Source organism: Amycolatopsis sp. NPDC039088 (assembly GCF_055598845.1).
Window position 1 is genome coordinate 1 of record NZ_JBVKAE010000010.1, and the last position, 56,607, is coordinate 56,607.

Below are 56,607 nucleotides of genomic sequence, written 5' to 3' on the forward strand. Positions count from 1 at the left end.
CCCTCAAGGAGTCCCTCACGGACCAGCGCTACCCAGCTCACCCGCCGTAGGTAACCAAAACACCGTTGGCCAGAGCCGTCATCACCACTCACGAGCCGGACCGCCGTCAGCTGTTGCGCGGGAAGCCGAGATTCACGCCGCCCTGGGAAGGATCGGGCCAGCGTGAGGTGACCACCTTCGTCCGCGTGAAGAAGTGGAAGCCCTCCGGCCCGTAGGCGTGGGTGTCGCCGAACAGCGAGTCCTTCCAGCCGCCGAACGAGTAGTAGCCGACAGGCACCGGGATCGGCACGTTCACCCCGACCATCCCGACCTCGACCTCGTTCTGGAACCGCCGCGCGGCCCGCCCGTCGTTGGTGAAGATCGCGGTGCCGTTTCCGTAGGCGTTGGCGTTCACCAGCTCCAGCGCCGCGTCGTACCCCTCGGCGCGCGCGACCGCGAGCACCGGCCCGAAGATCTCGTCGGTGTAGACCGACATCTCCGGCGTCACGTGGTCGAACAGGGTCGGGCCGAGCCAGAACCCACCGTCCTCCCCGTCGACCTCGACGCCCCGTCCGTCGACGACGAGCCGGGCGCCGGCTTCGACCCCCGCTTCCACATAGGACTCGACACGTTCGTGGTGCGCGGCGGTGACGAGCGGTCCCATCTCCGACGTCGGCCGCCTGCCGTCGCCGACGCGCAGCCGCGTGATCCGCTCGGCGATCTTCGCGACCAGTTCGTCGCCGACCGGGTCGACCGCGACCACGACCGACACCGCCATGCACCGCTCCCCCGCCGAGCCGAAGCCGGCGGAGACGGCCGCGTCGGCGGCGAGATCGAGGTCGGCGTCGGGGAGGACGACCATGTGGTTCTTCGCCCCGCCGAGCGCCTGCACGCGTTTCCCGTGCCTGGTCCCGGTTTCGTAGACGTACTTCGCGATCGGCGTCGACCCGACGAACGAGATCGCCTTGACATCGTGGTGTTCCAGCAACCCGTCGACAGCGACCTTGTCGCCGTGCAGGACGTTGAGGACGCCGTCGGGCAGACCGGCCTCGGCGAACAGTTCCGCGATGAACACGGCCGCGGACGGGTCTTTCTCGCTCGGCTTGAGCACGACGGTGTTGCCGCAGGCCAGCGCGTTGGGCACGAACCACAGCGGGACCATGGCCGGGAAGTTGAACGGCGAGATCACGCCGACAACGCCCAGCGGCTGCGCGATCGAGTAGACATCGACACCGGTGGAGGCGTTCTCGCTGAAGCCGCCCTTGAGCAGTTGCGCCGCGCCACAGGCGAACTCGACGTTCTCGATGGCGCGCGCGATCTCACCGGCCGCGTCGGATTCGACCTTGCCGTGCTCGCTGGTGACGATCTTGGCCAGCTCGTCACGCCGCGCCGACAGCAGCTCACGGAAGGCGAACAGTACCCGCGTCCGCCCGGCCAGCGACGTCCCGCGCCAGCCCGGGAGCGCCCGGGACGCGGCCGCGACCGCGGCGTCGACGTCGTCCTGCGCCGCGAAGGCGACCTTCGCCCGCACCTGACCGGTGGCCGGATCGAACACGTCACCGGATCGTCCGCTCACGCCTTCGAACGGTTTGCCCTCTATCCAGTGGTTGATGCGGTCGGTCACGGGTGCCGCCCTCCTGGTCGCCGGATGCCTGCTCCCGGTCGAGTCTGGGTGCGCGCGCCACACCGACGCCATCGGCAACGTGTACGGACTCACGGTCCCGGCCGTACAGTCTGTCTCTGCGTTCCGACCAGGTGGGAGGCCGATGTACCCGACCGTCGCCGAGGTGCTCGCGCTGCCGGTGCTGCGTCAGGGCAGGCCCCATGTGGTGGCGGGGGCGGCGGGGCTGGACGCGCCGGTCCGCTGGGCGCACGTCGCCGAGGTCGCGGACATCGCCCCGTTGCTGCGGGGCGGGGAACTCGTGCTCACCACCGGGGTCGCGCTGCCCGACGACGGCGCCGCGCTCGCGAGGTACGTCGCCGAGCTGGCCGGGGTCGGGGTGGCCGGGGTGGTCGTCGAACTGGTCCGTCATTGGAGTGACAAGCTGCCGTCCGCGCTGGTCGAGGCCGCGGACCACCACGGGGTCCCGCTGATCACGCTTTCCCGGGAGACGCGCTTCGTGTCGGTCACCGAGGCGGTGAACGGGCTGATCGTGGACGCCCAGGTCGACGAACTCCGCGCGGCGGAACGGGTCCACGAGACCTTCACCGCGCTGACCGTCGCCGGAGCCGAGCCCGGCGAGATCCTCCGCGAAGTCGCGAGACTCACCGAGCATCCCGTCGTGCTGGAGACCCTGTCGCACGAGGTCCTCGCCTACGACACGGCGGGCACCGACCCGGGTGAGCTGCTGCCCGGCTGGCCGTCGCGGTCGCGGCCGGTGCAGGTCGGCGAGCGGACCGGCTTCCACACCGGCGCGGGCTGGCTGGTCACCGTGGTCGGCGCGCGCGGGCACGACTGGGGACGGCTGATCGTGGTCTGCGGGGATCCGCCGCCGCGACGGCATGTCGTGGTCGCCGAACGCGCCGCGTCCGCGCTCGCCGTCCACCGGCTGGTCGCCAAGGACACCGACGGTCTGGAACGCCAGGCGCACCGCGCGATCCTGACCGAACTGCTGGCGAACCCGGTGCCGCCTGCCGAACTCACCGCGCGCGCCTCCGCGCTGGGTGTCCCGCTGACGGGACGCCTGCTGGTCGGGGTCGCCGTGCGGCCCCGGATCACCGCGACCACCAGTACCGCGCAGTCGACCCCGGTGCTGCTGAGGGAACTCGCCGAGGCGACCGCGCTCGCCGCGCGGCGGGCCAAGGTGTCCGCGCTGGTGGCCGCCGACGACACCTTGGTGCGCGCGCTGATCGCGCTTTCCCCGGAGGCGGGGGTCGACGCGGTCCTGCGACGGCTGGCCACCGACGTCCACGAGGCCCGCTCCAGCGCGCCCGCCGTGGTCGCGGTGGGCACGACGGGCACCGGGCCCGCCGAGGCACGCCGGACGCTCGTCGAAGCCGCTCAAGTCGCCGCGGCGGCGATCGGTGAGAACGCCGAGCGGGTGGTCCACCGGCTCGACGACGTCCGGTTGCGCGGACTGCTGCATCTGCTGGCGGGCGACGAACGGATCACCGCGTTCGCCGCGCGGGAACTGGGCCCGCTGCTGAGCCGGGACGCGGCGCAGGGCAGCAGGCTGGTGCAGGCACTGCGGCATTACTGCGAACACGGGGGCAACAAATCGGCGGCCGCGGCCGCGGCGCACACCTCCCGCACCGCCTACTACCAGCAGCTGGCCAGGATCGAGCAGGTGCTCGGCGTACGGCTGGAGGAGCCGGAATCGATGCTCTCCCTCTACGTCGCCTTGCTCGCCCACGACATCCGAGAAGACGACGACCACACGACCGGGTGAGCAAATCTCACCCAAGCGAGGAACACAGTCACCGGGTCACGTCAGCCGATAGGGTTGATATGGCTTTCTTCGAACCGATCGGCACCTGCATGCTCGCGCTGGCCTGTCTGGCCCCGGTGCAGCCCGCCGACTCCACGTTCCAGCTGACCAGCCATCACTCCAACGGCCGGATCGGCTCCGTTTCGCTCACCTGCCAGCCCACCGGCGGCTCACACCCGAGTCGCGGCAAAGCCTGCGCCAGCCTGTCCAAAGTGGACGGAAAGTTCGACAGGCTACGCGGGGAACCGCGCGCCTGCACCTTGGAATACTCGCCGGTGGACGTCTCCGCGGTCGGCAAATGGCGCGGTGAACCGGTCACCTTCCGCACGTCCTACCCGAACCCCTGTGTCGCCGACGCCGACTCTGACGGCGTCTTCACCTTCTGACCGGTAAAGGACAGGTGACCGCCGGGCCTCCCCCTCGGTGGCCCGGCGGTCGCCGCCGATCACCACCGCCTTGATCGCCCTCACCCCCAAGAGGGCGATCAAGGCCGTGGTGCCACGGCTCAGCGACGGGCCGGATAAGGACACCTCTCCCCGTCCGCGGTGGCGACGGGGGTCTGACGCGCGCGGGCCCGGCTCAGGTTCCATCCGCGCCAATCATCTTCCGAGATTCCCATCACGACCGGTCCGAGCACACAGGAGCGAAGGGGCTCCGGAAGCCGATCCGCCGCGGGTACGACGTCGGCGGAAAACCCCGACAGGTAACGGGTATCGAGGGTTTTGCCCGCCGCGATGCGGTCGATGTTGCGCTCGGCGATGAACCGCTCCGGATCCAGCACGGCCAGCCCCAGCAGGGCCACGACGGCGGCACCGATGGCCGCGCGCGGCAGCCACGCCGAGCGCAGCGGGATCAGGGAAACCAGGATCAGCGCGAAGATCAGCCCGATCCAGAGTTCGCAGACCTCGACCAGCAGCCGCAGCACGGTGAACCCGTATGCCTGCTGGTATGTCCACATGCGACTCAACGCGGACGCGACCAGCACCAGGCTGAGCACACTCAGCGCGCCGAGCAGCCCGCGCTGCCAGGCCCGATCGGGCCTCGAGGACTTCGGGGCCCACCGCAGTGCCGCCGCGACCAGCAGCAGGGTCAGCACGGTGATGGCGGACAGCTGCCAGAACCCGCTCCTGGCGTATTCGGCCGCGGTCAGGCCACTCGTGCGCAGGACGTACTCGGTGCCACCGAACAACACGACCAGGCGAACCGCGACGAAGCTCGCGAACAGCAGCACCAGTACCCCCAGCGGCAGGGCCCATTCGAGCCGGTGCGCCAGCCGTTTGTGCGGCGCGTCGTCCTCGGCGGGCAGCGGCGGCGCCGCGAGCAGGTAACACGCGCCGATGACGGCGAACGCGCCGACGCCGAAGAGGAAACCCCAGCGCACGAAGGTTTCCGGGTTCAGCTCGGGGATCACCGCGTCGACGACGTTCGCGAACGCGGCGTCGGCACCGCGCAGCAGCGGGACGAACACCAGCAGCAGTACGGCACTCGCCAGCACCGGCACCAGGAACCGTGGCCTCGCGCGGCTTTCCGGCTTCTCGGTGACCTTCTTGAGCCCGCGCCCGATCCACGGGATCGCGAGCAGTGCTTCGATCGGCACCGCGAAGACGTCGTAGACGATGGTGTTCACCGTGCGCTTGCCGACCACCGCGAGAGATCCCGCGACGCAGGCGGCCAGTACGCACAACACGTTCAGCCACGCCGACGCGCGGAACACGCCCACCGCGAGCAGGCCGAGCGCGGCCAGCGCCCACAACGCGTTCACCAGGCCAAAATGCGGCTCGGCGGCACCGCGGGCCCGCCTGTCCGCGAAGTAGACGGCCACGGCGAAGGCGAGCCCGGCCACAAACCAGCCGACTCCGGGATCGTCCGGCAGCGCGACGGCGGCGATCAGGCCCGCCGCGGCCGCCGCGGGCAGCACCGAGCCGGGAAGCGGGACGATCGCGGACTTGGGCGGCACCCGGGGCCGCATCAGCACCGGTACCTGCGGCGCCGCGGGCATGGGTTTGGGCGGCAAGACCCCGTCAGGCATGGTCGGCTTCATCGTGCTCGTCGCCGCCGACGGAGGCGACGCGTGCGCCTGCCGATCTTCTTGGTCTTCGCTCATCGAATCCTCCAGTTTGCGAAAGCACATACAGGTGAGTGCGCAGAGCCGCCGAAAGAAAGCGGCGAATGGTTACGGAACGGGGATCACGACGCGGATGACACAGCCCTGCCGTTCTTCGGGGCTGACGACGGCGATGCTGCCGTCGTGGAGATCGACCACCCACCGGGCGATCGCGAGTCCGAGGCCGGTGCCCCCGCCGCCTGCCCGCTCACCGCGGGTGAACCGTTCGAACACGCTATCCCGCTCCCCCGGCGGGATCCCGGGGCCCTCGTCCTCGACCTCGATGACGACGTCGGCGTCGCGCGCCTCCGCCCGCACCCGGACCTCGCCACCGGAGGGTCCGTGCCGGACGGCGTTGTCGAGCAGGTTCACCACGACCTGGTAGAGCCTGCCCCGGTCGGCGACGGCCATCGCGCCGGGCGGCTGGACGTCGACGGCGAACCGCACGCCCCGGCCGGTCGCGGCCGCGGTCACCCCGGCCTCGGCGGCGACCTCCTCCAGGAGCAGTTCGAGGTCGAACTCCTCCAGCTGCAACGGAAACGCCCCGGCGTCGATCCGGGAGAGGTCCAGCAGTTCGGAAACCAGCCTGCCGAGGCGTTCGGTCTGCTGCAGCGCGGTCTTCAGCGTCGCCGGATCGGGTTTGGCGACCCCGTCGACGAGGTTCTCCAGCACCCCGTTCAGCGCGGTGATCGGGGTGCGGAGTTCGTGGGAGACGTTCGCGATGAGCTCGCGCCGCCGCTGGTCGGCGACTTCGAGGTCGGCCGCCATCTGGTTGAAGGCGTGCGCCAGCTCGCCGACCTCGTCCCGCGCGGTCGCCCGCACCCGGCGGGTGTAGTCGCCCTTGGCCATCGCGCGGGCGGCGGCGGTCATCTCCCGCAGCGGCCGGGTCATCCCGTGCGCGAGGATCTGCGAGGTGACCACGGCGAGCACCATCGCGGCCATGGTCGTCTTCGGTGGCAGCCAGCCGATCTGCCAGTTGAAGAACGCGAACGCGATGCCGCCGGAGGACACCAGCAGGATCGCGAGCTTGAGTTTGATGGAGCGGACCGGGTCGAGCGGTCTCGGCAGCGCGTCGACGATCCGGCCCACGAGCGGGCGCGGGTTCACGATCCCACCTCCAGGGCGTAGCCGACGCCGTGCACGGTGCGGATGAGATCCGCACCCAGTTTGCGGCGCAACGCCTTGATGTGACTGTCGACCGCGCGGGTGCCCGAACCGGTGCCGGCGACGTCCCAGTCCCAGACCTCACTCAGCAACCGTTCCCGCGGTTGCACCGCCCTCGGCCGCTTCGCGAAGTGGACGAGCAGGTCGAACTCGATCGGCGTCAGCTGCGCGGTCGTACCCGCCCGGGTGACCCGCCGCTGTTCGACGTCGATCTCGAGGTCGCCGAGCACGATCTTCGTGCCCGCTTCGCTCAGGTCGGCCCTGACGGACCGGTCGACGCGGCGCAGCAGCGCGTGCACCCTCGCCGAGAGCACCCGCATGGAGAACGGTTTGGTGAGGTAGTCGTCCGCACCGACGCCGAGGCCGATCAGCATGTCCGTCTCATCCGATCGGGCGGTCAGCATCAGCACCGGGACCGGACGGCGGGCCTGGATCCGGCGGCAGACCTCCAGCCCGTCGAATCCCGGCAGCATCACGTCCAGCACCACCAGGTCCGGCTCCCGCGCGGCGTCCACCTCGACACCGGTCGGGCCGTCGTGCGCCAGCTCCACCGAGAATCCCTCCGCGCGCAGCCGCGCGGCGATGCTTTCGGCGATGGTCACGTCGTCCTCGACGACCAGCACCCGGCGTCCTCCCAGTTCCATGGGGATGACTGTAAGCAGCGGCCGTGGAGACCGTTCGGGTGAGCTGTGGAGATCCTGTGGAGATGTTTCGGCCGGATTGCCGGATTGAGACGTCCGTGTGTGTGACGCAGGTCATGCATCAGGGGCGCTCGAACGCAATCGACAGTCTGCGTTTCGACGCCACCAACAGTGAACAGTCTGCCAGTCCCACCTCCGCCGCGCGGGCGAGCACGATTCCGCAATGGAGCCGACGGCACGCGGAACCCAGCTCGTGCATCCTGATGGCCGGGTAGAACTCGGCGAGGTCGAGTCCTTGAAGGACAGCCGCTTCTACAACGAAGAGCTCGCCCCGGTCCCGGTGGAGAAACGGACCTGGACCACCTACAACTACTTCGCGTTGTGGATGGGGATGGCGCACAACATCCCCTCGTACGCGCTCGCCGCGTCCTTGATCGCGCTCGGCATGGACTGGGTCCAAGCCCTGATGACGATCATCATCGGCAACCTGATCGTGCTCGCCCCGATGCTGCTCAACAGCCACGCCGGGACGAAGTACGGCATCCCGTTCCCGGTGTTCGCCCGCGCCTTCTTCGGGATGCGCGGCGCGAATCTGGCGGCCTTGCTGCGGGCGTTCATCGCGTGCGGCTGGTTCGGCATCCAGACCTGGGTCGGCGGCGAGGCCGTCTACATCATCGTCGGGCGGCTGGCGGGCTCCGGCTGGAAGGACTCCACCGTCGTCCTCGGGCAGCACTGGACGCTGTGGCTTTCGTTCGGGCTGTTCTGGCTGTTCCAGATGCTCATCATCTGGCGCGGGATCGAGGCGGTGCGGAAGTTCGAGAACTGGACGGCACCGCTGGTCTCGGTCGGCTTCCTGATCCTGCTCGGCTACGTGCTGGTCAAGGCGGGCGGGCTCGGCCCCATCCTGTCCGAACCCGGGAAACTCGGCTGGGGGCCCGACTTCTGGAAGGTGTTCGCGCCGTCGCTGATGGCGATGATCGCGTTCTGGTCGACGCTTTCGCTCAACATGCCGGACTTCACCCGCTTCGGCGGCAGCCAGGGCAAGCAGGTCCGCGGCCAGATCCTCGGCCTGCCGACCACGATGACCTTCATCGCGATCGTGGCGATCCTGACCACGTCCGGCGGCAGTGTCCTCTACGGCGAGCAGATCTGGGACCCGGCGAAACTGGCCGACCGGTTCGACTCCCCGCTCGTGGTCGTGATCGCGCTGATCGCGCTGGTGCTGGCGACCGTGTCGGCCAACCTCGCGGCCAACGTGGTCAGCCCGTCCTACGACTTCTCCAACGCGTTCCCGAAGAAGATCACCTTCGCCGTCGGCGGGCTGATCACCGGCATCATCGGCATCGTCATCCAGCCGTGGCGGCTCTACTCCGACCCGAATATCTACATCTTCGCCTGGCTCGGTTTCTACGGCGGCCTGCTCGGCGCGGTCGCCGGAGTGCTCGTCGCCGGCTACTGGGTGGTCAACCGGACACACCTCAACCTGCGGGACCTCTACACCGAACGCGGCGTCTACTGGTTCAACGGCGGCTGGAACTGGCGCGCGCTGGTCGCGACGCTGGTCGGCGCCGTGCTCGCGGTCGGCGGCGCGTACGGCGGGCCGTTCCCCGCCGACGGGCTGATCCCGTTGCTGAAACCGCTCTACGACTACAACTGGGTCGTCGGACTGGCGGGCGCCTTCGTCGTCTACCTGCTGCTGGCCCTGCCCGAGCGCAACCGCACCGCCTATCCAGAGGAGGAAGCAAGTGAGCGACCTGGTCCGAGCCGGATTGATCCAGCAGCGGTGGACGGGTGACAAGGAGTCCATGATCGCCAACGCCGTCGAAGCGATCGGGAAGGCCGCTTCGCAGGGCGCGCAGGTGGTCTGCCTGCAGGAGTTGTTCTACGGCCCGTATTTCTGCCAGGTGCAGGACACCGACTACTACTCCTACACCGAGGGCATTCCCGACGGGCCGACGACGAAGCTCATGCAGGAGGTGGCCGAACGCCACGGCGTCGTCCTCGTCGTCCCGATGTACGAGGTCGAGCAGCCGGGCGTGTACTACAACACCGCCGCGGTGATCGACGCCGACGGGACCTACCTCGGCAAGCACCGCAAGAACCACATCCCGCAGGTGAAGGGATTCTGGGAGAAGTTCTACTTCCGGCCCGGGAACATGGGATACCCGGTGTTCGACACCGCCGTCGGCCGCATCGGCGTCTACATCTGTTACGAGCGGCACTTCCCCGAGGGCTGGCGCGCGCTGGGACTGGCCGGGGCGAAGATCGTGTTCAACCCGTCGGCGACCAGCCGTGGGCTTTCGGAGTACCTGTGGCGGCTGGAGCAGCCCGCCGCCGCGGTGGCGAACGAGTACTTCGTCGGCACGATCAACCGGGTCGGCGTGGAACCCTTGGGCGACAACGACTTCTACGGACAGACCTATTTCGCGGACCCGCGAGGCCAGCTGGTCGGCGAAGCCGCGTCCGACACCGAAGAGGAGATCGTCGTCCGCGACCTCGACATGGGGCTACTCGCCGAAGTACGGGATCTGTGGGCCTTCTACCGAGACCGGCGTCCCGACAGCTACGGACCCCTCGCGGAGGCGTGATGACCACCCTCATCAAGGGCGGGCAGGTGCTGTCCACGGCGGGCGCGTCGGCGGCGGACGTCCTCGTCGACGGCGAGACGATCGCGGCCGTCGGCGCCCCCGGCACGCTGGGGCCCGCCGACGAGACCATCGACGCCACCGGGAAGTACGTGCTGCCCGGCGGGATCGACGCACACACCCATATGGAGATGCCGTTCGGTGGAACGCATTCCGTCGATTCCTTCGGCACCGGGACGACGGCGGCGGCGTGGGGCGGGACGACCACGATCATCGACTTCGCCGTACAGGCCAAGGGCACGTCACTGCTGTCCACTATGGACAAGTGGCATGAGAAGGCCGACGGGAACTGCGCCATCGACTACGGCTTCCACATGATCGTCTCCGACGTCAACGATTCGTCGCTGAAGGAGATGCAGGCCTGCGTCGACGGCGGGGTCGGCAGCTTCAAGATGTTCATGGCGTACCCGGGGGTGTTCTACTCCACCGACGGCGAGATCCTGCTGGCCATGCAGAAGGCGCGCGAGATCGGCGCCACGATCATGATGCACGCCGAAAACGGCATCGCGATCGACCAGCTGGCCGCGCAGGCGTTCGCCGCCGGGAAGATCGACCCGGTGCAGCACGGGCTCACCCGGCCGCCGGAGCTGGAGGGCGAGGCGACCTCGCGCGCGATCCAGCTGGCCAAGGTGACCGGGGCACCGCTGTACATCGTGCATCTCTCGGCGTCGCAGGCACTGGCGGCGGTCGCGGAAGCGCGTAACGACGGGCAGAACGTCTTCGCGGAGACGTGTCCGCAGTATCTCTATCTGTCCATCGAGGACTTGGCCAAACCGGACTTCGAGGGCGCGAAGTACGTCGCTTCTCCCCCGCTGCGCGAGAAGTCGCATCAGGCGGACCTGTGGCGCGGGCTGCGCACCAACGACCTTTCGGTGGTGTCGACCGATCATTGCCCGTTCTGTTTCAAGGACCAGAAGGAACTCGGCCGCGGCGACTTCCGCGCGATCCCCAACGGGATCCCCGGCGTCGAGCACCGGATGGACCTGCTGCACCAAGGCGTGGTGGCGGGCGAGCTCACCCTCGGCCGCTGGGTCGAGACCTGCTCGACCACTCCGGCGCGGATGTTCGGGCTCTACCCGCGCAAGGGGGTCATCGCGGCGGGTTCGGACGCGGACATCGTCGTCTACGACCCCACGGCGAAACAGACCCTTTCGGTCGAGACGCACCACATGAACGTGGACTACTCGGCCTACGAAGGGCTGGAGATCACCGGCAAGGTCGAGACGGTGCTGTCACGGGGCCGCGTGGTGGTGTCGCCGTCCGGGTTCTCGGGAAGTACGACGCACGGGAAATTCCTCTCGCGCGACCTGAACCAGTATCTGAACTGAGGTGGGCGCCGTGGACTTCGGGATAGTGCTGCAGACCGACCCGCCCGCGCGCGAACTGGTGCGGCTGATGAAGGCCGCCGAGGATCAGGGTTTCCGCTACGGCTGGACGTTCGACTCCTGCGTGCTGTGGCAGGAACCGTTCGTCATCTACTCGCAGATCCTCGCGGCGACGTCGTCGATGATCGTGGGCCCGATGGTGACCAGCCCGGCCACCCGGGACTGGTCGGTGATGGCGTCGACCTTCGCCACGCTCAACGACATGTACGGCAACCGGACGGTGTGCGGCATCGGCCGGGGCGACTCGGCGCACCGCGTCGTCGGCATGCCACCGTCCACTTTGGCCACCGTGCGCGACTGCATGCACGTGGTCAAGGAACTCGCCGAAGGGCGCGAGGTCCTGTTGCGGGACAAGCCGGTGCAGATCCCGTGGATCCGCAACGGCAGGCTTGAGATGTGGATGGCCGGATACGGACCCAAGGCACTCAAGACGGTCGGTGAACACGCCGACGGCTTCATCCTCCAGTGCGCCGATCCCGCGATCGCCCGGTGGACCATCGGCGCCGTGCGCGAGGCGGCCCGTGCGGCGGGGCGGGATCCGGGCGGGATCACCATCTGCCTCGCGTCGCCGGCATATGTCGGCGACGATCTGGCGCACCAGCGCGAACAGCTGCGGTGGTTCGGCGGGATGGTCGGAAACCACGTCGCGGATCTCGTGGCGCGCTATGGCGATTCCGGGCCGGTGCCCCGGGAACTGACCGACTACATCCGTGAGCGCCAGGGTTACGACTACGCGCACCACGGGCGGGCGGGCAATCCGTCGACCGACTTCGTCCCGGACGAGATCGTGGACCGGTTCTGCCTGCTCGGGCCGTCTTCGGCCCATGTGGAACGGCTGGAGGAGCTGGCTTCGCTCGGGGTCGACCAGTTCGCGCTGTATCTCATGCACGATCAGCGGGAGGAAACCCTGAAGCGGTACGGCGCCGAGGTCATCGGCCGCTAACATCCGCGTTTCGTCCTCTGAATGCGTTCCTTGCATGCGCAACTACCGCATTCAGAGGACGAATGCCTGGGATCAGCCCGCGAACCAGGCGGCTAGGGCTTCGCGCAGGCCCTCGGCGTCGGTCTCGCCCGCCCAGGCGACGTAGCCGTCGGGGCGGATCAGCAGGACGTCGGCGGGCCGGTCCTCGGCCTTGGCGGTGCGGACGTCGACACCGGCCTCCGCGGCGAGTTCGCGAAGCTCCGGCCGGTCGGCGAGGTCGAGCAGAACCGGCCGCGCGTCACGCATCAGCTCGGCGACGCTCGTCGCGCCTTGATCGGTCTCCAGCGCGAGGTCCGGAACGAACGTGCCGGCGAGCGCGTGCCCGGAACCCGGCATCGGGTAGCGCGTGTCGGTCCCGGCGACGTGGGAGGCCAGCCGTCGCGCGGCCTGCTCGTCGTCCAGAAGCTCCTGGAAGACCGCCCGCAACGCCTCGGCGGCTTCATCGTGCCCGCGCCGCAGCGCGACCTGCGCCCGGGATTGCAGCAACGCTCGGGTACCCGCGGCGTGCCGTTCGGCGTGGTAGCTGTCGAGCAGCCCTTCCGTTGCCCTGCCCTGGATCTCGGCGGCCAGCTTCCAGGCGAGGTTGACCGAGTCGGACATGCCGACGTTGATCGCCGTGCCGGTGGAAGGCAACAGGTGGGCCGCGTCGCCCGCCAGCAGGATCCGTCCCTCGCGGTAGCGCTCGGCCTGGCGGGCGGAGAACTGGTAGCGCGAGAGGCGGACCGGGTCGCCCAGCGGGACGTCCCCGCCGAGCACACGGCGGATGCTGTCCCCGAGTTCGGCCAGCGTCATCGGCACGTCGTCGTCGACCTCGCCGGGATCGTCCTCGGTGGTCTGGATGAACAGGATCCCCGGGGTGAGCGAGCCGAGCGCGAACACACCGGCGTCGGTGCGGGTGAAACCCGCCTTGATCCGGCCCAGTTCCGGCGTCTCGATGTCGCCATTGTCGTGCACGGTCAGTCCATCCGGGACGCTGACCTGCCCGATCCGGTTGACCTCGGGATAGGTGGTGCCGGGGAACGCGATCCCGGCCATCGAGCGGATCGGGCTGCGGCCGCCGTCGCAGCCCACCAGATACGGAGCGGTCACCTGGTAGGTCCCGTCGGGACCGCGCACCTCGGCGGTCACCGACTCGTCGTCCTGGCTCACGCCGACGACCTCGTGCCCGCGGCGAAGCTCCGCACCGAGGCCGGTGGCGTGCTCCGCCAGCAACCCCTCCAGCAGCTGCTGGCGCACCGACAGCGCCTTCAGCGGCGGCTCCTCGAACCGGGTGAGGTCGACGTGCACCCCACCGAACGGGAACCGGTCGGCCGGGACGGGATCGGTGACGAGACCCCGCACCCGGTCCAGCAGGCCGCGGTGGTGCAGCAGGTCCAGGATCTGCCCGCTGAGGCCGTGGGCCTTCGGTGTCTTCCCCTGTTCCGGCCGCCGTTCCAGCACCAGCGGGCGCACGCCTGCCAGCCGCAGTTCCGCGGCCAGCATCAGCCCGGTCGGGCCGGCGCCCACGATGATCACATCGACGTCCGTCAAGTCTTCGCTCCTGTTCGGCCTGTTCTTGCTACGGCCGAGGATTCTGCGGCACCACCGGGGTCTTGCCGCAAGACCCCCAGTGCGCTATACGTTGAACATGGAGGGGCACGCCCCCCATCTCTCCGGACTCGCGACCCCCTAGCCGACGAGCGCTTGATACACCAGGTTGCGCAGTTCGACGCGGATCGGATAGGACGACGACGGCAGCAGCTGCGTGAAGAACAGCACCGTGATGTCCTCGTCCGGATCGACCCAGAAGGCGGTACTGGCCGCGCCACCCCAGGCGAATTCTCCCGCGCTGGCAAGGGTTTTGGCCTTCACCGGGTCGTCGAGCACGGAAAAGCCCAGTCCGAAGCCGAAACCGTGGTACGGCGCCTCGGAGAACGCGGGCCGCCCGTAGGTCTCCAGGTCGACACCGCCCGGCAGATGGTTGCTCGCCATGATCTGCACCGTGCGCGGGCTGAGCAGCCGGGCGCCGTCGAGTTCGCCGCCGCGCAGCAACATCTGTGTGAAGCGGTGGTAGTCGCCCGCCGTCGAGACCAGACCGCCGCCACCCGACAAACAGGTGGGCGCGACCCGGCCGACGGCGCCCATCTCGTCGTGCCGGAAGGGGGCCTTGGTCTTCGGGTGGGGCACGTAGAGGGCGGCGAGCCTGTCGAGGACGCCGGAATCGGCCTGGAAGCCTGTCTCGTGCATACCGAGCGGCGTGAAGATCCGTTCGGCGAAGAAGGTCTCGAGGGACTGGCCGGAGACGACTTCGACGAGCCTGCCGAGGATGTCCGTCGCGACCGAATAGTTCCATTCCGAACCGGGCTGGAACAGCAACGGCAGCCGCGCGATCGCTTCGGAGACCCCGGCGAGGTCGAGCCCCGGTGCCATGCCCCAGTCGAATCCGGCCTCGCGGTAGATCGCGTCGACCGGATGCGTGCGGTGGAAGCCGTAGGTCAGGCCCGCGGTGTGGGTGAGCAGATGCCAGAGCCGGATCGGCTCGGTCGCGGGCTCGGTCGCCATGCGGACGGACGAGCCCTTCGTGAAGACCTTCGGCTCCGCGAACTCCGGCAGCCACCGCGAGATCGGGTCGGTGAGGTCGATGCGGCCCTCTTCGACGAGCATCATCGCGGCGACCGAAGTGACCGGCTTCGTCATCGAATAGACGCGCCAGATCGTGTCCGTCTCGACCGGCAGCCCCGTCTCGATGTCACGCAGCCCGTTCGACGCCAGATGCGCGACCTTCCCGTTCCTGGTCACCACCGCCAGGTACCCGGGAAGCAGGTTCCGTTCCAGGTACCCGTCGAAGTGCTTGTCGATCCGCCGCAGTCGCTCCTCGTCGAAACCCACCTCGGCCGGGTCGACGTCCACCTTCAGCTCGATCATGTGACCGAGGCTACGCGTTCCGCTCGGCCTGTTTCTCCAGTCGCCACGCCTCGTCGGTCTTCCCGATCCGCCAGTATCCGGAGATCGAGAGCAGGTCTCGCCGCATTCCCCGGTCGTCGAGCAGATGACGCCGCAGGTCGCGGACGAACCCGGCCTCGCCGTGGACGAACGCCTGCACGACACCGTCACGCCAGTCGAGGGCGCGGACGGCGGCCGCCACCTCGTCGCCCCGGCTCCGGTGCAGCCAGGTGATGTGCGCGTCGGCCTTGGTGGTCAGCGCCTGCTCTTCGGCGGCGTCCTCCACCAGGATGACCGCGTGCACGGGAACCCCCGCCGGCATCGCCTCGAGTGACGCGGCGATCGCCGGCAGGGCGCTCTCGTCCCCGGCGAGCAGATGCCAGTCGGCCTCGTCGCCCGGCCGGTACGCCCCGCCGGGACCGGAGATCAGCAGTTCGTCCCCGGGTTTCGCGGCGGCGGCCCACGGACCGGCGACGCCTTCGTCGCCGTGGTGGACGAAGTCGAGCACCAGTTCGCCGTGGTCCGGGTCGAAGGCGCGGACGGTGTAGGACCGCATCCGCGGCCATTGCTCGCGAGGCAGCTCTTCGCGAACCCGTGCCAGGTCGAACGGCTCGGGATAGGTGACGCCCGGAACCCGGAAGTGCACCTTGACATAGGCGTCGGTGAAATCATTGGGCTGGAACGAGGCGATCCCTTCGCCCCCCGCCACGATCCGGACCATATGCGGGGTGATCCGCTCGGTGCGCAGCACCCGTAACCGGGTCGCCGACACCGGCTTCCTCGCCTCGGCCATCCAGGATTCCTTTCCTCAGGTTAGGTGAACCTAACCGAGCGTACGCCCTTCTGCGTCGGGGCGGGCCAGGTCGACCAGCATCCGATCGAAGCCCTCCCGGACTTGCCCGCCGAATCCGCCGAACCGTTTGGCCAGCGAAACCGCCCACCCCCCGTGCGAAGCGACGTTGTACACCCGATGGGTTACCCGCGCACCGGCCGGATCATCCTCGACGGTGTATTCGCCGCGATACCACCAATCGCCCTGCTGCGCGGTGAACCGCCGTCCCGCGTCTAGCTCGAAACCGGGGTTGTACGGCTGCGCCTGAAGATGGTCCGTGAGCCGGGCGAAGACCGCGTCGGCAGGCGCGGGCACCACGCCTACCACTTCGACCAGGAGTCTCACGACGCCCTCGCGGCCGGATCGCTCACTCGCGTGTTCTGGAAGGACGCGACGCGCCAGCCGCCGGACTCCTTGACGAGCACATACGTCAGCGTCGATTCCCGGCCCGGTTCGGGCGTGCCACCCGCCAGCGACGACCCGCCGCCCGCCACGACGATCGCGACATCCGGCCGGATGAACCGGACCTTGGGTTCACTGCCGCCGTCGACCAGCTTCGAGCCCTTGAGCGGCCCCTCGAACAGGGCTCGGTGCGCGCTTTCGATGACCGCGCGGCCCGGCATGTTCATCCCGAAGAACGTCACGTAATCGGCGTCTTCGGTGAACCACTGCGCGTACGCGACCGCGTCACCTTCGTTCCACGCTTCGGCGAGCTTGCCCAGCACGGCCAGGACTTCGGTACGGGATTCGGTCATGATCTCCTCCAGTTGGCGAACACCGTTCGTGTTACGAACACCGTTCTACAGACGAACGACGTTCGCGTCAAGTAGGGTTTCCGCCATACCCCGGATCAGGAGGCGAACGAAGTGAGCAGGCCCCGGCGTCGCGCCGAGAAACCAGTGCTATCCCAGGAGCTCGTGGTGAAGACGGCACTGGACCTCCTCGCCGCCGAGGGACTGGAGGCGGTGAGCATGCGGCGCGTGGCACAGGCGCTGGAGACCGGCCCGGCGTCGCTTTACGCCCACGTCGCGAACAAGGAAGAGCTCCACGAGCTGATGGTCGACCACGTCCTCGACTTCGGCCCGATCCCCGAACCCGACCCCGACCGATGGGTCGAGCAGGCGAAGGAGCTGCTGCGCGGGAACGTGCGCGCGCTGACGTCGTTCCCCGGGATCGCCAAGATCGCGTGGGCCATCGCGGTCCCTGTCGGCGCGAACTCCTTGCAGCAGGCCGAAGCCCTGCTCGCGGTGCTGCGCGCGGGCGGCCTCGACCTCAGGCGGGCATTGTTCGCCGCCGACGCGTTATGGCTCTACACCAAGGCTTTCGCCTACGAAGGCGATGGCTGGCAGCACGGCGACATCAACCTGGCGGAGCAGGAGGAACGCGGCAAACGGATGGTCGACTACATGACGTCATTCCCGCCGGGCACCTTCCCGAACCTGCTCGCTTCGGGCGAGTACTTCAGCGCGGAAACCGCACAGGAGCGCTTCGAGTTCGCCATCGACCTGTTCCTGCGCGGCCTCGTGAGTGGCGATTCGGGTTATTGAGAGGTAAGGCAAACATGGCGTGATCGCCTCGCTGACGTGAAGGTCCCCTTCCCTACCCTGAAGGTAGCGAAGTAGACCTTCGCGGACTGGTCGCAATCAAGGACTCCCCACTGAGACAGTGGGGCCTCCTTGACTGTCCACAGGGGACACCATTGGACGACTTCATGTCCGATTGATGCCTATATTTACGGTTTCGAAGGGGAGCCACGCATACCGCCCAAGTTGGACACTTACCCGTGCAAATAGGGTCCTTTGTGGACAGACCAGTCGCCGTCCCCACTCCCGCCAGCCGGTCCGGACCCACGCCGGGGCACGCCATGTTTGCCTTACCCCTCAAATAGAACACGAATCGCCACTCACGACCAACCCGGCCACCCGCCCGAGCTTCAGTGTCCACAAGGGATAACTCCGCGCGCTTGCGTGTCTGATTGATGTCTCTATGCACGGTTCTGCGGGAGGTCGCGAGTGCCAATGAGGGTTATTGAGGGGAAAGTCAAATGCGTCCTGGCGTGGGGCCGGTGTCGCTCCTGTGTACGCGTTCTTCTGGTAGCGAAGGCCTCCTTGCCTACCCTGACGGTAATGAAGGAGGCTTTCGCTACCGTCGGATGCGATCCTCGCGAAGCCGCGCAAGTTCCCCAAATCGGTGGCTGCGGTCTCGAAACGTGTCCCTTATGGACAGACAAGAGCCGGTCAGAGCAGCGCGACCGCGGCCGCGTACTGCGGCACCAGATGCGCTCCCAGTGACGCCTTCGTCTCGGACATCTTCTTGCCGAACATCACCTGTGGCCGCCCGGTCTCCAACGCCCAGCGCACCACTTCGCCGTAGAAGTGGAAATACAGGTTGGTGCGTCCGCCCAGCTCCGGCGGGAGCGCGGCCCAGTTGCGGACGATCGGCAGGGTCGGGTGATCGAGAAGGGTCGTCATGGCGACCACCCGGCCTGTGGCGGTCTCGCGGTAGCAGATGAGGTGCACGTCGGGCTGCCGCAGCAAGGCGCTCCAGTAGCCCACGAACGCCGGGAGCGGCACGATCGGCACGTCGTGGTGTTTGGCTTCGTTGTGCCGCAGCAATTCCGCGATCTCGACCGGATCGGCGTCGACGCCGGGCATGACCCGCGCTTCGATCGAAGGGTCGGCGTCGAAGGTGCGGAAGATCTTGCGCAGGTTGTACTTGCGTTTCTTGGCCAGCGAGTTCACCCAGTCGTCCCGGCCCGAGAACGACGTGACGTCGAGGACGGCGACGTCCTCGGTCCGGCGTACCGTCTTCAGCCTGCCACGGACACTGTCCACTCCGGACTCGCCGATCTGCCGGACCAGCAGCGCCCGCAGTCCCAGGCCCAGCTCGGAGCGCATGGCCGGGACGAAGGTGTCCAGCAGCCTGCCGACGCCGCCATCGTCGTCCTCACCGTCGAACCACCAGCCCGGCATCGCTCCCGAACCGGGGGCGCGGACATCGAGCCCGCCGAGCCGTCCGCGCCCGACCGGGCGGGCGAACCGGTGTCGCCGGGTGCGTCCGGTGACCCAGGCGGAACTGACCACGCCACGCGGTTCCCCGTCTTCGAGCAGAACCGTGACCGGCTGCGCGGTCCGCGCCGCCCACGCCTGGGTGGTGAGCACCTCCCAGCTCCAGTCCGCGCGCAGACCGGCCTTGGCCCGCAACGTTTTCCAGTACGCGGGCTCCGGATCCCGCCGGGGGTCGAGCACCTCGATCACCATCGGGTCACCGGCCTCGGCGCGACGACCCCCTGCAGCCCCACCGGCTGGAAACCGAGCGTGGCCTTCAGGTCGGTCAGCCCCCGTCCCATCGACAGGGACTTCCGGTTGCCCTCGATCATGTAGCGCACATTCCGGACGACGGCGTCGAAGTAGAGGTGCTTCGGCCGTCCCTCCTCCGGCGCCACCGCGGCCCAATGCTGGTGAAAGGGCGCCACGGGATGATCGAGCACGATGCCGAACGCGAGCAGCCTGCCGTCGGCGTCGTGGTAGGTCGTGGTGATCACATCCGGCCTGCGCACGAGTTCGGCGAAGTATTCGGCGGTGACCGGACCGCGCCGGTCGAACTTCACCGGTCCCATCCGCTCGCGATGCCTCCGCAGCAGGGTGGCCAGTTCCCGGGCGTCGAGGTCGGTGCGGGCGGGCTCGCCGCGGACGAGCACGTCCGGGTCGGCGGCGACCTTCTTCGACTGGCCGCGCAGGCTCAGCCGCCTGCTCCGGCGCAGGGACGCCAGCCACCCTTCGACGTCGACGAACCGGTTCTCCAGTACCGATGTCGGCATCGTGTCGAGAACCTTTCTGCCCCGTCCGGACAGCATGTCGAGCGCTTCCGGCTCCACAGTGCGGTAAACGACGCCGAGGCAGCCTGGCCCGGTGAAGCGGCAGACGGCCTGTTCGAACCGGCGCATGATCTCCCGCCGGTCGGCGGCGGCGACCCCGTCCGCGAACAACCACGGCGGATATCCGGAAAGCCACGCGTGCTGGACTTCGATCCAGCGCGGTCCCCACCGCGCAGCACTGCGTACCGCAGCAGGCCGCTCCGAAGCCCGCGGGGAACACAGCATCGCCAGCACAGCGGCGACGATCTCTCCCCCGTCGCTGATCACGGTCAGGACGTCGGGGCTGCGGGAGAACCGCGATTCCACCCGCAGCAACCCGTAGTCCCACGGGACCGGCGCCTGCTGGACGGCGAGGAACGTGGCCCAGCCTTCGGGTTCGGGATCGGTTCGCGGGTCGAGTACCCGCACTTCCCAGGTCATCGGCCCAGCGCCGGTCTCGGCACGGCGACCGAGACCAGGGACCTGGTGCCGAAGCCGAGTGCGGTCTTGTTCGCCAGCATCGCCCGGCCGGCGGTCAGTTCGCGGCGCTCGTGCGTGATCATGTGCTCCACTCCCCTGGCGTAGAAGTCGACATAGAGCCCTTTCCGGCCACCGTCCGCGCCCGGAAGCGCGGCCCACTGGTGCAGCACGCATTCGCCGTACGTGTCGAACAGCGTGCCGAATCCCAGCAAGCGTCCGGATCCGTCACGGTAGGTGCGAGTGACGACGTCCGGGCGGCGCACGAGTGCGTCCAGATAGGACGGCGCGATCGGGCTCCGGGTGTCCATGTGCAGCCCGCCGAACCGCGACCGCTGCCCCTCGGCCCAGGCCCGTTCGTCCTGCCTGGCGCGGTGGGCGTTGAGCAGCACGGCGAGTTCGTGGCAGTCCAGGTCCTGCCGGGCGGAGGCCGCCTCGGTGCGGAAATCCCCGTCTTCGCTCAGGTCGCGCAGCGTCTTCCGGACCTCGTCGCCGAGTGTCCGTTCCCATTCGTCCACTGTGGAATAGTCGTTGGCCAGCACGGCGACCGGGTCGATCTCCCGGGACATCCGGCCGCGGCCGTCCAGTGCCGGGAGGAGCTCCGGGGTCATCGCGCGGTAGATCACACCCAGCAGCCCGGGCCCGAGGTGAGCGCACAGTGCCCGTTCGAACCGGCGGACCGCTTCCCGCCGCTCGGTCTCGTCCAGCCGCTCGTCGAGCACCACCGCGGGATGGCCGCTGAGCTGCCAGAGGTAGGCCTCCGCCCAGCGTGGGCGGAACCGTCCACCGAGGACGGACAGCGGCGCGAAGTCGTCCGCCCGCCAGCTCCGGCACACCATCACGGTGAACGCGCCGACGACCTGCTCACCTCTGCGGAGCACCGCGAGTACCGCCGGGTTCTTCGCCAGCCAGGCTTCCCGGCGCAGGACCTCGTAGTCCCAGACCGGCGACAACCTCGCGCGATGCAGGAATTCCCGCCAGCCGGTGGGTTCGGCCGCGCTCCTCGGATCGACCACCTCGGCCTCGAACGCGGTGCTCCGTTCCGTCACCTTCATCGTCACCATCCCAGTACCGGTCTCGGCACGGCCGCGGAGTACACCGGGCGCGCCCGGAAGCCCAGCGTGGCCTTGAGTTCGGGCAGTCCGCGTCCGGCGGTGAGTTCCTTGACCCCCCGCCGCGTGGCGTAGCGCATGGCGTGGATGTAGGAGTCGAACAGCAGACCCTGGCGCCCGCCTTCATCCACCGGCAAGGTGCCCCAATGCTGTTTCGCCGGGCTGTCCGGATGCTCGAGCAGGGTGTTCACCGCGAGCAGCCTGCCGTCGGCGCCGGTGTAGGTCAGCGTGTGCACGTCCGGCCGCCGGAGAAACCGGTGCAGGAACGCCGCGGACGGCGGTGTCCTGGTGTCGAGCGGGAGCTTCCCGTGCCGCTCACGATGTCCTTGGATGAGGGTCGCGACCTCGGCGCTGTCGAGGTCTTCCCGGCCTGCGCCACCCACGACCACCACGCCCTGATCGGCGGCCAGTCTGCGCCGCAGCCTCCGCAGCCCACCACGTCGCGACTTCGGCAGCGACGCGATCCATTCGTCTTCGGAGGCGAAGCGGTTTTCCAGCACCGCGACCGAATCGACCACCTTCACCAGCCGCCCCGGCCCTTGGAGGTCCTCCGCGAAGTCGCGACCCAACGCCCGGTACAGGACCCCGAGCAGACCGGGACCGAGACGGCGGCGCAGTGACCGTTCGAAGGCCCGGATCAGCGGACGCCGTTCGGCGTCACCGATCCCCGGCGCGAACGCGAACCCCGGGTAGCCGCTCAGCCACGGTTGGCAGACCTCGGCCCAGAACGGCCGCAGCAGCCGATGCCCCGGCGTCGGTGCGAAGCGGTATCGCAGCCGTGGACGGCACACCAGCACCGAAAACGCCGCGACGATCCCGGCGTCGTCCGTGACGGTGGCCAGCATCGGCGGGTTCCGCGCGGTCCAGGCGTCGAGACCCATCACCTCGTAGTCCCATACCGGATGCAGGCGCGCGGCGTGGAAGAACTCCGGCCAGCCGACGGGAACGGGATCGGTGCGGGGATCGTGGAAGCCGATCTTCACGTGAGCACGACCGGGGTGCCGTGTCGCGGGCACGGCGCGATCTCACCACGGACGCCGCCCGCCGGGAGCACGTCCACGAACCGCGGGGAATCCTGACGCAGCAAGGTGAACGCCAGACCGCCCGTGGTGGACCGGGCGTAGACGCGGGGCCAGTCGAGGTGCCAGCGACCGCATTCTTCGATCGCGCCCAGGTAACCCAGCGCCGGATCGTGGAGCACGCCGTACGGACCGGTGTCCATTGTGTCCAGTTCCCGTCGCGGTACGGATTCGACCCGGTACGCACGGTCTTCGGGCAGTGCCGCGGCGAAGACGGCCAGTTGCTTGTCGTCACCGATCGCGAGCACACGTTGCCCGCGGCGCAGCGCGGCGGACAGTTCCGCGAGCACACCCGGCGCCGGGACGTCGGGATCCACCACACAGCAACGGACTCCGCGCGGCAGGTCCACCGACGGCCGCGTCCCGTCGTCACCGAGCACGACGACCAGTGCGTCCCCGGTCACCGAACGTGCCTTGCGCAGCACGGGACCCAGACCCCGGCTCGGCTCGACCCGTTGCGTGCCACCGGCGAGCGGCACGAGATCGATGATCTTGTGCACCGCCTCGGCCAGCGGCGCCGCACCGGAATCCGTTCCGGTGCGACCGGGTACCAGCACGGGATCCGTTCTGCCGTCGAGTGCCCAGCGCTCCCGGTAGAACGGCACCGTCGCGAAGGCCGACCGCACGGAACGCCGATAGGCCGCCCGCCAGGCAGCACTCACCCCCAACTTCCACATGGCGCGGAATCATGCGTCATGTGGGGTGGATTGGGAACAGATCATGCCTGGTTCGTCCGACTCGCTACGGAATTCCCTCCTTTTCGACTGAGCTGAAAGGAGCAACTTTCCGCACACCCTGGCGAGAACAAAGTGAATCTGCCTATAACACCGGGAACTTTCGAGCCGGCACGATCTGCCGGCCGCCTGGGGCCAAGGGGACGCATGAACCGTGAAATCACCACGAGTGACGCTGTGCACACAATAGCGCACTCACCGCTGGGGCCGGGCAGATGAGCCGGTCGATCTCCGGCCCGGTGCAAAGTGGACTCACCGTAGTCGTTCCGTGCTTCAACGAAGTCGACAACGTCGAGCCCTCCTACCGGGAGATCGTCGCCGAGTTGGGAAATCTCCCCCTCGAACTGCTCTATGTGGACGATGGGAGTACCGACGGGACGCTGGAGGTCATCCGCGGCCTCGCGCACACCGACCCTCGTGTGCGGTATGTGTCCTTCACCCGGAACTTCGGCTTCGAAGCTGCCTTTTCCGCGGGTTACCGGTACGCGGGGAAACCGTGGCTCCTGCATATCGACGCCGACCAGCAGTTCCCGGCCTCCGAGGCCGGGAAATTGATCACCGCCGCCGAGGAGGGCAACGACGCCGTTTTCGGTGTCCGCACCAATAGGCAAGATCCTTTACTGAGACGGTGGGGTACCGCGGCCTTTCATTTCCTCGGACGCCGTGTGCTGCGCATCGAGATCCCACCGGGTGCGACGGCCTTCCGCCTGGTCCGCACCGAGCTGGCCCGCAAGATCGTCGATCTCCGGCTGGGCACCCCGTACTTCCTCGCCACCGTGCCGAGGCTGACCAGTCGCTACACGACCGTCCCGGTGGCACACCGCGCACGGGAACGCGGAGAGTCCAAAGTGGGCTTCGGTTTCCTGTCCTCGCACGCCATCGAACTCTTCGTCGGTTTCACCCGGCGCCTGACGACGGCGGCGTCGGCGACCGCGCTGACGACCGCCGGGATCGCGGGACTGGCGGGGCTCGTGACCGCGTTCGGCCTGCTCGGCCGGAACATCACCTCGGCGCTGATGTTCGCCTTGTTCTCCGTGGTGCTGACGGTCCTTTCGCTGAGCGTCCGCTACCTGGTCGTGGTCGGTGCGGGTCAGCCGCGGCCGAGGCAGTTCTACATCAGGGAGGCCAACTTCCCGGTCGACGAGGACGACCTGCTCTACACCTCGGCGGAAGCCGGGATCCATCCTGGGGAAAGGCAAGCGGGAGTGAAGAAAACCGAAGACACGGCGGCCCGGCGGAGCCTGGTGATACTGGGCGGGGCCGACGGTTCGGTCAGCACGTACCACCGGGCGCGGGAACTCGGTTTCCACACCATCTGCGTCGACGTCCGCGCGGCCGCACCCGCGGTGGCGCTCGCCGACGAGTTCGTCCAGGTCAGTGTCCGTGCCCCGGAACAGATCGCGGCCGCACTGGAGGGCCGGGACGACATCGCCGGGGTGCTCTGCCCGGCCAGCGACGTCGGGCTCCCCGCACTCGCCTGGCTCACCCGGCAGTGGAATCTGCCGGACCCGCTGCCCGAGGCCGCCGTCGCCGCTTCCGTCGACAAATCCGTCTTCCGCGAACTCTGCGACAGGCTGCGTTTGCCGACCTACCGCAGTGTCGGCGGGAAGCCGGGCCCGGACCTCGTCCTCGCCGCGCAGCAGCTGCGGTTCCCCACGCTGGTGAAACCGGTCGATTCCTCCGGAAGCCGAGGGGTGGTCTCGTGCGCGAGCCCCGGTGGGCTGAGCGCCGCGTTCACCGAGTCGCTCGCGTTCTCCCCGTCGGGGCGGCTCGTCGTCGAGGAGCATCTCGATGGCTCTCACTACACGATCGAAGCACTCGCGGTCGACGGCCGGATCGTGTTCCACGCGGTCACCCGGCGCACGCTCACCCCGCCGCCGTTCTTCGTGACGGCGTCCCATCTCCTGCCGGCGGGGCTGCCGGCGGTGGTCGACCGCGCCCTGCCGCTGATGCTGACCGCGCTGTGCGCCGAACTCGGTTATCGCACCGGGCCGCTCACCCTCGACGCCGTCCTGGGCCGCGACGGGAAGTTCTATCTGATCGAGATGGGCGCCCGGATGGGCGGCAACGGTCTCGCCGAGGCGATCGAACTCAGCACCGGCGTCGATCTGATCGCCGCCGGGATCGCCGCCGCCACCGGGGACGAGGTCGTCCTCTCCCCGCGCGACCCGCGACCGACGCTGGTGCACATCCTCGCCTCCGACCGCGGCGGCCGGATCCGGCGGATCGAAGGCACCGACGAGGTCCGGGCGATGCCCGCGGTACACGGCCTGGAACTGTTCGCGGAACAGGACTCCTTCGTGAAGCCGTACGAGCAGGCCGGGTACAAGATGGGCTACGCCGTGCTTTCGGCGGCGACCGTGCCCGAGGTGCTGGCGGCGGAGGACGAACTGCGCGGCACCCTGAAGTTCCTGCTCGACGAGCAGGGTATGGCGGTGCCGCTCCCTTGACCGGTACCTCGCTCACCGGCGGCAGCGGCACCGCGGCGATCGCGGCGCCGAAGCCGTCGACGGTGCTCCGGCTGCTCGCCGGCCGGGGTGTCTTCCGGCTGGCGATCCAGGCCATGGGCGTGGTCCTGGTCACCGCGTGGGGAGCGCACGACTACGGCCGGTTCGCCACCGCGCTCGGCCTGATGACGTGGCTGAACTTCGTGCCGTCCGCGGCGGAGAAGTCGGCGCTGAAATCCCTGCCCAGGCTGCGGGTTACCCAGGACGCCGTCGCGGCCTTGGCCGTACGGATCGCTTTCGCCCCGGTTCTCGTGGTGCTGGCGGCGATGGCGGTCGCGCTGGTCGTCGCGCCGGAGTCGGACGCCGCGCTGTACCTGACGGCGGCGGGCTGGTCGATCTCCGGTGGGCTGCTGATGACCGTCTCCGGACTGCACCGGTTCCGCGGCCGGTCCACTTTGGACGCGCTGGCGTTCACCGCCGGCGCGCTGGTGGTCGGCGCGGTGACCGTGGGCACCTGGTTCGTCCGCTGGTCGCCGCTGACCCATCTCGGCCTGCTGCTCGCCGGGATCCTGCTCATCCTCGGGTTCTCCGCCGCGTTGCTGCCGAAGGAGTGGCTGCGTCCCGGCAGGGTGAACGGGCATCGGCTCCTGCCCGCCTTCGGCCGGAGCACCGTACTGCTCGGGATGACCGAAGTGCTCGACGTCCTGGCGACGTCGACGGTGTTCGGTGTGCTCGCGCTGGCGGGCCGGACCGTCGACAGTGGACCGTTCTACGTCGCCTTGCTGGCGAGCAGCGCGTTCTGCTCGCTGCTGTTCTATCAGCTGCGGCTGCATCAGCCCGCGATCTCCAGCCGGATGCGAGGCGGCGGCGCGGCGGCGGGTCGCGCTCGCGCGGTCGAACTGCTGAAGCTGGTCGAGCGGGGCGCGCTGGCCTTCCTCGCCGCGGTGGGGATCGCGCTGGTGATTCCGGCCGCACGCGCGGCACTGACCGCGGAAGGCACGACCGGCGCGTATCTGGTCCTCGGTGTCTTCGTGCTGGCCGAAACGGTGCTGTTCGCCGTCCGGCTCTACGCGGGCTTCCTGATCGAGAACACCAACAGCAAGGTCCTCACCCTCACCGCGTCGGCCTCGATCGCCGGGTTGTTCGCCACCCCGCTCGCCGCGGCGGGACTGGTTCCGGCGATGGGACCGGTCGGCGGGTTCGCCGCCCTCGTCTTCGCCATCGGCGTACGGGCCACCGTGCTCCGGCGGTTGCTGCGCCGCCATCACCCCGAACTCTGAATTCCCCACTGGAGAAGGAACATGTACGTACTGGGTATCAGCAGGGTCCACGATTCTGCGGCCGCGCTCGTGCGCGACGGCGAGATCATCGCGTTCGCCGAAGAAGAGCGTTTCACCAGGGTGAAGCACGACGGAGATTTTCCCGCGCACGCCATCAGATTCTGTCTCGACCGCGCCGGCATCACCCTCGCCGACGTCGACCACGTCGCCTATTACTGGCAGCGCTGGCGTGAGGGCATCCACGCGGCGAAGGTGTTCGCGCGGTACTTCCCCGCCACGCTGGAGGTGTTCCGCAACGCGAACGGTGACGAGGACGGCTCCTCGGCCGGCCTGGTGGAGACCTTCAAAACCGGTGGTGGCAAAGGAGTCGACGACTACCACGTCGGCGGTGCGGTGCTGGCGCACATCAAGCGGTCCTACACCCTCGAACGGGACGTGAAAGAAGCAGCGGGGTGGACCGGTCCGGCGAAGTTCAAGACACACCTGGTCGACCACCACAAGGCGCACGCGGCCAGCGCGTACTTCATCTCGCCGTGGGAAGAGTCGGCGGTGCTCACCTTCGACGGCATCGGCAGTGACGGGACAGCGACCTATCTGGGCCACGGCAAGGGAAACCGGATCATCGATATCCGGCGGATCAAGTTCCCGCACTCGCTGGGCGCGATGTATGCCGGCGTCACCGGCTATCTCGGCTTCTACCCGACCAGGGACGAAGGCAAGATCATGGGGCTGGCGCCGCTCGGCAACGACACCTACGTCGACGCGTTCAAGCAACTGATCCATCTCGACGACGACGGCGGCTACGAACTCGACCTGAGCTTCTTCGGCCACCACCGCACCGGCAAGCACGTCATGTCGAAGAAGTTCACCAACCTGTTCGGCCCCGCGCGCCCCAAAACCCGGGTCACCGCGGAAAACCCCGTACCGCAGCACTATTGCGACATCGCCTACGCGCTGCAGGTGACCTTGGAGGAGGCCGGGTTGCACCTGGCGCGCTGGCTGCAGTGGAAGACCGGGTCGAAGCGGCTCTCCGTCGCCGGTGGTGTCGCGCTCAACAGCGTGATGAACGGACGGCTTCTGCTGGAGACGCCGTTCGAGGACTTCTTCGCCCAGCCCGCCGCGGCCGACGACGGCTGCGCGCTCGGCTCCGCGCTGGAGGTCTCCGTCGGCACCTACGGCAGGCCGCGCCCGCGTGACGGCTACACCTACACCGGCCCGGACTACACCGAGGCGGAGATGGAACTGGCGCTGCAGGACGCCGGGGTCGACTACACCAGGGTCGACGACATCGCCGCGCACACGGCCGCGAAGATCGCCGAGGGCAAGATCGTCGGCTGGGTACAGGGCCGGATGGAATGCGGGCCGCGCGCGCTCGGCAACCGCTCGCTGGTGGCCGACCCGCGTGATCCCGATTCGAAGACGCGGATGAACGAGAAGGTCAAGCACCGTGAGGCGTTCCGGCCGTTCGCGCCGTCGTGCCTCGCGGAACGGGCGGGCGACTACTTCGTCAGCGACTACCCGTCGCCGGTCATGCTGCTGGTGTTCGACGTCCTGCCGGACAAACGCGACGAGGTCCCCGCCATCACCCACGTCGACGGGACGGCCCGTGTGCAGACGGTGAGCCGGACCGACAACCCGCTCTACTACCGGATGATCAGCGAGTTCGAAAAGATCACCGGGGTGCCGATGGTGGTCAACACCTCGTTCAACGACAACAACGAGCCGATCGTCGCCAGCCCGGCCGACGCCGTGGCCTGCTACCTGAACACCGACGTCGACGCGCTCGCCCTCGGGCCGTTCTGGGCGGAGAAGGAGACTCTGTGACCGCCACCCTCCCCGACACGACCGGCTGGGTTCCCGCGCTCTACCGCCACCGCAAGTGGCTGTGGCTGGTCGCCGCTGTCCCGGCGGTGGTCACCACCCTGCTGATCATGGTGATCCTGCCACCGGATCAGACGCTGGACAACGTCGTGGACTGGGCGTTCAAACTGTGCCCGTTCGTGTTCGCCGTCCTCACGGTGGCGCTCTTCCCGCGCACCAAAGCGGGTCCGGCGCTGATCGTCCTCGCGGTGTTCGTCTACATGTCCTATTTGGACACGGAACTGGTGATGCGGATCCAGGCGTTCGCGCGTGACGCCGCGACCGACGAGTACGCCTTCCAGCCGGTGTACCAGTTCGAGCTGTTCGTCGTGACGTTCATCGTCCTGTTCGGACTGATGGCCTACCGGCTCGGCGGCGGCCGGACGGCGAACGTACTCAAGACCGGCATCGCCTCGATCCTGGTGGTGATCTCGGGCGCCAACGATCTGACGTTCTGGGCGCTCAACGACGTCTGGTCGGCGGGAACGAAACCGACCGAGCTGAAATGGGCGTCGCATATGATCGTGTTCCTCGGCGGTCCGCCGAGTGTCCCGGCCGCGGTCGCGTTCATGGTGGTGCATCTGGTGCTGGCGGCGATCGTGGTGGCGCTGCCGGTCGGCCGCTGGGTGGACCGGGCGCTGGGGCTCAGGTGAGCCTGCGCACCAGACCGTCCGCCAGCAGCCGTCCCCGGTCGGTGAGCACCGCCCGCTCCTGACCGTCCAAAGCGGACTGATCCAGCAATCCCTCGGCGGCGGCGACCCGGGCTTCGGCGCGGCCGTCGTCGTCGAGGGCGTCGAGCGGAAGCCCTTCGGACAACCGGAGTTCCAGCATCACGCGTTCCAGGTGCCGGTCCTCGTCGGTCAGCACTTCCCGACCGGCGGCCGGTGACTCCCCGGCGGCCAGCGCGGCGGCGTACCGCGCCGGATGCTTGACGTTCCACCAGCGGACGCCGCCGACATGGCTGTGCGCGCCGGGTCCCGCGCCCCACCAGTCTCCGCCGCGCCAGTAGCCGATGTTGTGGCGACAGCGGGCTTCCTCCGACGCCGCCCAGTTGGAGACCTCGTACCAGCGCAGACCCGCCGAAGCGAGGACGCGGTCGATCATCTCGTAGTCGGCGGCGAGGACGTCGTCGTCCGGGGCGGGCAGTTCGCCGCGGCGGATGCGGCGGGCGAGCGCGGTGCCCTCCTCGACGATCAGCGCGTACGCCGAGACGTGGTCGACACCGGCGGCCAGCACCGCGTCCAGCGAGGCTTGGAGGTCTTCGACCCGCTCCCCCGGCGTGCCGTAGATGACGTCGAGGTTGACGTGCTCGAACCCGGCGGCGCGCGCCTCCTCGGCGGCCGCCACGGGCCGTCCCACGGTGTGCACGCGGTCGAGGATCCGCAGGACGTGCTGCGCGGCCGACTGCATGCCGAGCGAGATCCGGTTGTACCCCGCGTCACGGATGCCCGCGAAGAATTCCGGCGAGGTCGACTCGGGGTTCGACTCGGTCGTGACTTCGGCGCCGTAGGCGAGCCCGAAGGTGTCGCGGACGGCGTCGAGAACGCTTCGGAGCCCCTCGGCGCCCAGGAGAGAGGGGGTACCGCCGCCGACGAAGACGGTGTCGACCGCGGGCGGCTTCCCGAGCACGCGCGCGGCCAGGTCGAACTCGCGCTTGAGGCCTTCGAGCCAGGACTGTGGCGACGAATCGCTGTCCAGCTCACCGGCGGTGTAGGTGTTGAAGTCGCAGTAGCCGCATCGGGTGGCGCAGAACGGGACGTGGACGTAGACGCCGAACGGGCGGGTGCCGAGCCCTTCCAGCGCGCTCTCGGGGAGCGCGGACTCGAGGGGCTGGGCGTTTTCGAACGACAGTGCGGGCACACCCCAGTGTCCCCCACGCCGTGAAGGCCTCCTTCCCTACCCTGAAGGTCAGGGTCCCGGCAAAGTCGAGGTAGGGCAGGCTTGATTCTGGATGCCGCGGGGCTGCAGGTGCGGTTTCGGGGGAATGTCGTGAGTGGCGGTTCGGGTGAGGGCCACTTGTGTCTTAGGTACCTGCCATCGGGCGACACGCGTGATCCGACGGAGGGCACGCGTGAGTGAACGGAGAACACGCGACGAAACCTGCCGCTCCCGCGTGTCATCCATCCAGTCACACGTGTCCTCCGTCTGATCACACGCGCCATCCATCCAGCCACGCGAAACCACCCACTCGGCCCCGGTCGTGAGTGGCGATTCGGGCTAGAACACGAAACGCCACTCACGACCCCCTCGCCAAACCCCGCAACTCGCCCAAATCGGGCACATTTGTCCCGAGAAGTGTCCCTTATGGACAGTCCGGACCCGGGTGAGGCCCCTTGTGTGGGCCCGCTCCCGCCGTGTCCACCACGACGCGTTCGTCTTGTCCCGCTATAGAGGTGCTGCCGACCAGCACTTATGCGACTTTGCCGGAACCCTACCCTGAAGGTAGTGAAGGAGGCCTTCACGGACCGGGAGCCCAGATACTCAGGCCAACCCGTTGGCGGCCAGCCACTCCGGGGACGGTGGGATCACCTCGATGATGTCGATCAGGAAGCCGTTGAGGTCCTCGATGTAGAAGTGCCGCTGGCCGAATTCCTCGTCCACGAGTTCCGTGACGATCTTGACCCCCTCCTCTCGCAGGCGCTCGTACTCGGCCGCCGCGTCGGCGACCATGAACCCGACCATCGAGCCGGCCGCCTCCTGTGCCCGCCATGGCTCCGGCGTGGCCTTGTGGCCGCGCTTCGCGAAGCTCATCTCATAGCCCGGCACTCCGACGTTGAGGCTGGAGAACCAATCCAGCTCGATCGTCACGGTCAACTGCATATGCCGCTTCCACCAGGCGGTGGTCTCGGCGATGTCGTCGACGAGCACACAGGCACCGAAACCGCTGAGTTGCATCTGGTGTTGTCCTCCCAGTCGAATCACTTGATGCGTAGTACTATAGGCATAGTGGTTTGACTGAGGCAAGGAGAATGTTCCGATGCGACAGAACCCGGAGCGCCGGACCGCGCTCACCGACGCCGCGATCACCGTCCTCGCCCGCGAAGGCGCACGCGGCCTCACCTATCGCGCCGTGGACGTCGAAGCGGATGTCCCACCGGGAACGACGTCCAACTACTTCCGCAACCGGGACCAGCTGCTCGGCGAGGTCGGCGTCCGCGTGCAGGAACGGCTGTCGGCACCGGCGGAGGTGATGGCGAACCCGCAGGCCGAGTCGCCGTCCCACGACCGGGTCGGCGTGCTGCTCGGCGAACTCATGGGACGCCTGACCGCCCACCGCGAGCCTTATCTGGCCCTGCTCGAACTCCGGCTCGAAGCCACTCGGCGCCCGGATCTCTCGGCCGAGCTGACCAAGACCATTCGCGAGGGCATCGACATGAGCGTCGACTGGCACGTCGCGGCGGGGATGCCGGGCGGGCGCCCCGAAGTGCTGCTGATGTACCTCGCGCTGACCGGGCTCACCGTCGAACGGCTCACCCTGCCCGAGGTTCTCGCGGACGTCACCGACGAAGAGGTCATCCGGATCCTCGTCGACCGCGTCCTCCCTTCGTGAGCCGTGCGCGTTCTGCGTCACAATGCCCGGCCGCGAACCCGGCCTTGACCTGCAAAGCAGCGCGTTGACCTGGGAAAACAGTGTTCTTCGGACGGTGTTCCCAGTATTCGGACCGGCCTAGACCACATAGTGGGCGCGTGGCACGCTGAATGAATGACCCGCGCCGGAATCACCCTCGTGGCACGCCGCCACGTGGATCTCCGTCGTGTGGCGAGCGCGCTCTGTGCGACGAACCGCTGACTCCCCGCCACCACCACGATCTGCCGGAGGACTCCCATGTCGTCGCCCACGCGCGAGACCCCTGCCCGCACGCCCCGGGTAAAACAGAAACGGGGCGAGGGACAGTGGGCACTGGGGTATCGCGAACCCTTGAACCCCAACGAACGGTCCAAGAAGGACGACAACCCGCTCAACGTCCGTGCGCGGATCGAGAACATTTACGCTCGCGGTGGCTTCGATTCGATCGACCCGGGTGACCTCCGCGGCCGGTTCCGCTGGTTCGGTCTCTACACCCAGCGCAAGCCGGGGATCGACGGCGGCCGCACCGCGACGCTGGAGCCCGAAGAGCTCGACGACCGCTACTTCATGCTGCGGGTCCGGCTCGACGGCGGCGCGCTGACCACCGACCAACTGTCGGTGCTCGCCGAGATCTCGCAGACCCACGCGCGCGACACCGCCGACATCACCGACCGGCAGAACATCCAGTACCACTGGATCCAGATCGAGGACGTCCCGACGATCTGGGCCAAACTGGAGAAGGCCGGGATGACCACGATGGAGGCCTGCGGCGACAGCCCGCGCGTCATCCTCGGCTCCCCCGTCGCCGGCATCGCCGCCGACGAGATCATCGACGGCACGCCCGCGATCGACGAGATCAAGCGCCGCTACATCGGCGACCCGCGCTACTCGAACCTGCCGCGCAAGTTCAAGACCGCGGTCTCCGGGCAGCAGGACGTCGCGCACGAGATCAACGACGTCGCCTTCGTCGGCGTGAACCACCCCGAACACGGCCCCGGCTTCGACGTCTGGGTCGGCGGCGGCCTGTCCACCAACCCGATGATCGGGCAACGGCTGGGCGCCTGGGTCTCGCTCGACGAGGTCCCCGACGTCTGGGAAGGCGTGATCAGCGTCTTCCGTGACTACGGCTACCGGCGGCTCCGCGCCCGCGCCCGGATCAAGTTCCTGGTGAAGGACTGGGGTGCCGCGAAGTTCCGCCAGGTACTGGAAGACGAGTACCTCAAGCGCAAGCTGACCGACGGCCCGGCACCCGAGGTGCCCGCCGCGCAGATCGACCACGTCGGCGTGCACCCGCAGATCGACGGCAAGTTCTACGTCGGCGCCGCGCCGGTCGCGGGCCGCGTCTCCGGCGCCATCCTGCTGGCGGTCGCCAAAGCCGCCGAGCGGGCAGGGTCGAACCGCGTCCGCCTCACCCCGCACCAGAAGCTCGTGGTCCTCGACGTCCCCGAGGCCGAGGTGAACGGGTTGAAGAGCGACCTGGCCGAGCTGGGCCTGCAGACCGAGCCTTCGCCGTGGCGGCGCGGGGTCATGGCGTGCACCGGCCTGGAGTTCTGCAAACTCGCGATCGTCGAGACCAAGGCCCGCGCGATCGAACTGGTCACCGAACTGGAGAAACGTCTCGCCGACATCCAGTCCGAGATCGAGAACCCGGTGACCGTGCACCTCAACGGCTGCCCCAACTCCTGCGCGCGGGTCCAGACCGCCGACATCGGGCTCAAGGGCCAGATCGTCACCGATGAGGACGGCAAGCAGGTCGAAGGCTTCCAGGTGCACCTCGGCGGCGGGCTCGGCCTCGACGCCGGGTTCGGCCGGAAACTGCGTGGGCACAAGGTGACCGCGTCGGAACTGACCGCGTACGTCGAACGGGTCGTGCGTGCCTACGTCGACGGCCGCGAACCCGGCGAGCGCTTCGCCCAGTGGGTCACGCGGGCCGAGGAAAGCGTCCTGCAGTGACCGAACGAGCGACCCCGTACTACTGCCCTTTCTGTGGCGATGAAGACCTGCGGCCGGAAGAGGGCGGCTCCTGGCTGTGCTCGGGCTGCCGCCGGGTCTTCACCGTGAAGTTCCTCGGACTGTCCATTCCGGAGGTGTCGCAATGACCGCCACTGCCGACTACAAGACACTCGCCGAACGGGCCGCGAAGGAGCTCGCCGAGGCGACCGCGACCGAGGCCCTGCGCTGGACCGCGGAGACGTTCGGCGACGACTTCATCGTCGCCTCGAACATGCAGGACGCCGTCCTCATCGACCTGGCGACCCAGGTCAAACCGGACGTCGACGTGCTGTTCCTGCAGACCGGCTACCACTTCCCGGAGACCATCGGCACCCGCGACGCGGTGCAGACGGTCTACCCCGGCGTACGGATCGTCAACGCCGAGGCCGCGCAGAGCGTCGCCGAACAGGACGCGGAATACGGCCCGAAGCTGCACGAACGCGACCCGAACCAGTGCTGCCACCTCCGCAAGGTCGTGCCACTGCGCAACACGCTGGCGAAGTACTCGGCGTGGGTGACCGGTGTCCGCCGGGTCGACGCGCCGACCCGCGCGAACACCCCCATCGTCACCTGGGACGACCGCAACGGGCTGGTGAAGATCAACCCGATCGCGCCGTGGTCCGACGACGAGTTCAGGGATTACATCGACCAGCACGGGATTCTCGAGAACCCGTTGGTGTCCATCGGTTATCTGTCGATCGGCTGCGCGCCGTGCACCGCCAAGGTCGCTCCGGGGCAAGACCCGCGCAGCGGCCGGTGGGCCGGTCAGGGCAAGACCGAGTGCGGGTTGCACGGGTGAGAAGGGACGACATGACCACGCTCGAGCCGGCCATCGTCGCGGCGCAGGACAACCTGGCGGCGCTGGAATCCGAGGCCATCCACATCTTCCGCGAGGTGGCGGGCGAATTCGACCGGCCGGTGATCCTGTTCTCCGGCGGCAAGGACTCGACGCTGCTGCTGCACCTGGCGATCAAAGCCTTCTGGCCGGCGCCGGTGCCGTTCCCGTTGCTGCACGTGGACACCGGGCACAACTTCGACGAGGTCATCGATTTCCGCGACCGCGTGGTCGAGCAGCACGGGCTGCGGCTGGTCGTGGCGAAGGTGCAGGACTGGATCGACGACGGCAGGCTCGAAGAGCGCGCCGACGGGATGCGCAACCCGCTGCAGACCACGCCGCTGCTCGACACGATCGCCGAGCACAAGTTCGACGCCGTCTTCGGCGGCGGACGCCGCGACGAGGAACGCGCCCGCGCCAAGGAGCGGATCTTCAGTCTCCGCAACTCCTTCGGCCAGTGGGACCCGCGGCGGCAGCGCCCCGAACTGTGGAACCTCTACAACGGCCGTCACCGCCCCGGCGAACAGGTCCGTGTCTTCCCGCTGTCCAACTGGACCGAGGCGGACGTCTGGAACTACATCGCGCGGGAGAAGGTCGAACTGCCGTCGATCTACTACGCGCACCGGCGCGAGGTCTATCAGCGCGACGGTATGTGGCTGGCCGAAGGCCCGTGGGGCGGGCCGCGGCCGGGCGAGGCAGTGAAGGAACTGACCGTGCGCTACCGGACCGTCGGCGACGGTTCGTGCACCGGTGCCATCGAATCGACCGCCGCCACGGTGGACGAGGTCATCGCCGAGGTCTCGGCCTCCCGGCTCACCGAACGCGGCGCCACCCGCGCCGACGACCGGATGTCGGAGGCGGCGATGGAAGACCGCAAGCGTGAGGGGTACTTCTGATGTCCAGCCTGTTGAGGCTCGCGACCGCGGGCAGTGTGGACGACGGGAAGTCGACCCTCGTCGGGCGGCTCCTGTACGACACCAAGTCCGTCCTCGCCGACCAGCTGGACGCGGTCACCCGCGCCAGTGTCGACAAAGGACTGTCCACACCGGACCTTTCGCTGCTCGTGGACGGCCTGCGTTCGGAACGCGAGCAGGGCATCACGATCGACGTGGCGTACCGGTATTTCGCGACACCGAAGCGCAGCTTCGTCCTCGCGGACACCCCCGGCCACGTGCAGTACACCCGGAACACGGTGACCGGGGCGTCCACCGCGCAACTGGCCGTGCTGCTGGTCGACGCGCGCAAAGGTGTCATCGAGCAGACCCGCCGTCACGCCGCGGTGCTCGCACTGCTGGGCGTTCCGCAGCTGGTGCTGGCGGTGAACAAGATCGACCTCGTCGGCTACGACGAAGCGACCTTCACCGTGATCGCCGAGGAGTTCGCCGAGCACGCCGCGTCGCTGGGCTACGAACGCGGTTCCGTGCTCGCGGTGCCCGTTTCGGCGCTGCAGGGCGACAACGTGGCGGAGAAGTCGGACAAGACCCCGTGGTACTCCGGCCCGACCCTGCTGGAGCATCTGGAAACCGTGCCCGTGGCACCGGATCCGCACGATTCGGCGTTCCGCTTCCCGGTGCAGTACGTGATCCGGCCACGTACGGCCGACCACCCCGACTACCGGGGCTACGCCGGGCAGATCGCGGCGGGCACCGTCCGGACGGGCGACGAGATCGTCGTGCTGCCGCAAGGACTCCGCAGCCGGGTGGAGGGCATCGACACCGCCGACGGTCCGCTCGCCGAGGCCGGTGCGGGCGCCTCGGTGACACTACTGCTCACGGACGACCTCGACATCTCGCGCGGGGACCTGATAGCCGCTGCGGACCGGCAGCCGGAGGTGACCGACGAGATCGCCGCCACCCTGTGCTGGCTCTCGGCCAAGGCGCTCAAACCGGGCGCGCGGGTGCTGGTGAAGCACGGCGCGCGAACGGTGCAGGCCATCGTCGGCGAACTCCACGCCCGCTTCGACGAGCAGACGCTGTCCAGTGTGGACGAACCGGACACGCTGGAGCTCAACGACATCGGCCGGGTGACGCTGCGGCTCGCCGAGGCGATCGGCGTGGACGACTACGGCGTCAGCCCGCGGACGGGCGCGTTCCTGGTCATCGACCCGAAGGACGGCGATACACTGGCGGCAGGACTCGTCGGCGAAAGGTTCGCATGACCCCAAGCCTCACTCCGCCACTGGTCGCCGTCGCCCACGGCAGCCGCGATCCGCGGTCCGCCGCGACCATCCGCGCCCTGCTCGACGTCACCCGTGGCCTGGCACCGGACCTCGACATCCGGGAGTCCTTTTTGGACCTCTCGGAGCCGTTGCTGACCGATGCCCTGCGCGCGTTGTACGCCGAGGGGCATCGCGAGGTCGTCGTCGTGCCGCTGCTGCTCGGCGTGGCGTATCACGCCCGGGTCGACCTGCCCGCGCTCGTCGCCGAAGTGACCGCGGAGTGCCCAGGCCTCGACGTGCGCGTTTCCGGTGTGCTGGGCATCGACCCGCTGATCGAGACGGTCGCGCTGGACCGGCTCACCGAGGCGGGCGCCGACCTGGCCGACCCGGAACTGGGTGTCCTCCTCGCCGGGGTCGGCTCGTCGAACGTCGCGGCGAACGACGCGGTCGCCGGGATCACCACCCGCTGGCAGCTGCGGCGTGGGCTGCTCGCGACCCCCGCGTTCGCCAGCGCCGCCCAGCCGGACGTGCCCGCCGCCGTCGCCCGGTTGCGGCTCAACGGCGCCCGTCGGCTCGCGGTCGCGGGCTGGTTCCTCGCGCCGGGGCTCCTGCCGGACCGGATCGCGCGCCTGGCCCGTGAAGCCGACCCGTCCGTGATCGTCTCCGAGCCGCTGGGGCCGGACCCGCGGATCGCGGGGCTCGTCCTGGAACGCTATGGCGTCGCCGCGGCCCGGCTCGCCGCCTGAGCCATCGGCTCTGACTTGTCGACGCAGTAGCGCGGCTTCGTCCCGTTCGGGCGCTTGATACCGATCTTCGGAGGGTCTCGTTCCCAGTTCCGTCACGCCTCGCGTATGGGAATGGAGATTTCTTGACGAGTTACTTAACTTGCCGGTAACTCTCTAAACGCTGCGCAGCTCCCTTTCTCCCCATCGAACCCCCAGGTAGGTGGAACATGAAGGCTGCCATTCGTGCCCTCGTCTGCGCCTCGGCCGTCCTCGTCCCGCTCATCGGTGTGGCCGTCCCGGCTTCGGCGGCGACCACCGTCGTCTTCGACTGCGAGGCGAAGCCGCCGCTCGTCGGCAACAAGTACCTCAAGCTGAACCAGGACGCCGACGTCGCCGCGCCGGCCACGGTCGCTCCCGGTGCGGCGCTCGACGTCGTCATCGACCCGGCGCCCAACACCGTGCCTGCCGAAGTCAGCGGCTACCAGGTCAAGCACATCAAGGACTTCGCGTTGAAGATCCCGATCCCGGCGAACTCGACCTGGGTGGGCGCCGACCTCACCGGCGGCTCCGGCATCGGCTCGACCCCGCCGAAGATCACCGTTTCCGGCAGTGTCGCGACGTTGAGCTTCCCCGGCCCGATCGCGGGCGGCTCGACGTTCGAGCTGCCGACCGTGACCGCGCATCTCACCGCGGGCACGTCCGGCACCATCGAGACGAAACTGGCGGGCAGCAGCTACGCCGACCCGGGGCTGACCTTCACCGCGGTGGTCAGCGCGGGCTTCGACGTCTCGGCACCGACCTCCTGTTTCCCGAACCCGAGCCCGACCTTCACCACGACGACGATCGGCTGAGTGCCGCCTGCGCCATCACCTCCCGTGGTGGCGCAGGCCACTGCCCGGCCCGACTTCGCTCGTGCGAAGGTGAGGCCATGGCTGACGAATTGGTGCACTACGACGTGGTGGGCGGCACCGCCACGATCACCTTGGACTCCCCGCACAACCGCAACGCGCTCTCCGCCCAGCTGCGACGCGAGCTGAGCGAGTCGCTGGACAAGGCGCGGGCGGACGACGCGGTACGGGTCATCGTGCTCACCCACACCGGCCCGGTGTTCTGCGCCGGGATGGACCTCAAGGAGGCCCGCGGGGCCGGGGCCGGCGACCAGGGCGTCAACGAGTTCCCGAAGATCCTCGAGCAGTTGTGGACCAGCCCCAAGCCGGTGGTGGCGAAGCTGGCGGGCCCGGCGCGGGCGGGTGGCATCGGCATGGTGGCCGCGACCGACATCGCCGTCGCCGTGCACGAGGCGACCTTCGCCTTCTCCGAGGTGCGGATCGGCGTCGTCCCCGCCGTCATCTCGCTCACCGTGCTGCCCCGGCTCACCGCCCGTGCCGCGCACGAACTGTTCCTGACCGGTGACACCTTCGACGCGAAGCGAGCCGTCGAGATCGGCCTGCTGAACTCGGCTGTCCCGGCGGACGAACTCGACGGCGAGGTCGCCCGCTACGTCAAGGCACTCGCCCTCGGTGGCCCGAAAGCGCTCGCCGCGACGAAGGAGCTTCTCAGCAAGCCTCGTCCGGCCACGCCGAGCGAAGGCTTCGAGGCCATGAACAAGCTGTCCGCCGGGTTCTTCGCGAGCGAAGAAGGCCAGGAGGGCATCACGGCCTTCGCCCAGAAGCGCAAGCCGAACTGGGTTCCCTAGTCCGGCAGGACGACGGTGAGGCGCCGGGAGTCCGTCCGGTCACCGGACGGCCCCAGCGCCCGCTGCGCGTCGGAAAGCACGCTGCGAACGGCCAGGTACGCCTTGGGATCGCGCTCCCTGAGCACCGAGGAACCGGACCAGATCAGCACGTGCTCGCCCGGCGGCAGCCAGGACAGGTCGGTGAGGCAGTCGTAGAGCGCGTCGAGGTTCTTCCCGAAGTAGTCGGGGAACGACAACGCCTCCGCGATCGCGTCGAGCGTGGACTCCTTGTCGAGGGTGCGTCCTCGGTCGATCAGATGCGGGTGCGCGCCTCGCGCGAACGCCTTGTCCGCTTCGCTCTTTTTCGCTTCGCTCATCGGTCGGTGTCCACTACGACGAAGGACTTGTAGTGGTCCTCGGTGTAATACAGCTCCTTGCCCGACCCGGTCACCAGCCGCCTGGCGCCGCGATCCGGGCTGCCCGGCGTCTTGACGGTGTACTCGCGGTAATAGCCGGAGCCTTTGGCGGGCAAGACCTTCTCCCGGTTCTGGAAGAGGACGTCGTCGTTGCGCGGATACGGGTACGGCCCGCCCGCCTTGATGAGCCGCCAGGTTTCCGACGCCTGCGGGGGCAGTCCCGAAAGCGGTTTGACCGGCAGCCCGGACTCCTCGCCCGCGACCTTGCCCTTGGCCCGGCCCGCCCCGGTCTCACCGGACGGCCCGGCCGAAGCGGACGAACTCGCCGGAGCCGAAGAGCTCTTCGTGTCGTCACCGCTGATGCCATCCTTGACGAACCAGCCGGCGAGTACCAGCACGATCAGCCCGATCAGGGCGGCGGTGATCCGCCTACGGTTGAACATGGTGCGCCAGCTTAGGAGGACCGGTCGGAGTCGTTCGCATCGCGGGCCGTGCCGAAGAGCCGGGCGACCCTGCCGAAGACCGTGTCGAGCAACCAGGCAGCGACCAGGCACAGCGGCACCACGACCGCCATGACCAGCACGAATTGCACGGGGAACGGGGCCTGCGCGAGCCACAACTCGACGCCGTCCCACCAGTCAGCAAGCCCGTTGAACACGGTGTGAGCCTACGCTCGCGCCCGCTGCCACCGCCGGTCAGGCCATGTAGGTTGCTGACATGTTCGCCGTTTACGCTTCCGAACCCAACGCCGAAAAGCCGCTGGACTCGCTCGTGATCGGCGAGCGACCCGAGCCCGAAGTGCCCGACGGCTGGGTGCGGGTCCACGTCAAGGCCGCCAGCCTCAACATGCACGATCTGTGGACTCTGCGCGGCGTCGGCATCAAACCCGAGCAGTTCCCGATGATCCTGGGCTGCGACGGCGCGGGCACCCTCGACGACGGCACCGAGGTCGTCATCCACTCGGTGATCAACGCCCCGGGTTGGCAAGGCGACGACACCCTCGACCCGAAGCGCACCCTGTTGACCGAGAAACACCAGGGCACCTTCGCCGAGCAGGTCGTCGTCCCGGCACGCAACGTCGTGCCGAAGCCGGCGGGCCTGAGCTTCACGGAAGCCGCGACCATGGGCACGGCCTGGCTGACCGCCTACCGGATGCTGTTCGTGAAGTCCGGACTGCGACCGGGACAGACGATGCTCGTCCAAGGCGCGTCCGGCGGTGTCTCGACGGCCCTCGTCCAGCTCGGGCGTGCGGCCGGCTTCCGGGTTTGGGTGACAGGACGTAGCGAAGAAAAACGTGCGCTGGCGGAGAATCTGGGCGCACATCAGACCTTTGAGTCCGGCGCGCGGTTGCCGGAGCGAGTCGACGCCGTCTTCGAGACGGTCGGCAAGGCGACCTGGTCGCACTCGGTGAAATCGCTCAAACCGGGCGGGATCATCGTCGTCTCCGGCTCGACCAGTGGCCCGGACGCTCACGCGGAGTTGCAGCGCGTGTTCTTTCTGCAACTGCGTATCGCCGGTTCGACGATGGGCACCAGGGACGAACTGACCGATCTCCTCGCCTACCTGGAGCTCACGGGGGTCCGTCCGCAGATCGGCGCCGAGTTGCCGTTCGCGGAAGCCGAGACCGGGTTTAAGAACATGCTCGACGGGGAAACCTCAGGCAAGGTGGTTTTCACACATTGATCGGAGGGGTGAGTCCTCCCCCTCGCTGCGATCCAGCGCGCACATGAGCGCACATCCGCGCGGTCCAAGCAGGTCAAAGCGTCATTTCGCGGTCTTGTCAAGTGTCAAGAACGTTATGACTCAGGGAGCTTTTCACGACCAAAGTTCGACCAAAATCCGACCTCTCGCGGTTAGCCTTGAAGCATGACCGCATCGCAGCGGCCCGAACCGGCGGACCCCGGGGGCCGGAACACCACCGACGCCGACCCGATCCGCGTCTCCTTCCGGCGCTACGCCGGTGTCCGCACCAGAGTGCTCGAAGTCGGGCCGCAGCCGGTGGAATCCGCCGACCGCGCCCCGCGGCGGGTGCTCGGCAAGCGGACGGCCGCGCGCGGGCACGCCAAGCCGAAGGCACCGAGACTGGTGCTGCTGCACGGTTATTGCGACAGCGCCGACACCTGGCGCCCGGTTCTGGAGCTGCTCGCGGCCGCCGGCGTTCCGGCGGTCGCGGTCGATCTGCCCGGATTCGGTGACGCCCAGCCTCTGCGGCCGGGCCCGATGCTCCCGCAGCTGGACGCCTTCGCCGCGGCCGTGATCAAGGAGCAGGCCGTACTCGGCACGGTGGTTCTCGCCGGGAACTCACTCGGCGGCACGATGAGCCTGCGCGCCGCGGAGAACCACCGGCTGCCGGTCGCGGGCGTGGTGTCGATCGCCGCTCCCGGTTTCGTCGACAGCTGGCTGATCCGGACCGTGGCCCGCTATCCCCTGCCGCTGCGGATGTACTCGGCCCTGCCGCTGCCCATCCCCGGCTTCGTCGTCCGGGCCGTCGCCGAACAGGTCGTGCCCCGGCTGCTCTACGCCAACGCCACCACCGCGGACGCCGAGCAGGTCCGCCGGTTCACGTCGCTGTTCCCGGACTACCGCTCCACCACCACCCGGCTCGAGCAGGCGAGGCAACTCGTCGAAGAGTTGACGGACGCCTACCGGCTCGAAGAGGTCCGCATCCCGCTCCTCGTGGTCGTCTGCGGCAAGGACAAGCTGGTCAGCGCCGCGTCCGGACGGCAGCTGCACGCGTTGGTGCCGCACAGCAGGCTGATGGTGCGCGAGGACTGGGGCCACTGCCCGCAGCTCGACGACCCCATCGAGATCTCGGAGTTGCTGAACTATTTCGCGGCCAGCGCGGCCAGGCCCGCGAAGGTCGCGGCTCGCGCGGCCGCCGAAGTGAGCGAGGACACCGTCGCCGGATAGGTGCGATGTCCCGTCTGCCAGTACGGTGCCCTTCGGACTGTGACCCAGTCCGAAGGGCACAACCTGTTGGGAGACGACGATGTCCGCACCGCGCAGCCTGGGCTCGGGAACCGGGATGTTCCGACGCAAACCGATCGAGCAGATCCAAGAACTCAGTGACAACGGCGGCGGGCTCCAACGCACACTGGGCCTCCGCCAGCTGACCGCGATCGGCGTCGGCGGCATCATCGGCGCGGGGATCTTCTCCCTGGCCGGTGCCGTCGCGAACGAGAAAGCCGGCCCCGCCGTGCTCATCTCGTTCCTCATCGCGGGAATCGCCAGCGCGGCCGCCGCGTTCTCCTACGCCGAGTTCGCCGGGCTGATCCCCCGTGCCGGCTCCGCCTACACCTATGGCTACACCGTCCTGGGCGAGATCGTCGGCTGGTTCATCGGCTGGGACCTCCTGCTCGAGTACACCGCGATCGTGGCGGTGGTCGCGATCGGCATCTCCGGCTACTTCAACGAGTTACTGGGCTATCTCGACATCAAGCTCCCGTTGTGGATGCTGGGTGCTCCGGGCACCGAGAAGGCCGACATCGCGGCCGGCTCGTACAAGGTCAACCTGTTCGCCGTGCTGCTGTGCCTGCTGATCGCCTTCATCCTCAACCAGGGCATGAAGAACGCGGCCCGGTTCGAGACACTGCTGGTCTACCTGAAGGTCGCGCTGGTCCTGCTGGTGATCGTCGTCGGCGTGTTCCACATCAACACCGACAACTACTCGAACTTCTTCCCGTTCGGCCTCAGCGGCGCCTTCACAGGCGCGGCGACGGTGTTCTTCGCGGTCTTCGGCTACGACGCCATGTCGACCGCGGCCGAGGAATCGACCGACTCCCAGAAGCACATGCCGAAGGCGATCATCTACTCGCTCGCCATCTCGATGGTGCTCTACGTGCTGGCCTGCCTGGTCCTGACCGGCATGGTCAACTACAAGGACATCGACAGCGAAGCCGCGTTCTCCAGCGCCTTCGCGGGTATCGGGATGAAGTGGCTCGGCCTGATCATCGCGGTCGGCGCGATCATCGGCATCACCACGGTGTTGTTCACCTTCCTCATGGGCGCGAGCCGGGTCGGCTACTCGATGAGCCGCGACGGTCTGCTGCCGAAATGGTTCGGCAAGACCCACCCGGTGCGCAAGGTGCCGAGCCGGATGACCTGGGTGCTCGGCATCGCGTCGGCGGTCATCGCGGGTCTGCTGCCCATCGGTGAAGCGGCCGAACTGACCAACATCGGCATCCTGCTCGCGTTCGTGGTCGTCTGCATCGCGGTGATCGTGCTGCGCTACAAGCAGCCCGACCTGCCGCGGTCCTTCAAGACCCCGGGCATGCCGGTCGTGCCGATCATCGGCGTCGTCTTCTCGATCTGGCTGATCACGTTCCTGAACTACCACACCTGGCTGCGGTTCGCGGCCTGGTTCGGCCTCGGCCTGATCATCTACTTCGCCTACAGCCGCCGTCACTCCGCGTTGAACGCGAACAACGGCGACGCGAAACAGGTCAGCGGAGACGACTCAAACGCGTAGCGGCTTCGCGGGCTTCGGCCTGGAGGCGTTCGACGATCGACGCCGCCGGGCCGGAGCCCGCGAGTTCGTAAGTCTGCCCCGCGTAGAGCGACATCACTTCCGGATCCCCCGCCTTCCCCGCCGCCGCGCGGACCGGTTTGGTCAGGTTGTTGATCTCCGGGTAGGCCGATGGCGCGGTCGCCGAAAAGTCCGTGACCGCGCGGTTGACCAGCGCACGGGCGGGACGACCGCTGAACGCCCTGGTGAAGGCGGTCGGCCTGCCGCCGTCCGCCAGCGCCTGCCGGTGCGCGGGCTGGGTACCGGCTTCGTCCGCACGCAGGAACGCGGTGCCCAGCTGAGCCGCGACCGCGCCCGCCGCCAGTACGGCGGCGATGTCGGCGCCGTGTACGAGTCCTCCGGTCGCGACGAGCGGCAGGTCGGTCCGCGCCGAGACCAGGCGAAGCAGGCTGAGCACGCCGTACTGCGCTCCCCCGCCTTCGGTGCCGGGCTCGTCAGCAAAGAGCCCTCGATGTGCTCCGGCTTCGAATCCCTGGACGACGAGCGCGTCCGCGCCGACCGCCACGGCCCGATCGGCCTCGACCGGGCTGGTGACGGTGACGGCCACCTTGCTCCCGTTGACATGCAGACGTTCGACGTCCTCGGGCGAGGGCGTGCCGAAGGTGAAGGAAATCACCGGCACCTTCCGCTCCAAGACGACCTCCAGCTTCGCGCTGTAGGCGTCGTCGTCCCACCGCGGCTCGCCGAGCTCGACGCCATGGCGCTCCGCCTCCGCCCGCCAACGCTGAACGTGGCCACCGAGGTCCGCCGAAGCGGCGTCACCCGGGATGAAGAGATTCACGCCGAAGGGTTCACCGATCAGCTCGGCAGTCTTCGCGGTTCTGTCCGCGAGGGCCTCGGAGCTCAGGTATCCGCCTGCGAGGAAGCCGAAGCCTCCCGCCGCGGTCACCGCCGCCACCAGCTCGGGAGTGGTCGGGCCACCGGCCATCGGGGCCGCTATCACGGGGAAACGCAGCTCTTCGAACACGATTCCGACGATAGTCCCACCCTGGCGATACGGAATGTGACGTTCGGCTACCGCACAGGTTCCTTCATGGTGGTCTAGACCTTTAACGCCGAAAATGCGACGATCGAGGCAGTCGTGACGCAGGTCACCTATCCCCTGCCACCTGGAGGTCCCCGGTGAAGAGCTTGAGAGCGCGGCTGGGCCGCGCCGTCGTCGGGGTGGCGCTGCTCGCCGGCGCCACCACCGCAGCCGCCCCTGTCGCCGACGCGGCCACTCCACCGTTGCAGGCGATCGTCCCCGCACCGGTTTCGGTCCAAGCCGTCACCGGCTCCGACCACATCCTGACCGCGAACACGAAGATCTACACCCAAGCCGGTTCGGCGCCCGCCAAAGCTGTCGGCGACTACCTGGCCGACGTCCTGCGCAAGTCGACCGGTTTCGCTTTGCCCGTGTCGGACATGCCTTCGGGCACACCCACCGATGGCATCTCGCTTTTGCTGTCCGGCGCCGACCCCAGCGTCGGCGACCAGGGCTATCAGCTGAGCTCACGATCCGCTTCGGTCATTCTGCGCGCGACGACGGCACAGGGCCTCTTCGGCGGCGTCCAAACCCTGCGGCAACTCCTGCCCGGCAAGGTCGAGAGCTCCACCGTTCAGGACGGTCCCTGGACGATCCCGGGCGCCGACATCCTGGACCACCCGCGCTTCGGCTACCGAGGCGCCATGCTCGACGTCGCCCGGCACTTCCACCCCGTCGCGACCGTCAAGCGATACATCGACCAGCTGGCGCAGTACAAGATCAACAACCTGCACCTGCATCTGGCCGACGACCAGGGCTGGCGGATCCAGATCGACAGCTGGCCGCGCCTGGCCACCTATGGAGGCAGTACTCAGGTCGGCGGCGGCGCCGGTGGCTACTACACGAAGGCGCAGTACACCGAGATCGTGAACTACGCGGCTTCGCGGTTCATCACGGTCATCCCGGAGATCGACATGCCCGGGCACACCAACGCCGCCCAGGCGTCCTACGCCGAGCTGAACTGCGACAACACCGCTCCCCCGTTGCGCACCGACACCGCTGTCGGCTACAGCTCGCTCTGCATCTCGAAGGAGATCACCTACACCTTCGTCAACGACGTCATCCGGGAGATCGCCGCGCTGACACCGGGGCCGTACTTCCATCTCGGCGGCGACGAGGCCCAGGCCACCAGCGACGCGGACTACCGCACCTTCATGAATCGCGTGCTGCCGATGGTGGCCGCGGCCGGCAAACAGGTCGTCGGCTGGCACGAGATCGGGAAGGCCACCCTGCCCGCCACGGCGACCCCGCAGTTCTGGGGAACGACCACCTCGAGCACCGAGGTCTCGAACGCCGTCGCCCGCGGGAGCAAGGTGATCCTGTCCCCGGCGAACAAGGCTTACCTGGACATGAAGTACAACTCCAGCACGCCGATCGGGCTCTCGTGGGCGGGCTACATCGAGGTCCAGGACGCCTACAACTGGAACCCGGGCGCGTACCTTTCCGGAGTGCCCGAATCGGCCGTCCGCGGCGTCGAATCCCCGCTGTGGACCGAAACTGTGGTGACGCCGGCGAACATCGACTACCTCGCGTTCCCGAGGCTTCCGGCACACGCCGAACTCGGCTGGTCTCCGTGGTCGAAACACGACTGGAACGCCTTCCGCGTACGCCTCGGCGCGCAGGCCCCGCGATGGCAGGCACAGAGCATCGGCTACTACGCGTCGAGTCAGGTGCCATGGGAGACGGGCTCCACCAACCCGGGCACTTGCACCCTCCCGGCCTGGGACCGCGCGTCGGCCTACACCGGTGGCACGAACGTCTCCCACAACGCGCACAAGTGGTACGCGAAATGGTGGACGCAAGGCGAGGAGCCCGGCACCACCGGGCAGTGGGGTGTCTGGCGCGACGACGGCACCTGTTGACCTCCTCCGTTCGCCCGCTCGGCCCGTTCACCGGGTCGAGCGGGTTACGGTGGAACCATGGCTGCTGATCTCGAACTCGTCCGCGCTCTTTCCTTGCGCGAAAACGGACTCGCGACCGTTTCGACGGTCCGCGCGGACGGCACCGTGCATTCGTCGGTGGTGAACGCCGGGGTGATCGAAGACCCGGTCACGAAAGCTCCGGGAGTCGGGTTCGTCGCGGTGGGCGGGGCGAAGAAACTCGACCTGTTCCGCCGGGCGGGCCACGCCACGATCACCTTCCGCCGAGGCTGGGAATGGGCGGCGGTCCAGGGTGCCGTCCACCTCGTCGGCCCGGACGACCCGGACCCGGACTTCGACCCGGCCGGGCTCCCCCAGCTGCTGCGCGATGTCTTCGTCGCGGCGACGGGGACACACGACGACTGGGACGAGTACGACCGCGTGATGGCCGCCGAACGCCGCGTCGCCGTCTTCGTCACAGCGGACCGCATCAGCGGTAATCGCTGACACGAAAAAGGCCACCCGGATTGCGATCCGGGCGGCCTTTCAGTCAGCTTTTACTGCTTCTTCTTGCCGCTGTCCTCAGTGGACAGTGCGGCGACGAAGGCCTCCTGCGGGACCTCGACGCGGCCGACGGTCTTCATCCGCTTCTTGCCTTCCTTCTGCTTTTCCAGCAGCTTGCGCTTACGCGAGATGTCACCGCCGTAGCACTTCGCGAGCACGTCCTTGCGGATCGCGCGAATGGTCTCGCGGGCGATGATGCGGGCCCCGATGGCGGCCTGGATCGGCACCTCGAAGTTCTGCCGCGGGATCAGCTCGCGAAGCCGGTTCACCATGCGGTTGCCGTAGTTGTAGGCATCGTCCTTGTGCACGATCGCGGAGAACGCGTCGACACCCTCACCCTGAAGCAGGATGTCCACCTTGACCAGGTCCGCCGCCTGGGCGCCTGCCTCTTCGTAGTCCAGCGACGCGTAACCGCGCGTCCGCGACTTCAGCGTGTCGAAGAAGTCGAAGATGATCTCGCCCAGCGGCAGATTGTACCGCAGTTCGACCCGGTCTTCGGACAGGTAGTCCATGCCGAGCAGCGTGCCGCGCTTGTTCTGGCACAGCTCCATGATCGTGCCGATGAACTCCGACGGCGCCAGGATGCTCACCTTGCTGACCGGTTCGAGCACCTTGTCGATCTTGTTCCCGGTCGGCCAGTCCGAGGGGTTGGTGACGTGGATTTCCTTGCCGTCGTCCAGCACGACGTCGTAGACCACGTTCGGCGCGGTGGAGATCAGGTCGAGGCCGAACTCGCGTTCCAGGCGGTCGCGGGTGATCTCCAGGTGCAGCAGCCCGAGAAAACCACAGCGGAAGCCGAAGCCGAGCGCCACCGACGTCTCGGGCTCGTAGTCGAGCGCGGCGTCGTTGAGCTGGAGCTTGTCCAAGGCCTCGCGCAGGTCCGGGTAGTCCGAACCGTCCACCGGGTACAGACCGGAGTAGACCATCGGCTTCGGCTCCCGGTAGCCGGCGAGCGGCTCCTTCGCGCCACTGCGCTCGGAGGTGACGGTGTCACCGACCTTCGACTGCCGGACGTCCTTCACCCCGGTGATGAGGTAGCCCACCTCACCGACGCCGAGGCCCTTGCTGGCCTTGGGCTCCGGCGAGATGATCCCGACCTCGAGGAGTTCGTGCGTGGCGCCGGTCGACATCATCTTGATCCGCTCACGCGGCGTGATCTTGCCGTCGACGACCCTGATGTAGGTGACGACGCCCCGATAGGTGTCGTAGACCGAGTCGAAGATCATCGCCCGTGCCGGGGCGTCGGCGTCGCCCGTCGGTGCGGGCACCTGCTTCACCACCGCGTCGAGCAGTTCACCGACTCCGACGCCGGTCTTGGCGGACACGCGCAGCACGTCCGAGGGCTCACAGCCGATGATGTGCGCGATCTCGGCGGCGTACTTGTCCGGATCCGCCGACGGCAGGTCGATCTTGTTGAGCACCGGGATGATCTGGAGGTTGTTCTCCAGCGCGAGGTACAGGTTGGCGAGCGTCTGCGCCTCGATCCCCTGCGCGGCGTCGACCAGCAGGACGGCGCCTTCGCACGCTTCGAGCGCGCGGGAGACTTCATAGGTGAAGTCAACGTGTCCCGGTGTGTCGATCATGTGCAGGACGTGGTCCTGCCCGTCGACCTTCCAGGGCAGCCGCACGTTCTGTGCCTTGATCGTGATCCCGCGTTCGCGCTCGATGTCCATCCGGTCGAGGTACTGCGCGCGCATCGCCCGCTCCTCGACCACGCCGGTGAGCTGCAGCATCCGGTCGGCCAGGGTCGACTTGCCGTGGTCGATGTGCGCGATGATGCAGAAGTTCCGGATGAGCTCCGGGGGCGTGAACGTGGTGTCGGCGAACGTCGTCAACGGGTTTCCTCGCGAAGGTCGGGGTGTGCCACGTCTATGGTCCCATGCCGCTCCGGGTGGGAGTGGGGGTCATCCCCGATGCGGGCCTTGGTGAGCTGTGGTGCCCTCGAAGTATGAGTACTTCACTGGCCCAAATGCTCGACCGCACCTTCGGCCGTCCCAGGGGGCTGCTCGGCCGGTTCGGCGGTCTGGCGATGGAGCGCGGCAACGCCGCCACCGAACTTCGTGTCGTCGAACTGGCGGCGATCGAGCCCGGCGAAACCGCCCTGGTCGTGGGCCCCGGCCCGGGTGTCGGCCTGCAGGCCGCGGCCGAACGCGCCGCCCGCGCCATTGGCGTCGACCCGTCGGCGGAGATGATCGCCCGCTCCCGCCGCCGGTGCGGCGACAAGGTGGAACTGCGCAGTGGTACCGCCGACTCAACGGGCGCGCCGGACGAGAGCGTCGACGTGGTCATGAGCGTCAACAACGTGCAGCTGTGGGAGGACAGGGCGGCCGGGTTCACCGAGCTGTTCCGCGTGCTCCGGCCCGGCGGCAGGCTGCTGCTGTCGTCGCACGAGAAATGGCTGCCCGTGTCACGGCACGAACTGGCCGACGAGGCGGCCGCGGCCGGCTTCACCGACCTGCAGACCTGGACCTGGGAACCGCCGGGGTTCGGCGCGTCCCTGGCCGCTCAGCTCCGCGCGGTCAAACCCGCGATCTAACGCGGATCGGTGCGCAAGGGATGCTCACGCGGCACCTCGACCAGCACGATCCTGGTGCCGTCCGGATCGGCGATCCACGCCTCGTCCAGGCCCCACGGTTCACGCCGTGCTTCGCGGACCGGTTCCAGCCCTTTCGCGGCGAGTTCCTCCAGCGCCGCCGTCAGGTCCCGGACCTGAAGCCACAAGGCGACGTCCGGGGTCGGACCGGTCTTCCCGGTCCCCACGATCTCGATCGATCCGTTCCCCGCGAAGAACACCGTTCCGCCGGGGAACTCCTTGTCGATGGCCAGGCCCAGGGTGTCCCGATAGAACGCCGTCGACACATCGAGATCCTTCGGGTGGATCAGCACCCTGCTGCTCAACACGTCCATGGCTCAATCCCTACCGGATGCGTTCAGGCCATCGCAATCGCGGTGATACCCGCGAGCACCACCACCGACCCGGCCAGCCTGCGGACGGCGTTCGCCTCTCCCAGCACCAGCCAGGCGGCCAAGCCGCCAAGGACGATGCTCAGCTCCCTCGCCGGTGCGACGAGGCTCACGGGAGCGATCTGAAGGGCGTAGAGGACCAGCAGATAGGCGACCGGCGAGAGCAGGCCGACGAGAAGCACTTCACGCTTGTGCTCGCGCCAGAGCCACGAGAGCTCTTCACGGTCCTTCAGTGCGTACGGCGCCATCATCAGGCTCTGCACGACCGCGCCGGTTCCGAAGTAGACGATCGGCGGGACACCGAGACCGGTGACCGAATGCGCGTCCCACAGCGTGTACGCGGCGATAGTGAGCCCGGTCAGCAGCCCGTACGCCACGCCTTTGCGGCGAGCGACGCGATCCGCGGCGTCGGCGTGCGCCGGGGACCGTCCGGTCCCGATGACCAGCACCCCGGCCACCACCAGGAACGCCCCCACGAGACCGAGTGGACCCGGCCGCTCGCCGAGCAGCACCACGGCCGCGAGCACCGAGATCAGCGGCCCGGTACCGCGGGCGAGTGGGTACACGACGGAGAGGTCGCCGACGGCGTAACCCCGCTGGAGGACGACTCCGTAGGTGACGTGCAACACGGCGGTGACCGCCGAGGCGAGCAACCACGTCCACTGTGGACGTTGCGGCTCCACGACCAGCGAGATCACCACGACGGGGGCGAGCAGAACCGCGGAAAGACTGTAATAGGCCCACACGAACCGGGCTCCGCCGCTGCGGATCCTCTTGGCGGCCAGGTTCCAGCCGGCGTGGATGACGGCGGCGGCGAGGACAAGGGACAGGGCGGTGGCGTTCACTGGGGACCTTTCACGTTTTCCGCGCATGCGGAAAACCCGGTCCTCCAGGCTTTTGTCCCGTCAGATGAACGGCGGCGCTTCCGGCCCCGCCGATGGTGCCGCTCGGACCTGCCCCACCTGCCCTGATTGTGTGCTGCGCGGAACGGGCAGGCGGCGGAACCCTAGGCACTACGATCTTCACCGTACCGCAAGCACCCGTCCGGAGGCGGCCGCGATCCGCCTCGGGACGGCTGTTAAGCTTGCTCTTCATCGCCGTGTGGCATTCCGTCATGGAGGAAACCCGCGCCGCTTTCGCGAGCGCGCAGGGCCAAGTCACAGCGCGGCGGTGAAACCACCGAGAGATCAAGAGGAGCGCCCCCGTGGCCAACATCAAGTCGCAGATCAAGCGCATCACCACCAACGAGAAGGCGCGTCAGCGCAACCAGGCGATCCGGTCCTCGGTGAAGACCGCGATCCGCAAGTTCCGCGAGGCCGCCGACGCCGGCGACAAGGCCAAGGCCCTCGAGCTGCAGAAGGACGCGGCCAAGAAGCTGGACAAGGCCGTCACCAAGGGCGTTCTCCACGCCAACCAGGCCGCCAACAAGAAGTCCGCGCTCGCGAAGCGCGCGAACTCTCTCTGATCGGCTTTCGAAGGGCCCCGGTGACGCGAGTCGCCGGGGCCCTTCGCCATGTTCAGCGACTGGTGCCGTGTGCGTCGACGACCTCCAGCACGGCGCGTTCCAGCGCGTACTCCGGGTCGGCCGCGACCCCCTTGACCTCGGCGTTGAGCCGGGCGACGATCCGCATCGCGGTGGCGAGACCGTCCTGCCCCCAGCCGCGGGCCTGCCCTTGGGCCTTGCGCACCTTCCACGGCGGCATCCCCAGCTCGCCCGCCATCTGGTTCGGGTTCCCGCGACCGGCGCCGGACACCCGTGCGATCGTCCGGACCGCGTCGGCGAGGGCGTCCGCGACCAGTACGTGCGGGACGCCGAGCTGCATCGCCCAGCGCAGTGACTCCAGCGCCGCCGCCTTGTCACCGGCCACGGCCTTCTCGGCGACGGCGAACCCGTTCACATCCGCGCGGCCCCGGTGATAGCGGCGGACCGCCTGCTCGTCGACCACTCCCCCGGAGTCCGCGACGAGCTGTGTCGCGGCCGAGGACAACTCGCGCAGATCCGAGCCGACCGCGTCGATCAGCGCGAGCACGGCCGGTCCGTCGATCTTTCCGCCCACCCGGCGGACTTCGTTGCGGACAAAGGACTCTCGCTCAGCGGGCTTGGTCAGTTTCGAGCACTCGACGACTTCCGCGCCTGCCTTCTTCAAGGCAGCGGGGAGCGCCTTGGCGGCCTTGCTCCGGCCGCCTCCGCTGTGCACGACGACGAGGACGATGCCGTCGGCGGGCGCCTTGATGTAGGCCATCACCCCATCGGCGAGCTCTTGTGAGATGTCGTGCGCGGATTCGAGGACGATGACCCGGGCCTCGGCGAACAGTGAGGGGCTGACCATCTCCGCGAGTGCCGGGACTGTGAGGTCCGACACCCGGATCCGGCTGAGATCCGCCGTCGGGTCGACCGCTTTGGCCGCGTCAGAAGCGCCACGGATCGCGCGTTCGATCAGCAGCTCTTCCTCACCGAGGACCAGGACCAGCGGCGATGGGGCGGAAGCTTGCGTCGTCACGGTGACGATCCTGCCACTCCTCCTCTCGTGTGCTTTGTCCGGTGATGTGTTCCGGGCACGGTGGCCCCACGCGAGCCCCATGTCGTACGGTGTTAGCGAGGCGACGCGATCATGCGCGTGCCGACAAGTGAATACCGCTCATCCAGAGGGGCAGAGGGAACGGCCCGATGAAGCCCCGGCAACCGGCGTCAGCCTGTCATCCCGCGATCGTGGGATAGCTGACGAACACGGTGCCAATTCCGGCCCGCCTCGGCGGGGCAGATGAGGAAAGGACCTCGCGATGACCGCAACCCTCGGCACGACCTCCACCACCAAGACCCCGGATCTCGGACCGGCCGTCGAACTGGTGTCGAAGGAAGAGGGACACCGGCAGCCGCTCGCCCCCGAATTCGTTTCCGCCGAGGACTTCTCGCCGCTCGAGGTCGCCTACGACTTCGGCCGCGTGCGCCGCGAGGACATCGAAGCGGGGCCGAAGAACATCTGGCGCTACAAGAAACTCCTTCCCGTTCCCTCGAACGTCGAAGAAATCCCCAACACCGAACCCGGCGCCACCCGGCTCGTCCAGGCTGACAGGCTGGCGAAAGCGCTCGGCGTCAAGAAGATCTGGGTCAAGGACGACACCGGCAACCCCACCCACTCGTTCAAGGACCGCGTGGTCGCCGTCGCGCTCGCGGCCGCGCGCGAGTTCGGGTTCGAGGTGCTCGCCTGTCCGTCGACCGGCAACCTGGCCAACGCGGTCGCCGCCGCGGCGGCCCGCGCGGGCTGGCGGTCGGTCGTGCTGATCCCGAAGACCCTCGAACGCGCCAAGATCCTCACCACCGCCGTGTACGACGGTGACCTGATCGCGGTCGACGGCAACTACGACGACGTGAACCGGCTCGCCACCCAGCTCGCTGCGGAGCAGGAGAGCTGGGCGTTCGTCAACGTGAACGTCCGGCCCTACTACTCGGAAGGCTCCAAGACACTGGCCTTCGAGGTCGCCGAGCAGCTCGGCTGGCGCCTTCCCCCGCAGATCGTGGTGCCGATCGCCTCCGGTTCCCAGCTCACCAAGGTGGACAAGGGTTTCCGCGAGTTCGGACAGCTCGGCCTCGTCGAGGAAACGCCGTACAAGGTGTTCGGCGCGCAGGCCACCGGCTGCTCCCCCGTCTCGGCCGCGTTCCGCGCGGGCCACGACGTCGTCCAGCCGGTCAAGCCGGACACGATCGCCCGGTCGCTGGCGATCGGTAACCCGGCCGACGGCCCGTACGTCCTCGACGTGGTCAACCGCACCGGCGGAGCGATCGAAGACGTCACCGACGAAGAAGTCGTCGAAGGCATCCGGCTGCTCGCCCGCACTGAGGGCATCTTCACCGAGACCGCCGGCGGGGTCACCGTGGCGACGGCCAAGAAGCTCATCGAGACCGGCAAGCTCGACCCGGACGCCGAGATCGTGCTGCTGATCACCGGCGACGGCCTCAAAACCCTCGACGCCATCGAGGACAAGGTCGGCCCGAAGGCCACCGTCAGCGCTTCGGCCGACGCTGTCCGCGAGGCACTCGGCATCTGAGATCCCGCCGGCCCGCCTCAGGAACGAGGCGGGCCGCGGGGCTCACCCCGGCGCAGCAGGGCGAGACCTCGCGCGTCGGCGACGACCGCGGTGTCGCCATCCGTGTCCGTCCTGGCGACCAAAGCACCGACAGCGGCCAGGTTGTCCAAAGTGGACTTACTTGGATGGCCGTAGGTGTTTCCGGCGCCGACACTCACCAACGCTACCCTCGGCGCGACGACGTTGAGGAAATCCGGTGCCGTGTAACGGCTTCCGTGGTGCGGCACCTTCAAGATCTCGGCACGCAGATCGACCCCCTCCGCCATCAGGTCGGCCTGCGCGGCGAGTTCGACGTCGCCGGTCAGCAGCAACCGGCCGGCCGGGGTCCCGGCACGCAGGACGACCGACCCGTTGTTGATCACCGTGCCGTCCTGCTCGAGGACTGATCGCCGTGTGACATAACGTGGCCCCAGTACCTCCAGTGACAGTCCCGGCCAGTCCAGCCGTTGCCCGATCCCCAGTTCCAGCAAGGGAATCCCACGGCGCGCGGTTTCGTCGGCGACCTGCTGCCACGCCCACGCGGGCGCCCGTCCCGGACCGACGGCGACCGCACCGACCGACCGGCCCTCGAAGACGGATTCGAGACCGCCGATGTGGTCGGCGTGCAGATGGCTCAGCACGACCAGCGGAACGCGGTCCACGCCGAGCCTGCTCAGACACTCGTCGACCGGTCCCGGTTCCGGGCCGGTGTCGACCAGGATCGCCCTTCCCGGTTCGGCCGTCGCGAGGACCACGGCATCGCCCTGCCCGACGTCGCAGGCGACGGCACTCCACGATGCCGGTGGCCACGCCGGGGCGAGCACCCGCGCCGGCACGAAGACGAGGAGTCCGGCCGCCAAGGCGATCGCCACCAGGATCCGGGCATACCGCAGTCGGATCACGACGAGCAGTACGACGAGCAGGCCGGCCGCCAAGAGCCCGCCCCACCAGCCGCCCGGCCACTCCACGACCGCTCCCGGCGCACGGGCGCCGTGACGGGCCACGGTGATGAGCCAGCCGGCCTCGGGTTCGGTCAGGCGGACCAGCAGTCTTCCCGCCGAAGGCCACCACGGCCCGATGACGGTGGCGAGCACGCCGCACACGGTGGCCGGGGCCACCACCGGCGCGGCGAGCACGTTGGTCACCACCGAGACGAGACTGACCGATCCCGCCATCCCCGCGATGACCGGTGCCGTCACCACGAACGCGGCCAGCGGGACGGCCAGTCCCTCGGCGAAGCCGGACGGCACGCCACGTCCGACCAGCCACTCGGCCCACGGCGGAGCCAGCAGTACCAGCCCCGCCGTGGC

The 56,607-nt window shown here is 68.5% G+C and carries 54 protein-coding genes, 2 pseudogenes and 1 riboswitch (1 of these 57 only partly in view); of the genes and pseudogenes, 31 read left to right on the forward strand and 25 right to left on the reverse strand.

The window, feature by feature from the left end; translation table 11 throughout:
* Window positions 1-106 precede the first annotated feature (106 nt).
* A complete protein-coding gene (locus tag ACZ7KI_RS14820) occupies window positions 107-1,603 on the reverse strand; it encodes a CoA-acylating methylmalonate-semialdehyde dehydrogenase (RefSeq protein WP_470273673.1) in 1,497 nt (498 codons plus the stop codon).
* Between the two features lie 142 nt (window positions 1,604-1,745).
* On the opposite strand from ACZ7KI_RS14820, the gene ACZ7KI_RS14825 reads away from it, so the two are divergent.
* Complete coding sequence (locus ACZ7KI_RS14825; protein WP_470273674.1) at window positions 1,746-3,368, forward strand: PucR family transcriptional regulator; 1,623 nt, start codon at window positions 1,746-1,748, stop codon at window positions 3,366-3,368.
* Between the two features lie 59 nt (window positions 3,369-3,427).
* Entirely contained in the window at window positions 3,428-3,793 is a 366-nt protein-coding gene (locus ACZ7KI_RS14830; RefSeq protein ID WP_470273675.1) for an SSI family serine proteinase inhibitor, read from the forward strand.
* Window positions 3,794-3,912: 119 nt separating this feature from the next.
* Here the strand turns inward: ACZ7KI_RS14830 and ACZ7KI_RS14835 are convergent, their stop codons facing one another.
* The 3 genes from ACZ7KI_RS14835 to ACZ7KI_RS14845 all read right to left on the reverse strand — a co-directional run bounded on the left by ACZ7KI_RS14835 (window position 3,913) and on the right by ACZ7KI_RS14845 (window position 7,298).
* Complete coding sequence (locus ACZ7KI_RS14835) at window positions 3,913-5,511, reverse strand: DUF4153 domain-containing protein (protein ID WP_470273676.1); 1,599 nt, start codon at window positions 5,509-5,511, stop codon at window positions 3,913-3,915.
* Window positions 5,512-5,580: 69 nt separating this feature from the next.
* Window positions 5,581-6,618, reverse strand: coding sequence for a HAMP domain-containing sensor histidine kinase (locus tag ACZ7KI_RS14840; protein WP_470273677.1), 1,038 nt, complete (start codon window positions 6,616-6,618; stop codon window positions 5,581-5,583).
* Complete coding sequence (locus ACZ7KI_RS14845) at window positions 6,615-7,298, reverse strand: response regulator transcription factor (protein WP_470273864.1); 684 nt, start codon at window positions 7,296-7,298, stop codon at window positions 6,615-6,617. Before ACZ7KI_RS14845 ends, ACZ7KI_RS14840 begins: the two co-directional genes overlap by 4 nt.
* A 241-nt stretch (window positions 7,299-7,539) precedes the next feature.
* On the opposite strand from ACZ7KI_RS14845, the gene ACZ7KI_RS14850 reads away from it, so the two are divergent.
* From ACZ7KI_RS14850 to ACZ7KI_RS14865, 4 genes are read left to right on the forward strand one after another with little or no spacing between them, the layout of a single operon-like run.
* Window positions 7,540-9,111, forward strand: a complete 1,572-nt coding sequence (locus ACZ7KI_RS14850; RefSeq protein WP_470273678.1) for an NCS1 family nucleobase:cation symporter-1 — start codon at window positions 7,540-7,542, stop codon at window positions 9,109-9,111.
* The gene (locus ACZ7KI_RS14855) at window positions 9,062-9,904 is read left to right on the forward strand and encodes a nitrilase-related carbon-nitrogen hydrolase (RefSeq protein ID WP_465463712.1); all 843 of its coding nucleotides are present in this window, start codon (window positions 9,062-9,064) and stop codon (window positions 9,902-9,904) included. The genes ACZ7KI_RS14850 and ACZ7KI_RS14855 overlap by 50 nt, the downstream gene beginning before the upstream one ends.
* The gene (hydA, locus tag ACZ7KI_RS14860; protein ID WP_470273679.1) at window positions 9,904-11,289 is read left to right on the forward strand and encodes a dihydropyrimidinase; all 1,386 of its coding nucleotides are present in this window, start codon (window positions 9,904-9,906) and stop codon (window positions 11,287-11,289) included. The genes ACZ7KI_RS14855 and hydA overlap by 1 nt, the downstream gene beginning before the upstream one ends.
* Before the next feature lie 10 nt (window positions 11,290-11,299).
* The gene (locus ACZ7KI_RS14865) at window positions 11,300-12,289 is read left to right on the forward strand and encodes a TIGR03842 family LLM class F420-dependent oxidoreductase (protein WP_470273680.1); all 990 of its coding nucleotides are present in this window, start codon (window positions 11,300-11,302) and stop codon (window positions 12,287-12,289) included.
* 72 nt (window positions 12,290-12,361) lie between these two features.
* Here ACZ7KI_RS14865 and ACZ7KI_RS14870 read toward each other — a convergent pair whose 3' ends face one another.
* The 5 genes from ACZ7KI_RS14870 to ACZ7KI_RS14890 all read right to left on the reverse strand — a co-directional run bounded on the left by ACZ7KI_RS14870 (window position 12,362) and on the right by ACZ7KI_RS14890 (window position 16,837).
* Window positions 12,362-13,858, reverse strand: a complete 1,497-nt coding sequence (locus ACZ7KI_RS14870) for an FAD-dependent monooxygenase (RefSeq protein WP_470273681.1) — start codon at window positions 13,856-13,858, stop codon at window positions 12,362-12,364.
* A gap of 138 nt (window positions 13,859-13,996) precedes the next feature.
* Complete coding sequence (locus ACZ7KI_RS14875) at window positions 13,997-15,232, reverse strand: serine hydrolase domain-containing protein (RefSeq protein ID WP_470273682.1); 1,236 nt, start codon at window positions 15,230-15,232, stop codon at window positions 13,997-13,999.
* Between the two features lie 10 nt (window positions 15,233-15,242).
* A complete protein-coding gene (locus ACZ7KI_RS14880; RefSeq protein ID WP_470273683.1) occupies window positions 15,243-16,043 on the reverse strand; it encodes a siderophore-interacting protein in 801 nt (266 codons plus the stop codon).
* 30 nt (window positions 16,044-16,073) lie between these two features.
* Complete coding sequence (locus tag ACZ7KI_RS14885; RefSeq protein WP_470273684.1) at window positions 16,074-16,427, reverse strand: hypothetical protein; 354 nt, start codon at window positions 16,425-16,427, stop codon at window positions 16,074-16,076.
* A complete protein-coding gene (locus ACZ7KI_RS14890; protein WP_470273685.1) occupies window positions 16,424-16,837 on the reverse strand; it encodes an SgcJ/EcaC family oxidoreductase in 414 nt (137 codons plus the stop codon). Before ACZ7KI_RS14890 ends, ACZ7KI_RS14885 begins: the two co-directional genes overlap by 4 nt.
* Window positions 16,838-16,948: 111 nt before the next feature.
* Here ACZ7KI_RS14890 and ACZ7KI_RS14895 point away from each other — a divergent pair, with 111 nt between their 5' ends.
* Complete coding sequence (locus tag ACZ7KI_RS14895; RefSeq protein ID WP_470273686.1) at window positions 16,949-17,629, forward strand: TetR/AcrR family transcriptional regulator; 681 nt, start codon at window positions 16,949-16,951, stop codon at window positions 17,627-17,629.
* 690 nt (window positions 17,630-18,319) lie between these two features.
* Here the strand turns inward: ACZ7KI_RS14895 and ACZ7KI_RS14900 are convergent.
* The 5 genes from ACZ7KI_RS14900 to ACZ7KI_RS14920 are packed head-to-tail and all read right to left on the reverse strand — an operon-like array spanning window position 18,320 to window position 23,232.
* Window positions 18,320-19,342, reverse strand: a complete 1,023-nt coding sequence (locus ACZ7KI_RS14900) for a GNAT family N-acetyltransferase (protein ID WP_470273687.1) — start codon at window positions 19,340-19,342, stop codon at window positions 18,320-18,322.
* The gene (locus ACZ7KI_RS14905; RefSeq protein WP_470273688.1) at window positions 19,336-20,379 is read right to left on the reverse strand and encodes a GNAT family N-acetyltransferase; all 1,044 of its coding nucleotides are present in this window, start codon (window positions 20,377-20,379) and stop codon (window positions 19,336-19,338) included. The genes ACZ7KI_RS14900 and ACZ7KI_RS14905 overlap by 7 nt, the downstream gene beginning before the upstream one ends.
* Window positions 20,376-21,479 (reverse strand): hypothetical protein, encoded by a 1,104-nt coding sequence (locus tag ACZ7KI_RS14910; protein ID WP_470273689.1) that lies wholly within the window; start codon window positions 21,477-21,479, stop codon window positions 20,376-20,378. Before ACZ7KI_RS14910 ends, ACZ7KI_RS14905 begins: the two co-directional genes overlap by 4 nt.
* Complete coding sequence (locus ACZ7KI_RS14915) at window positions 21,473-22,510, reverse strand: GNAT family N-acetyltransferase (RefSeq protein ID WP_470273690.1); 1,038 nt, start codon at window positions 22,508-22,510, stop codon at window positions 21,473-21,475. The genes ACZ7KI_RS14910 and ACZ7KI_RS14915 overlap by 7 nt, the downstream gene beginning before the upstream one ends.
* Window positions 22,507-23,232, reverse strand: a complete 726-nt coding sequence (locus ACZ7KI_RS14920; protein ID WP_470273865.1) for a hypothetical protein — start codon at window positions 23,230-23,232, stop codon at window positions 22,507-22,509. Before ACZ7KI_RS14920 ends, ACZ7KI_RS14915 begins: the two co-directional genes overlap by 4 nt.
* A 323-nt stretch (window positions 23,233-23,555) precedes the next feature.
* On the opposite strand from ACZ7KI_RS14920, the pseudogene ACZ7KI_RS14925 reads away from it, so the two are divergent.
* The 6 genes and pseudogenes from ACZ7KI_RS14925 to ACZ7KI_RS14950 all read left to right on the forward strand — a co-directional run.
* Window positions 23,556-24,512 (forward strand): annotated as a pseudogene (locus tag ACZ7KI_RS14925) (glycosyltransferase family 2 protein); the annotation flags it as partial.
* A 381-nt stretch (window positions 24,513-24,893) separates the two neighbouring features.
* Window positions 24,894-25,472 (forward strand): annotated as a pseudogene (locus tag ACZ7KI_RS14930) (ATP-grasp domain-containing protein); the annotation flags it as partial.
* A gap of 51 nt (window positions 25,473-25,523) precedes the next feature.
* Complete coding sequence (locus ACZ7KI_RS14935; protein WP_470273866.1) at window positions 25,524-25,790, forward strand: hypothetical protein; 267 nt, start codon at window positions 25,524-25,526, stop codon at window positions 25,788-25,790.
* Complete coding sequence (locus ACZ7KI_RS14940; RefSeq protein WP_470273691.1) at window positions 25,787-27,067, forward strand: hypothetical protein; 1,281 nt, start codon at window positions 25,787-25,789, stop codon at window positions 27,065-27,067. Before ACZ7KI_RS14935 ends, ACZ7KI_RS14940 begins: the two co-directional genes overlap by 4 nt.
* A gap of 21 nt (window positions 27,068-27,088) precedes the next feature.
* A complete protein-coding gene (locus tag ACZ7KI_RS14945; RefSeq protein WP_470273692.1) occupies window positions 27,089-28,891 on the forward strand; it encodes a carbamoyltransferase family protein in 1,803 nt (600 codons plus the stop codon).
* The gene (locus ACZ7KI_RS14950; protein WP_470273693.1) at window positions 28,888-29,580 is read left to right on the forward strand and encodes a hypothetical protein; all 693 of its coding nucleotides are present in this window, start codon (window positions 28,888-28,890) and stop codon (window positions 29,578-29,580) included. The genes ACZ7KI_RS14945 and ACZ7KI_RS14950 overlap by 4 nt, the downstream gene beginning before the upstream one ends.
* Here ACZ7KI_RS14950 and hemW read toward each other — a convergent pair.
* Window positions 29,573-30,787, reverse strand: a complete 1,215-nt coding sequence (gene hemW / locus ACZ7KI_RS14955; RefSeq protein WP_470273694.1) for a radical SAM family heme chaperone HemW — start codon at window positions 30,785-30,787, stop codon at window positions 29,573-29,575. The two genes, ACZ7KI_RS14950 and hemW, sit on opposite strands and share 8 nt — an antisense overlap.
* 621 nt (window positions 30,788-31,408) lie before the next feature.
* Complete coding sequence (locus ACZ7KI_RS14960) at window positions 31,409-31,822, reverse strand: VOC family protein (RefSeq protein WP_465600771.1); 414 nt, start codon at window positions 31,820-31,822, stop codon at window positions 31,409-31,411.
* Between the two features lie 82 nt (window positions 31,823-31,904).
* Here ACZ7KI_RS14960 and ACZ7KI_RS14965 point away from each other — a divergent pair, with 82 nt between their 5' ends.
* From ACZ7KI_RS14965 to ACZ7KI_RS15010, 10 genes are all read left to right on the forward strand, one after another.
* The gene (locus ACZ7KI_RS14965) at window positions 31,905-32,477 is read left to right on the forward strand and encodes a TetR/AcrR family transcriptional regulator (RefSeq protein WP_470273695.1); all 573 of its coding nucleotides are present in this window, start codon (window positions 31,905-31,907) and stop codon (window positions 32,475-32,477) included.
* Between the two features lie 153 nt (window positions 32,478-32,630).
* On the forward strand, window positions 32,631-32,717 hold the full coding sequence (locus ACZ7KI_RS14970) for a putative leader peptide (protein ID WP_360907593.1): 87 nt from the start codon (window positions 32,631-32,633) through the stop codon (window positions 32,715-32,717).
* A 36-nt stretch (window positions 32,718-32,753) separates the two neighbouring features.
* Window positions 32,754-34,448 (forward strand): nitrite/sulfite reductase, encoded by a 1,695-nt coding sequence (locus ACZ7KI_RS14975; protein WP_470273696.1) that lies wholly within the window; start codon window positions 32,754-32,756, stop codon window positions 34,446-34,448.
* Window positions 34,445-34,594 carry an Insertion element protein gene (locus tag ACZ7KI_RS14980; protein WP_470273697.1) on the forward strand — a complete coding sequence of 50 codons (150 nt, stop codon included), beginning with the start codon at window positions 34,445-34,447 and terminating at the stop codon, window positions 34,592-34,594. The genes ACZ7KI_RS14975 and ACZ7KI_RS14980 overlap by 4 nt, the downstream gene beginning before the upstream one ends.
* Window positions 34,591-35,286, forward strand: a complete 696-nt coding sequence (locus ACZ7KI_RS14985; protein ID WP_470273698.1) for a phosphoadenylyl-sulfate reductase — start codon at window positions 34,591-34,593, stop codon at window positions 35,284-35,286. The genes ACZ7KI_RS14980 and ACZ7KI_RS14985 overlap by 4 nt, the downstream gene beginning before the upstream one ends.
* 11 nt (window positions 35,287-35,297) lie before the next feature.
* Entirely contained in the window at window positions 35,298-36,218 is a 921-nt protein-coding gene (cysD, locus tag ACZ7KI_RS14990) for a sulfate adenylyltransferase subunit CysD (RefSeq protein WP_470273699.1), read from the forward strand.
* The gene (locus ACZ7KI_RS14995; protein ID WP_470273700.1) at window positions 36,218-37,480 is read left to right on the forward strand and encodes a sulfate adenylyltransferase subunit 1; all 1,263 of its coding nucleotides are present in this window, start codon (window positions 36,218-36,220) and stop codon (window positions 37,478-37,480) included. Before cysD ends, ACZ7KI_RS14995 begins: the two co-directional genes overlap by 1 nt.
* Window positions 37,477-38,226 carry a sirohydrochlorin chelatase gene (locus ACZ7KI_RS15000; protein WP_470273701.1) on the forward strand — a complete coding sequence of 250 codons (750 nt, stop codon included), beginning with the start codon at window positions 37,477-37,479 and terminating at the stop codon, window positions 38,224-38,226. The genes ACZ7KI_RS14995 and ACZ7KI_RS15000 overlap by 4 nt, the downstream gene beginning before the upstream one ends.
* 206 nt (window positions 38,227-38,432) lie before the next feature.
* A complete protein-coding gene (locus ACZ7KI_RS15005) occupies window positions 38,433-39,056 on the forward strand; it encodes a cyclase (protein WP_470273702.1) in 624 nt (207 codons plus the stop codon).
* 77 nt (window positions 39,057-39,133) lie between these two features.
* A complete protein-coding gene (locus ACZ7KI_RS15010) occupies window positions 39,134-39,901 on the forward strand; it encodes an enoyl-CoA hydratase-related protein (RefSeq protein ID WP_470273703.1) in 768 nt (255 codons plus the stop codon).
* On the opposite strand, the gene ACZ7KI_RS15015 is transcribed toward ACZ7KI_RS15010, so the two are convergent.
* The 3 genes from ACZ7KI_RS15015 to ACZ7KI_RS15025 are packed head-to-tail and all read right to left on the reverse strand — an operon-like array spanning window position 39,898 to window position 40,954.
* Complete coding sequence (locus ACZ7KI_RS15015; RefSeq protein WP_465506344.1) at window positions 39,898-40,257, reverse strand: barstar family protein; 360 nt, start codon at window positions 40,255-40,257, stop codon at window positions 39,898-39,900. The two genes, ACZ7KI_RS15010 and ACZ7KI_RS15015, sit on opposite strands and share 4 nt — an antisense overlap.
* Entirely contained in the window at window positions 40,254-40,739 is a 486-nt protein-coding gene (locus tag ACZ7KI_RS15020; RefSeq protein ID WP_470273704.1) for a guanyl-specific ribonuclease, read from the reverse strand. The genes ACZ7KI_RS15015 and ACZ7KI_RS15020 overlap by 4 nt, the downstream gene beginning before the upstream one ends.
* Window positions 40,740-40,750: 11 nt before the next feature.
* On the reverse strand, window positions 40,751-40,954 hold the full coding sequence (locus tag ACZ7KI_RS15025; RefSeq protein ID WP_465463689.1) for a hypothetical protein: 204 nt from the start codon (window positions 40,952-40,954) through the stop codon (window positions 40,751-40,753).
* 59 nt (window positions 40,955-41,013) lie between these two features.
* Here ACZ7KI_RS15025 and ACZ7KI_RS15030 point away from each other — a divergent pair, with 59 nt between their 5' ends.
* From ACZ7KI_RS15030 to ACZ7KI_RS15040, 3 genes are all read left to right on the forward strand, one after another.
* Window positions 41,014-41,979, forward strand: a complete 966-nt coding sequence (locus ACZ7KI_RS15030) for a zinc-binding dehydrogenase (RefSeq protein ID WP_470273705.1) — start codon at window positions 41,014-41,016, stop codon at window positions 41,977-41,979.
* A gap of 183 nt (window positions 41,980-42,162) precedes the next feature.
* Window positions 42,163-43,206 (forward strand): alpha/beta hydrolase, encoded by a 1,044-nt coding sequence (locus tag ACZ7KI_RS15035; protein WP_470273706.1) that lies wholly within the window; start codon window positions 42,163-42,165, stop codon window positions 43,204-43,206.
* 79 nt (window positions 43,207-43,285) lie between these two features.
* Window positions 43,286-44,764, forward strand: a complete 1,479-nt coding sequence (locus ACZ7KI_RS15040; protein WP_470273707.1) for an amino acid permease — start codon at window positions 43,286-43,288, stop codon at window positions 44,762-44,764.
* Here ACZ7KI_RS15040 and ACZ7KI_RS15045 read toward each other — a convergent pair.
* Window positions 44,739-45,788 (reverse strand): nitronate monooxygenase, encoded by a 1,050-nt coding sequence (locus tag ACZ7KI_RS15045; protein WP_470273708.1) that lies wholly within the window; start codon window positions 45,786-45,788, stop codon window positions 44,739-44,741. The two genes, ACZ7KI_RS15040 and ACZ7KI_RS15045, sit on opposite strands and share 26 nt — an antisense overlap.
* Before the next feature lie 155 nt (window positions 45,789-45,943).
* On the opposite strand from ACZ7KI_RS15045, the gene ACZ7KI_RS15050 reads away from it, so the two are divergent.
* Window positions 45,944-47,707, forward strand: a complete 1,764-nt coding sequence (locus ACZ7KI_RS15050) for a family 20 glycosylhydrolase (protein WP_470273709.1) — start codon at window positions 45,944-45,946, stop codon at window positions 47,705-47,707.
* A 57-nt stretch (window positions 47,708-47,764) separates the two neighbouring features.
* Complete coding sequence (locus ACZ7KI_RS15055) at window positions 47,765-48,211, forward strand: pyridoxamine 5'-phosphate oxidase family protein (protein WP_470273710.1); 447 nt, start codon at window positions 47,765-47,767, stop codon at window positions 48,209-48,211.
* A gap of 50 nt (window positions 48,212-48,261) precedes the next feature.
* Here the strand turns inward: ACZ7KI_RS15055 and lepA are convergent, their stop codons facing one another.
* The gene (lepA, locus tag ACZ7KI_RS15060; protein ID WP_470273711.1) at window positions 48,262-50,103 is read right to left on the reverse strand and encodes a translation elongation factor 4; all 1,842 of its coding nucleotides are present in this window, start codon (window positions 50,101-50,103) and stop codon (window positions 48,262-48,264) included.
* 113 nt (window positions 50,104-50,216) lie between these two features.
* Between lepA and ACZ7KI_RS15065 the strand changes: the two genes are divergently transcribed.
* A complete protein-coding gene (locus ACZ7KI_RS15065) occupies window positions 50,217-50,804 on the forward strand; it encodes a class I SAM-dependent methyltransferase (protein WP_470273712.1) in 588 nt (195 codons plus the stop codon).
* Here the strand turns inward: ACZ7KI_RS15065 and ACZ7KI_RS15070 are convergent.
* Window positions 50,801-51,175 carry a VOC family protein gene (locus tag ACZ7KI_RS15070; protein WP_465506355.1) on the reverse strand — a complete coding sequence of 125 codons (375 nt, stop codon included), beginning with the start codon at window positions 51,173-51,175 and terminating at the stop codon, window positions 50,801-50,803. The genes ACZ7KI_RS15065 and ACZ7KI_RS15070 overlap by 4 nt on opposite strands.
* 23 nt (window positions 51,176-51,198) lie before the next feature.
* Window positions 51,199-52,104 carry an EamA family transporter gene (locus tag ACZ7KI_RS15075; RefSeq protein ID WP_470273713.1) on the reverse strand — a complete coding sequence of 302 codons (906 nt, stop codon included), beginning with the start codon at window positions 52,102-52,104 and terminating at the stop codon, window positions 51,199-51,201.
* Window positions 52,105-52,436: 332 nt separating this feature from the next.
* On the opposite strand from ACZ7KI_RS15075, the gene rpsT reads away from it, so the two are divergent.
* Window positions 52,437-52,697, forward strand: a complete 261-nt coding sequence (gene rpsT, locus ACZ7KI_RS15080; protein WP_007034798.1) for a 30S ribosomal protein S20 — start codon at window positions 52,437-52,439, stop codon at window positions 52,695-52,697.
* 52 nt (window positions 52,698-52,749) lie between these two features.
* On the opposite strand, the gene holA is transcribed toward rpsT, so the two are convergent.
* A complete protein-coding gene (holA, locus tag ACZ7KI_RS15085) occupies window positions 52,750-53,733 on the reverse strand; it encodes a DNA polymerase III subunit delta (RefSeq protein WP_470273714.1) in 984 nt (327 codons plus the stop codon).
* 135 nt (window positions 53,734-53,868) lie between these two features.
* Window positions 53,869-54,001, forward strand: a riboswitch (SAM riboswitch).
* 12 nt (window positions 54,002-54,013) lie between these two features.
* Here holA and thrC point away from each other — a divergent pair.
* Entirely contained in the window at window positions 54,014-55,279 is a 1,266-nt protein-coding gene (gene thrC, locus ACZ7KI_RS15090) for a threonine synthase (protein ID WP_465506358.1), read from the forward strand.
* 17 nt (window positions 55,280-55,296) lie between these two features.
* Here thrC and ACZ7KI_RS15095 read toward each other — a convergent pair whose 3' ends face one another.
* Window positions 55,297-56,607, reverse strand: partial view of a ComEC/Rec2 family competence protein gene (locus ACZ7KI_RS15095; RefSeq protein WP_470273715.1) — the 3' portion only. It continues 1,095 nt past the right edge of the window; the window shows 1,311 of its 2,406 coding nt (coding positions 1,096-2,406); the start codon falls outside the window, past its right edge; its stop codon occupies window positions 55,297-55,299.

Bases quoted from the DNA above. Each gene is read 5' to 3' on its own strand.
- ACZ7KI_RS15030 (WP_470273705.1), top strand. From the start codon at position 41,014: ATGTTCGCCGTTTACGCTTCCGAACCCAACGCCGAAAAGCCGCTGGAC.
- ACZ7KI_RS14905 (WP_470273688.1), bottom strand. From the start codon at position 20,379: ATGACCTGGGAAGTGCGGGTACTCGACCCGCGAACCGATCCCGAACCC.
- ACZ7KI_RS15040 (WP_470273707.1), top strand. From the start codon at position 43,286: ATGTCCGCACCGCGCAGCCTGGGCTCGGGAACCGGGATGTTCCGACGC.
- cysD (WP_470273699.1), top strand. From the start codon at position 35,298: ATGACCACGCTCGAGCCGGCCATCGTCGCGGCGCAGGACAACCTGGCG.
- ACZ7KI_RS14970 (WP_360907593.1), top strand. From the start codon at position 32,631: ATGACCCGCGCCGGAATCACCCTCGTGGCACGCCGCCACGTGGATCTC.
- ACZ7KI_RS15070 (WP_465506355.1), bottom strand. From the start codon at position 51,175: ATGGACGTGTTGAGCAGCAGGGTGCTGATCCACCCGAAGGATCTCGAT.
- ACZ7KI_RS14835 (WP_470273676.1), bottom strand. From the start codon at position 5,511: ATGAGCGAAGACCAAGAAGATCGGCAGGCGCACGCGTCGCCTCCGTCG.
- ACZ7KI_RS14850 (WP_470273678.1), top strand. From the start codon at position 7,540: ATGGAGCCGACGGCACGCGGAACCCAGCTCGTGCATCCTGATGGCCGG.
- ACZ7KI_RS15010 (WP_470273703.1), top strand. From the start codon at position 39,134: ATGGCTGACGAATTGGTGCACTACGACGTGGTGGGCGGCACCGCCACG.
- ACZ7KI_RS15055 (WP_470273710.1), top strand. From the start codon at position 47,765: ATGGCTGCTGATCTCGAACTCGTCCGCGCTCTTTCCTTGCGCGAAAAC.
- ACZ7KI_RS15005 (WP_470273702.1), top strand. From the start codon at position 38,433: ATGAAGGCTGCCATTCGTGCCCTCGTCTGCGCCTCGGCCGTCCTCGTC.
- ACZ7KI_RS14945 (WP_470273692.1), top strand. From the start codon at position 27,089: ATGTACGTACTGGGTATCAGCAGGGTCCACGATTCTGCGGCCGCGCTC.
- hydA (WP_470273679.1), top strand. From the start codon at position 9,904: ATGACCACCCTCATCAAGGGCGGGCAGGTGCTGTCCACGGCGGGCGCG.
- ACZ7KI_RS15015 (WP_465506344.1), bottom strand. From the start codon at position 40,257: ATGAGCGAAGCGAAAAAGAGCGAAGCGGACAAGGCGTTCGCGCGAGGC.
- ACZ7KI_RS15020 (WP_470273704.1), bottom strand. From the start codon at position 40,739: ATGTTCAACCGTAGGCGGATCACCGCCGCCCTGATCGGGCTGATCGTG.
- ACZ7KI_RS14900 (WP_470273687.1), bottom strand. From the start codon at position 19,342: ATGGTGATCGAGGTGCTCGACCCCCGGCGGGATCCGGAGCCCGCGTAC.
- ACZ7KI_RS15065 (WP_470273712.1), top strand. From the start codon at position 50,217: ATGAGTACTTCACTGGCCCAAATGCTCGACCGCACCTTCGGCCGTCCC.
- ACZ7KI_RS15035 (WP_470273706.1), top strand. From the start codon at position 42,163: ATGACCGCATCGCAGCGGCCCGAACCGGCGGACCCCGGGGGCCGGAAC.
- ACZ7KI_RS15000 (WP_470273701.1), top strand. From the start codon at position 37,477: ATGACCCCAAGCCTCACTCCGCCACTGGTCGCCGTCGCCCACGGCAGC.
- ACZ7KI_RS14875 (WP_470273682.1), bottom strand. From the start codon at position 15,232: ATGATCGAGCTGAAGGTGGACGTCGACCCGGCCGAGGTGGGTTTCGAC.
- ACZ7KI_RS14960 (WP_465600771.1), bottom strand. From the start codon at position 31,822: ATGCAACTCAGCGGTTTCGGTGCCTGTGTGCTCGTCGACGACATCGCC.
- ACZ7KI_RS15075 (WP_470273713.1), bottom strand. From the start codon at position 52,104: ATGCGCGGAAAACGTGAAAGGTCCCCAGTGAACGCCACCGCCCTGTCC.
- ACZ7KI_RS14985 (WP_470273698.1), top strand. From the start codon at position 34,591: ATGACCGCCACTGCCGACTACAAGACACTCGCCGAACGGGCCGCGAAG.
- ACZ7KI_RS14995 (WP_470273700.1), top strand. From the start codon at position 36,218: ATGTCCAGCCTGTTGAGGCTCGCGACCGCGGGCAGTGTGGACGACGGG.
- ACZ7KI_RS14825 (WP_470273674.1), top strand. From the start codon at position 1,746: ATGTACCCGACCGTCGCCGAGGTGCTCGCGCTGCCGGTGCTGCGTCAG.
- ACZ7KI_RS14880 (WP_470273683.1), bottom strand. From the start codon at position 16,043: ATGGCCGAGGCGAGGAAGCCGGTGTCGGCGACCCGGTTACGGGTGCTG.
- ACZ7KI_RS14975 (WP_470273696.1), top strand. From the start codon at position 32,754: ATGTCGTCGCCCACGCGCGAGACCCCTGCCCGCACGCCCCGGGTAAAA.
- ACZ7KI_RS14965 (WP_470273695.1), top strand. From the start codon at position 31,905: ATGCGACAGAACCCGGAGCGCCGGACCGCGCTCACCGACGCCGCGATC.
- ACZ7KI_RS14890 (WP_470273685.1), bottom strand. From the start codon at position 16,837: ATGACCGAATCCCGTACCGAAGTCCTGGCCGTGCTGGGCAAGCTCGCC.
- ACZ7KI_RS14830 (WP_470273675.1), top strand. From the start codon at position 3,428: ATGGCTTTCTTCGAACCGATCGGCACCTGCATGCTCGCGCTGGCCTGT.
- thrC (WP_465506358.1), top strand. From the start codon at position 54,014: ATGACCGCAACCCTCGGCACGACCTCCACCACCAAGACCCCGGATCTC.
- ACZ7KI_RS14910 (WP_470273689.1), bottom strand. From the start codon at position 21,479: ATGGTGACGATGAAGGTGACGGAACGGAGCACCGCGTTCGAGGCCGAG.